The 57,671-nt window shown below is 72.2% G+C and carries 48 protein-coding genes, 1 tRNA gene and 2 pseudogenes (2 of these 51 cut by a window edge); 37 read left to right on the top strand and 14 right to left on the bottom strand.

From position 1 onward, the window contains the following. Positions 1 to 724, top strand: partial view of a class I SAM-dependent methyltransferase gene (locus CRP52_RS04680; protein WP_097235218.1) — the 3' portion only. It extends 245 nt beyond the left edge of the window; the window shows 724 of its 969 coding nt (coding positions 246–969); its start codon lies beyond the left edge, outside the window; the stop codon is at positions 722 to 724. A 112-nt stretch (positions 725 to 836) separates the two neighbouring features. On the opposite strand, the gene CRP52_RS04675 is transcribed toward CRP52_RS04680, so the two are convergent. Beyond that, the gene (locus CRP52_RS04675; protein WP_097235217.1) at positions 837 to 2,510 is read right to left on the bottom strand and encodes an APC family permease; all 1,674 of its coding nucleotides are present in this window, start codon (positions 2,508 to 2,510) and stop codon (positions 837 to 839) included. Positions 2,511 to 2,822: 312 nt separating this feature from the next. Continuing rightward, a tRNA-Leu gene (locus CRP52_RS04670) sits at positions 2,823 to 2,907 on the bottom strand. 354 nt (positions 2,908 to 3,261) lie between these two features. Between CRP52_RS04670 and CRP52_RS04665 the strand changes: the two are divergent. After that, positions 3,262 to 3,771 (top strand): annotated as a pseudogene (locus tag CRP52_RS04665) (ATP-binding protein); the annotation flags it as partial. A gap of 97 nt (positions 3,772 to 3,868) precedes the next feature. Here the strand turns inward: CRP52_RS04665 and idi are convergent. Then, positions 3,869 to 4,516, bottom strand: a complete 648-nt coding sequence (idi, locus tag CRP52_RS04660) for an isopentenyl-diphosphate Delta-isomerase (RefSeq protein WP_097235216.1) — start codon at positions 4,514 to 4,516, stop codon at positions 3,869 to 3,871. Between the two features lie 508 nt (positions 4,517 to 5,024). Here idi and CRP52_RS04655 point away from each other — a divergent pair. The 15 genes and pseudogenes from CRP52_RS04655 to CRP52_RS04585 all read left to right on the top strand — a co-directional run bounded on the left by CRP52_RS04655 (position 5,025) and on the right by CRP52_RS04585 (position 22,699). Next, positions 5,025 to 5,780 (top strand): phosphocholine cytidylyltransferase family protein, encoded by a 756-nt coding sequence (locus CRP52_RS04655; protein ID WP_097235215.1) that lies wholly within the window; start codon positions 5,025 to 5,027, stop codon positions 5,778 to 5,780. Continuing rightward, the gene (locus CRP52_RS04650; RefSeq protein ID WP_097235214.1) at positions 5,768 to 6,829 is read left to right on the top strand and encodes an iron-containing alcohol dehydrogenase family protein; all 1,062 of its coding nucleotides are present in this window, start codon (positions 5,768 to 5,770) and stop codon (positions 6,827 to 6,829) included. Before CRP52_RS04655 ends, CRP52_RS04650 begins: the two co-directional genes overlap by 13 nt. 91 nt (positions 6,830 to 6,920) lie before the next feature. Next, complete coding sequence (locus CRP52_RS04645) at positions 6,921 to 7,658, top strand: CDP-alcohol phosphatidyltransferase family protein (RefSeq protein ID WP_179853021.1); 738 nt, start codon at positions 6,921 to 6,923, stop codon at positions 7,656 to 7,658. Further along, the gene (locus CRP52_RS04640) at positions 7,655 to 8,554 is read left to right on the top strand and encodes a glycosyltransferase family 2 protein (protein ID WP_097235212.1); all 900 of its coding nucleotides are present in this window, start codon (positions 7,655 to 7,657) and stop codon (positions 8,552 to 8,554) included. The genes CRP52_RS04645 and CRP52_RS04640 overlap by 4 nt, the downstream gene beginning before the upstream one ends. 141 nt (positions 8,555 to 8,695) lie before the next feature. Next, positions 8,696 to 9,637, top strand: a complete 942-nt coding sequence (locus CRP52_RS04635) for an ABC transporter permease (protein WP_097235211.1) — start codon at positions 8,696 to 8,698, stop codon at positions 9,635 to 9,637. After that, on the top strand, positions 9,630 to 10,439 hold the full coding sequence (locus CRP52_RS04630) for an ABC transporter ATP-binding protein (protein ID WP_257032283.1): 810 nt from the start codon (positions 9,630 to 9,632) through the stop codon (positions 10,437 to 10,439). The genes CRP52_RS04635 and CRP52_RS04630 overlap by 8 nt, the downstream gene beginning before the upstream one ends. A gap of 261 nt (positions 10,440 to 10,700) precedes the next feature. After that, positions 10,701 to 11,680: pseudogene (gene hpnC / locus CRP52_RS04625) on the top strand (squalene synthase HpnC). A gap of 41 nt (positions 11,681 to 11,721) precedes the next feature. Then, the gene (hpnD, locus tag CRP52_RS04620; protein WP_097235210.1) at positions 11,722 to 12,579 is read left to right on the top strand and encodes a presqualene diphosphate synthase HpnD; all 858 of its coding nucleotides are present in this window, start codon (positions 11,722 to 11,724) and stop codon (positions 12,577 to 12,579) included. A gap of 127 nt (positions 12,580 to 12,706) precedes the next feature. Next, positions 12,707 to 14,140: a hydroxysqualene dehydroxylase HpnE gene (gene hpnE / locus CRP52_RS04615; RefSeq protein ID WP_097235209.1), complete on the top strand. Its 1,434-nt coding sequence runs from the start codon at positions 12,707 to 12,709 to the stop codon at positions 14,138 to 14,140. 185 nt (positions 14,141 to 14,325) lie between these two features. Then, positions 14,326 to 15,414 carry a polyprenyl synthetase family protein gene (locus CRP52_RS04610; protein WP_097239832.1) on the top strand — a complete coding sequence of 363 codons (1,089 nt, stop codon included), beginning with the start codon at positions 14,326 to 14,328 and terminating at the stop codon, positions 15,412 to 15,414. A gap of 64 nt (positions 15,415 to 15,478) precedes the next feature. Continuing rightward, a complete protein-coding gene (shc, locus tag CRP52_RS04605) occupies positions 15,479 to 17,503 on the top strand; it encodes a squalene--hopene cyclase (RefSeq protein WP_097239831.1) in 2,025 nt (674 codons plus the stop codon). After that, the gene (locus tag CRP52_RS04600; RefSeq protein ID WP_097235208.1) at positions 17,500 to 18,180 is read left to right on the top strand and encodes a phosphorylase family protein; all 681 of its coding nucleotides are present in this window, start codon (positions 17,500 to 17,502) and stop codon (positions 18,178 to 18,180) included. The genes shc and CRP52_RS04600 overlap by 4 nt, the downstream gene beginning before the upstream one ends. A gap of 2 nt (positions 18,181 to 18,182) precedes the next feature. Then, complete coding sequence (gene hpnH, locus CRP52_RS04595) at positions 18,183 to 19,211, top strand: adenosyl-hopene transferase HpnH (RefSeq protein WP_097235207.1); 1,029 nt, start codon at positions 18,183 to 18,185, stop codon at positions 19,209 to 19,211. A 127-nt stretch (positions 19,212 to 19,338) separates the two neighbouring features. Further along, positions 19,339 to 21,249 carry a 1-deoxy-D-xylulose-5-phosphate synthase gene (gene dxs / locus CRP52_RS04590; protein ID WP_097235206.1) on the top strand — a complete coding sequence of 637 codons (1,911 nt, stop codon included), beginning with the start codon at positions 19,339 to 19,341 and terminating at the stop codon, positions 21,247 to 21,249. After that, positions 21,239 to 22,699 (top strand): aspartate aminotransferase family protein, encoded by a 1,461-nt coding sequence (locus CRP52_RS04585; RefSeq protein ID WP_097235205.1) that lies wholly within the window; start codon positions 21,239 to 21,241, stop codon positions 22,697 to 22,699. Before dxs ends, CRP52_RS04585 begins: the two co-directional genes overlap by 11 nt. Positions 22,700 to 22,762: 63 nt before the next feature. Here CRP52_RS04585 and CRP52_RS04580 read toward each other — a convergent pair whose 3' ends face one another. After that, positions 22,763 to 23,035: a DUF6343 family protein gene (locus tag CRP52_RS04580; RefSeq protein ID WP_097235204.1), complete on the bottom strand. Its 273-nt coding sequence runs from the start codon at positions 23,033 to 23,035 to the stop codon at positions 22,763 to 22,765. Between the two features lie 77 nt (positions 23,036 to 23,112). Between CRP52_RS04580 and CRP52_RS04575 the strand changes: the two genes are divergently transcribed. Then, a complete protein-coding gene (locus tag CRP52_RS04575; protein WP_030056530.1) occupies positions 23,113 to 23,331 on the top strand; it encodes an I78 family peptidase inhibitor in 219 nt (72 codons plus the stop codon). Positions 23,332 to 23,401: 70 nt separating this feature from the next. On the opposite strand, the gene CRP52_RS04570 is transcribed toward CRP52_RS04575, so the two are convergent. Together CRP52_RS04570 and fabG are read right to left on the bottom strand one after the other, a co-directional pair. Next, positions 23,402 to 24,262, bottom strand: coding sequence for a phosphatase PAP2 family protein (locus CRP52_RS04570; protein WP_306458836.1), 861 nt, complete (start codon positions 24,260 to 24,262; stop codon positions 23,402 to 23,404). 231 nt (positions 24,263 to 24,493) lie between these two features. After that, positions 24,494 to 25,261 (bottom strand): 3-oxoacyl-ACP reductase FabG, encoded by a 768-nt coding sequence (gene fabG / locus CRP52_RS04565; RefSeq protein WP_097235203.1) that lies wholly within the window; start codon positions 25,259 to 25,261, stop codon positions 24,494 to 24,496. 374 nt (positions 25,262 to 25,635) lie between these two features. On the opposite strand from fabG, the gene CRP52_RS39180 reads away from it, so the two are divergent. Further along, on the top strand, positions 25,636 to 26,532 hold the full coding sequence (locus CRP52_RS39180) for a MarR family winged helix-turn-helix transcriptional regulator (protein ID WP_257032281.1): 897 nt from the start codon (positions 25,636 to 25,638) through the stop codon (positions 26,530 to 26,532). A 198-nt stretch (positions 26,533 to 26,730) separates the two neighbouring features. On the opposite strand, the gene CRP52_RS04555 is transcribed toward CRP52_RS39180, so the two are convergent. Then, complete coding sequence (locus tag CRP52_RS04555; protein ID WP_097235202.1) at positions 26,731 to 27,594, bottom strand: aldo/keto reductase; 864 nt, start codon at positions 27,592 to 27,594, stop codon at positions 26,731 to 26,733. A 553-nt stretch (positions 27,595 to 28,147) separates the two neighbouring features. Between CRP52_RS04555 and CRP52_RS04550 the strand changes: the two genes are divergently transcribed. The 11 genes from CRP52_RS04550 (at position 28,148) to CRP52_RS04500 (ending at position 39,246) form a co-directional block, all read left to right on the top strand. Then, positions 28,148 to 29,923, top strand: a complete 1,776-nt coding sequence (locus CRP52_RS04550; RefSeq protein ID WP_097235201.1) for an ABC transporter transmembrane domain-containing protein — start codon at positions 28,148 to 28,150, stop codon at positions 29,921 to 29,923. A gap of 91 nt (positions 29,924 to 30,014) precedes the next feature. Beyond that, complete coding sequence (locus CRP52_RS04545; RefSeq protein ID WP_097235200.1) at positions 30,015 to 31,787, top strand: ABC transporter ATP-binding protein; 1,773 nt, start codon at positions 30,015 to 30,017, stop codon at positions 31,785 to 31,787. A 176-nt stretch (positions 31,788 to 31,963) separates the two neighbouring features. After that, a complete protein-coding gene (locus CRP52_RS04540; RefSeq protein ID WP_097235199.1) occupies positions 31,964 to 32,209 on the top strand; it encodes a LapA family protein in 246 nt (81 codons plus the stop codon). Positions 32,210 to 32,265: 56 nt separating this feature from the next. After that, positions 32,266 to 32,985: an amino acid ABC transporter ATP-binding protein gene (locus tag CRP52_RS04535; protein WP_097239829.1), complete on the top strand. Its 720-nt coding sequence runs from the start codon at positions 32,266 to 32,268 to the stop codon at positions 32,983 to 32,985. 60 nt (positions 32,986 to 33,045) lie between these two features. After that, a complete protein-coding gene (locus CRP52_RS04530) occupies positions 33,046 to 33,927 on the top strand; it encodes a glutamate ABC transporter substrate-binding protein (protein WP_097239828.1) in 882 nt (293 codons plus the stop codon). Positions 33,928 to 33,939: 12 nt separating this feature from the next. Continuing rightward, entirely contained in the window at positions 33,940 to 34,584 is a 645-nt protein-coding gene (locus CRP52_RS04525; RefSeq protein WP_097235198.1) for an amino acid ABC transporter permease, read from the top strand. Next, positions 34,581 to 35,450 (top strand): amino acid ABC transporter permease, encoded by an 870-nt coding sequence (locus CRP52_RS04520; RefSeq protein WP_097235197.1) that lies wholly within the window; start codon positions 34,581 to 34,583, stop codon positions 35,448 to 35,450. The genes CRP52_RS04525 and CRP52_RS04520 overlap by 4 nt, the downstream gene beginning before the upstream one ends. 115 nt (positions 35,451 to 35,565) lie before the next feature. Continuing rightward, positions 35,566 to 36,471, top strand: coding sequence for a LysR family transcriptional regulator (locus CRP52_RS04515; RefSeq protein WP_097239827.1), 906 nt, complete (start codon positions 35,566 to 35,568; stop codon positions 36,469 to 36,471). Positions 36,472 to 36,547: 76 nt separating this feature from the next. After that, a complete protein-coding gene (locus CRP52_RS04510; protein WP_097235196.1) occupies positions 36,548 to 37,141 on the top strand; it encodes a cysteine dioxygenase family protein in 594 nt (197 codons plus the stop codon). Positions 37,142 to 37,215: 74 nt separating this feature from the next. After that, entirely contained in the window at positions 37,216 to 38,283 is a 1,068-nt protein-coding gene (locus CRP52_RS04505; RefSeq protein WP_097239826.1) for a YeiH family protein, read from the top strand. Between the two features lie 252 nt (positions 38,284 to 38,535). Then, positions 38,536 to 39,246, top strand: coding sequence for a spermidine synthase (locus CRP52_RS04500; RefSeq protein WP_097235195.1), 711 nt, complete (start codon positions 38,536 to 38,538; stop codon positions 39,244 to 39,246). A gap of 357 nt (positions 39,247 to 39,603) precedes the next feature. Here CRP52_RS04500 and CRP52_RS38035 read toward each other — a convergent pair whose 3' ends face one another. The 3 genes from CRP52_RS38035 to CRP52_RS04480 form a co-directional block, all read right to left on the bottom strand. Then, on the bottom strand, positions 39,604 to 41,451 hold the full coding sequence (locus CRP52_RS38035) for a hypothetical protein (protein WP_097235194.1): 1,848 nt from the start codon (positions 41,449 to 41,451) through the stop codon (positions 39,604 to 39,606). Between the two features lie 217 nt (positions 41,452 to 41,668). Continuing rightward, complete coding sequence (locus CRP52_RS04485; RefSeq protein ID WP_097235193.1) at positions 41,669 to 42,490, bottom strand: TetR/AcrR family transcriptional regulator; 822 nt, start codon at positions 42,488 to 42,490, stop codon at positions 41,669 to 41,671. A 71-nt stretch (positions 42,491 to 42,561) separates the two neighbouring features. Then, positions 42,562 to 43,080 (bottom strand): NUDIX hydrolase, encoded by a 519-nt coding sequence (locus CRP52_RS04480; protein ID WP_097235192.1) that lies wholly within the window; start codon positions 43,078 to 43,080, stop codon positions 42,562 to 42,564. 112 nt (positions 43,081 to 43,192) lie between these two features. Between CRP52_RS04480 and CRP52_RS04475 the strand changes: the two genes are divergently transcribed. Continuing rightward, positions 43,193 to 44,413: a serine hydrolase domain-containing protein gene (locus CRP52_RS04475; protein WP_257032280.1), complete on the top strand. Its 1,221-nt coding sequence runs from the start codon at positions 43,193 to 43,195 to the stop codon at positions 44,411 to 44,413. Between the two features lie 93 nt (positions 44,414 to 44,506). On the opposite strand, the gene CRP52_RS04470 is transcribed toward CRP52_RS04475, so the two are convergent. From CRP52_RS04470 to CRP52_RS04460, 3 genes are all read right to left on the bottom strand, one after another. Further along, a complete protein-coding gene (locus tag CRP52_RS04470; protein ID WP_097235190.1) occupies positions 44,507 to 44,830 on the bottom strand; it encodes a nuclear transport factor 2 family protein in 324 nt (107 codons plus the stop codon). Between the two features lie 272 nt (positions 44,831 to 45,102). After that, positions 45,103 to 46,626: an acetaldehyde dehydrogenase ExaC gene (gene exaC / locus CRP52_RS04465; protein WP_097235189.1), complete on the bottom strand. Its 1,524-nt coding sequence runs from the start codon at positions 46,624 to 46,626 to the stop codon at positions 45,103 to 45,105. A gap of 300 nt (positions 46,627 to 46,926) precedes the next feature. Continuing rightward, positions 46,927 to 47,874, bottom strand: coding sequence for a terpene synthase family protein (locus tag CRP52_RS04460; RefSeq protein WP_097235188.1), 948 nt, complete (start codon positions 47,872 to 47,874; stop codon positions 46,927 to 46,929). A gap of 311 nt (positions 47,875 to 48,185) precedes the next feature. Between CRP52_RS04460 and CRP52_RS04455 the strand changes: the two genes are divergently transcribed. From CRP52_RS04455 to CRP52_RS04445, 3 genes are all read left to right on the top strand, one after another. Next, positions 48,186 to 51,203: an ATP-binding protein gene (locus CRP52_RS04455; protein ID WP_179852682.1), complete on the top strand. Its 3,018-nt coding sequence runs from the start codon at positions 48,186 to 48,188 to the stop codon at positions 51,201 to 51,203. Positions 51,204 to 51,376: 173 nt separating this feature from the next. Further along, positions 51,377 to 52,441: an aldose epimerase family protein gene (locus CRP52_RS04450; protein WP_097235186.1), complete on the top strand. Its 1,065-nt coding sequence runs from the start codon at positions 51,377 to 51,379 to the stop codon at positions 52,439 to 52,441. A 96-nt stretch (positions 52,442 to 52,537) separates the two neighbouring features. Then, positions 52,538 to 53,788, top strand: a complete 1,251-nt coding sequence (locus CRP52_RS04445) for an IS701 family transposase (protein WP_179852681.1) — start codon at positions 52,538 to 52,540, stop codon at positions 53,786 to 53,788. 165 nt (positions 53,789 to 53,953) lie between these two features. Here the strand turns inward: CRP52_RS04445 and CRP52_RS04440 are convergent, their stop codons facing one another. After that, on the bottom strand, positions 53,954 to 54,457 hold the full coding sequence (locus CRP52_RS04440; RefSeq protein WP_097235184.1) for a GNAT family N-acetyltransferase: 504 nt from the start codon (positions 54,455 to 54,457) through the stop codon (positions 53,954 to 53,956). A gap of 310 nt (positions 54,458 to 54,767) precedes the next feature. On the opposite strand from CRP52_RS04440, the gene CRP52_RS04435 reads away from it, so the two are divergent. From CRP52_RS04435 to CRP52_RS04425, 3 genes are all read left to right on the top strand, one after another. After that, complete coding sequence (locus CRP52_RS04435) at positions 54,768 to 56,045, top strand: extracellular solute-binding protein (protein ID WP_097235183.1); 1,278 nt, start codon at positions 54,768 to 54,770, stop codon at positions 56,043 to 56,045. Positions 56,046 to 56,241: 196 nt separating this feature from the next. Further along, entirely contained in the window at positions 56,242 to 57,243 is a 1,002-nt protein-coding gene (locus CRP52_RS04430) for a carbohydrate ABC transporter permease (protein WP_097235182.1), read from the top strand. Between the two features lie 40 nt (positions 57,244 to 57,283). Next, positions 57,284 to 57,671, top strand: partial view of a sugar ABC transporter permease gene (locus CRP52_RS04425; RefSeq protein WP_097235181.1) — the start only. The gene runs 521 nt beyond the window's last position; 388 of the gene's 909 nt are visible here — the first part of the coding sequence; the start codon lies at positions 57,284 to 57,286; its stop codon lies beyond the right edge, outside the window.

Below are 57,671 nucleotides of genomic sequence, written 5' to 3'. Positions count from 1 at the left end.
GGAGGCGCCCGACGACGAGAACGCCGCCGAGATGGACCTCTCCTACCGCAAGACGCTGACCCGCTCGGCCTTCGAGACCAACTACCTCGCCTTCCACGACGAGCTGCCGGAGATCATCCAGGCCCCGACCGGCGTCCTGTCCCGCGGGCACATATCCCCCGGCACCTTCCGCTTCATCCACATAGACGCCTCCCACCTGTACGAGCACGTCGTCGGCGACCTCCAGGTGGCCCGGGTCGCGCTGCAGGAGCAGGGCGTCGTGGTGCTGGACGACTACCGCGCCCAGCACACTCCGGGCGTCGCGGCCGCGACCTGGGAAGCGGTCTTCAACCACGGGCTCAAGCCGATCCTGCTCACCGAGTGCAAGTTCTACGGCACCTGGGGCGATCCGGAGCCGTTCCAGCGCGAGCTGCTCGACCGGGTCGACCTCGCGGTCGGTTGCCAACTGAGCATCGACCACCTCAACGGGAACCAGGTGCTGCGCATGTACGGCGACTCGGAGGGCATCGAGCCGTTCCGCGGCTCGCGCCACCAGGACCGGCTGGCCGCCGACGCGGCCCACCTGGCGCTCGACTCGGCCCGCGGCGAGGCTGAAATGGATCTCGCGGTCCGGCGCGCCCGTGCCGCCGAGGCCCGCCGCCCGGTCAACGTGGCCAAGCGGGCGGCCCGGGACCTGCTCCCGCCGGTCGTCACCTCCGCCATCCGCCGCGCCCGCCGGGGCTGACCGGCCGCAGGCCCCCACTGCGCAGCACGGCGCAGCCGCAAGCCCCCCCCGGGTACGCGGAAGGGCCGGTCGGAACACCGACCGGCCCTTCCGCATCCGTACTGCGGACGACTCAGACCCGCGAAGGCTCGCCCATGGAGCCCTGCGCGCCCTCGGCCGCAGCGTCCGCGGCCTCCGCCGCCTCCGCGTCCGCCAGCTCCTGCCGGACGGCGGCCAGCGAGGGGTTGGCCCAGGCGCTCGCGACGCCCCAGTAGTAGAACGCGAGCCCGATCGCGGCCACGATCAGCAGGTCCCAGCCCTCAGGCAGGTACCCGTGGCCGCCGAAGTCGCTGCTGCCGGCCCAGGAGACGCCGGCCATCACGAACAGGTAGGCGACCATCCAGGCGCCCGCCATCAGGTGCGGCTTGAGCTGGGCGAACGGCTTGCGCAGCTCGTACCAGGCCCAGATCGGCAGACCGGCGGCCATCAGCAGGATGACCTTGCCGGTGAGCGGCCAGCGGGCCCAGTACAGGACGAGCGAGCCGAAGACCATCGCGACCGGGGCGATCACCGGCATGGCGCGCAGCCGGACCGGCCGCGGCAGGTCAGGGGCGAGTCGGCGCAGCGCCATCACGGCGACCGGGCCGGTGATGTACGAGATCACCGTGGCCACCGAGACGATCTCGGCCAGCGAGCCCCAGCCGCGGAAGACCGCGAGGAACAGGAAGGCGACGACCAGGTTGAGCACCAGCGCCGGGCGCGGGATGCCGGTCTTGGCGTCGACCTTGCCGAAGACCTTCGGCAGGTGGCCGTTCTCCTGCACGCCGTGGATCATGCGCGAGGTGGTGGCGGCGTAGATCATGCCGGTGCCGGACGGCGAGATGAAGGCGTCCGCGTAGAGCAGGATCGCGAGCCAGTTGAGGCCCCAGGCGATGGCCAGGTCGGCCAGCGGCGAGGTGTAGGCGAGGCTGCTCCAGCCCTGCGAGAGGTCGGCGGCCGGGATGGCGCCGAGGAAGGCGATCTGCAGCGCGACGTAGATCACCAGGGCGATCAGGATCGAGCCGATGACGGCCTTCGGCAGCGACTTGCCGGGGTTCTTGGCCTCGCCGGCGAGGTTGAGCGGCGACTGGAAGCCGTTGAAGGCCCAGACGATGCCGGAGACCGCGACGGCGGTGAACACCGCGCTCCAGCCGTTGGGCGCGAAGCCGCCATGGTCGGTGAAGTGCGCGGAGTCGAAGTGCGCGAGGAGCAGCGCGCCGGCGGTCAGCGTCGGCACGACGACCTTGAAGACGGTGATCGCCGTGTTGGTCTTGGCGAACAGCGTGATCGCGAACCAGTTCAGGACGAAGTAGCCGACCAGCAGCACGCTGGCGAGCGCCACCCCGCTGAGGGTCAGTTCCTGGCCGTCGTAGAGCCCCTTGGCCCAGCCGAAGTGCCAGGAGCTCATGTACTGGACGGAGGCGGTGGCCTCACCCGGGATGACCGAGACGATGGCGATCCAGTTGGCCCAGGCGGCAAGGTAGCCGGCCAGCGAGCCGTGCGAGTACTGGCCGTAGCGGACCATGCCGCCGGCCTTGGGGAACATCGAGCCCAGCTCGCTGTAGGTGAGGGCGATGGTCAGCGCCACCGCGGCACCGATCACCCAGGCGAGGATCGAGGCCGGTCCGGCGAGCTTGGCGGCCCGCTCGGCACCGAACAGCCACCCGGATCCGATGATCGACCCCAGCCCGACGGCCGTCAGGCTGATGGTGCCGAGCGATCGGCGGTAGTTCTGGTGTGATGCCGTCGAGGATTCGGGCTCACTCAACGTATCGGTCCTCTCGCTCGGGGTTCATTGGGTGGTGTCGGTGTTTTTGCGGTTTTGAGTCCGCATTCCGGACAAACGCACAGCAGCCTATGGTCAGAAAACGGGCGAATACCTCAGGGGAAGCTCAAACCGTACGATCGTTGCCATCTCGTGTCCGGTTTCCGGACCGACGGGTTCCGTGTGGAGACCGGCGTCACACCGCCACGGGGGTGGCGGACGGGGATGGCGGCCCGGGGGTGACGGGCTGCGAGTGAGCCGGGAAAAAGGAAATTCCCCGTGGGTTCCTTTCGGATCCCACGGGGAATTCGGCTGTGTCCGAGGGGGGACTTGAACCCCCACGCCCGATAAAGGGCACTAGCACCTCAAGCTAGCGCGTCTGCCATTCCGCCACCCGGACGGGGTGTGTGCTCCGGGGGTTTTTCTCTCGCCCCCTCGGCGACAGAGAGAACATTACCAGGGTTCTGGAGTGCTTCTCACCTGCGTTTCCTCGGGCCCGTCCCCCCACCGGCCCGGGCGCTCCTCCCGCGGGTCCGAGCCGGTCCCCCACCGGCTCGAAGCGGCCCCGTACAGGTTGGTACGGCTGGCGAACACGATCGAACCCCGCCCGAACCGGTGGCGTCCGCGAAGGAACCGGTCGACTTCGCCCCCGCCCGCGATCGGTTCCGGTCGGAAGTGGTCCGACACGGGCAACTTGTCGACGGTGCCACGGCCGCCGGGACGCCTCTCCTAGCCTCTGTGGACCGAGGGCGCCATGAGCGGATCGCCTGATTCCCGGGTCGCGGACGAAGGGCGGCTGGACGTGGAGCAGATCAGCGGAACGGCGGAGGCCGAACCGAGACGCGGCGGGCCGGGGGACGGGCGGGGCGACGCCGCTGCGCCCGGCGGACCGGGCGGACCCGGCGGCGGACCCGCCGAGGGCGTGTGGCGCTTCCCGGTGCCCGCCGCGGAGGCCTCGGTGCCGCGCACCCGGCACGCGGTGCGCGACCGCCTGCTGGCCCAGGGCATGGCCGGGGTGCGTTACCAGGAACTGGTGGACGACCTGCTGCTGATCGTCTCGGAGCTGGTCAGCAACGCGGTGACGCACGCCGCCGAGCTGTCGCCCGAGGTGGTCACCGAGCTGTCGGTGCGCGGCGGCTGGGTGCGGGTGTCGGTCGAGGACGGCGATCCGTACCGGCCGAAGGCGCTGGAGAACGACACCGGACGCACCGGCGGGCGCGGGCTGCTGCTGGTGAAGAGCGTCACCCTGCAGGCCGGCGGGGTGTGCGACGTCGAGCGGACGGGGGAGGGCGGCAAGGTCATCTGGGCCTCGCTGCCCGTCCCCCGGAGCCCGACCGCTGACCGGCTCTTCGACGGTCCGACTACCAGTCCCGCCCGGCGATCTCCCGGATCCCCGGCAGCGCCGCCTCGAAGACGGTCTCGAACCAGACCGAGAACGGCCGCTCGGCCCGCAGCTCCCGCAGCTCCTCCGCGGTCACGAAGGCGAAGTCGTCCACCTCGTCCGGGTTCGGCTCGACCGGCGCGGTGACCAGTCCCACGAAGAGGTGGTTCCACTCCCGCTCGATCAGCCCGGAGGCCTCGTCCGGCAGGTCGTAGCGGACGGTGCCGGCCTCGCAGAGCAGCGCCGGGGCGACGCCCAGCTCCTCGGCGGTGCGCCGGGCGGCGGCGACGAAGGGCGGTTCGTCGGGGTAGGGGTGGCCGCAGCAGGTGTTCGACCAGACGCCGGGGGAGTGGTACTTGCCGAGGGCGCGGCGCTGGAGCAGCAGCCGGCCCTGGCGGTCGAAGAGGAACACCGAGAAGGCGCGGTGCAGCCGGCCCGGCTGCTGGTGGGCCCAGAGCTTCTCGGCGGTGCCGATCGTCACGCCCTCGTCGTCGACCAGCTCCAGCAGGATCTCGGTGCCGGGAGCCGAGGCGGCCCGTGGGTCGACCGTCACGTCGGTCTCCACGTCGAGACCGGTGTCGATCTCGGCGGCGAAGTGCGTCGGGTCGGTCGGCAGACTCTGGGGCATGGGGCCTCTTTCCGGGAGCGGGAGCAACGGGAGCATCGGGCGTGTCCGGCGCTCCGGACGGAGCGCGGCGGACGCAGCGGGGGCACCGGCGCCGGCGTCGGGCTCCAGTCTGCCGTATGGGTGGCACTCGTCCGGGGTCCCACGCACAACCGGGCGGATCATGGCCCGGAGGAGTCGGAATCCGTACAGAAGTGGGTCCGGGAAGCCCCCGTAAGAGTCATCACTGTCGCAGAACCGTTCGACGGACGTTCGGGGGCTGTTCGACCGCCCCGGTGCGATCGGGTGCGGCTCGGCGCGCAGCCGGAGGGTCACCGGGCCGTCACCTTCCCGTCTCCGGGCGCGTTCGGGCCGATCGTCCGAGTCGCCTACCATCACATACGACACGGTGCCCGGACCTGTGCAGGTACCGGCGCGCCGCTGCCCGGTCCGGTCGCACACCGGCCCGGCGGAGCAGCGGCGCCCCTCGGCACGGTTCGCACGCACAGCCCGACGGATCAGGAGACCCCGCATGATCGGCCTCGTTCTGGCAGCCGGCGCCGGCCGCCGGCTGCGCCCGTACACCGACACGCTGCCCAAGGCGCTGGTGCCGGTCGACGGGGAGCGGACCGTCCTGGACCTCACCCTGGGCAACTTCGCCGAGGTCGGACTGCGTGAGGCCGCGATCGTCGTCGGCTACCGCAAGGAGGCGGTGTACGACCGCAAGGACGCCCTGGAGGCCAAGTACGGCGTCAAGCTCCACCTGGTCGAGAACGACAAGGCCGAGGAGTGGAACAACGCCTACTCGCTGTGGTGCGCCCGCGAGCTGTTCTCCGAGGGCCTGCTGCTGGCCAACGGCGACACCGTGCACCCGGCCTCCGTCCAGCGCACTGTGCTGGAGGGCAACGAGCGCCTCACCGAGGCCGGCCGGGCCCCCGGCATCCTGCTCGCCCTCGACACGGTGAAGAAGCTCGCCGACGAGGAGATGAAGGTCGTCGTCGACCCGGCCGCCGGCATGCGCCGCATCACCAAGCTGATGGACCCGGCCGAGGCGAGCGGCGAGTACATCGGCGTGACCGTCATCAACCCGGCCGCCGCCGACGACCTGGCCGACGCGCTGCGCGCCACCTACGAGCGCGACCCGCAGCTGTACTACGAGGACGGCTACCAGGAGATGGTCGACCGCGGCCTGCGGATCGACGTGCAGCCGATCGGCGAGGTCTCCTGGGTCGAGGTCGACAACCACGAGGACCTGGCGAAGGCGCGGGAGATCGCGTGCCGGTACTGACCCGACTGGTCCCGTCGCCGCTGTTCGTGGAGATCCGCTCGGGCGCGCTGGACGCGCTCGGCGGGATCCTCGCGGACCAGCGGCTGTCGGCCTCGGGCCGGATCGCGGTGGCGATCAGCAACGGCTCCGGCGCGGCCATGCGCCGGCGCCTGGAGCCCGCCCTGCCCGGCGCCGACTGGTACAACGTGGACGACGGCACCCTGGACAGCGCGGTGCGGCTGGCCGAGTCGATGCGCGGCGGGCACTACGACGCGATCGTCGGTCTCGGCGGCGGCAAGATCATCGACGCCGCCAAGTACGCCGCCGCCCGGGTCGGCCTGCCGCTGGTCGCGGTCGCCACCAACCTGGCCCACGACGGCATCTGCTCGCCGGTCTCGACCCTCGACAACGACGCCGGCCGGGGCTCCTACGGGGTGCCCAGCCCGATCGGCATCATCGTCGACCTGGACGTGATCCGGCAGGCCCCGCAGCGCTTCGTGGCGGCCGGCATCGGCGACGTCGTCTCCAACATCTCGGCCTGCGCGGACTGGGAGTTGTCGCACGCGGTCACCGGCGAGCCGGTGGACGGACTGGCCGTCGCGATGGCCCGCTCGGCGGGCGAGAACCTGCTGCGGCACCCAGGAAACACTCAGGATCAGGACCTCCTGACGGCCCTCGCGGAGGCCCTGGTACTGTCCGGCATCGCGATGAACATCGCGGGCAGCACCCGGCCTTCGTCGGGCGCCTGCCACGAGATCTCGCATGCCCTGGACGTGCTGTATCCCAAGCGGTCCGCCCAGCACGGCGAACAGGTCGGCCTCGGTGCCGCGTTCGCCAGCTTCCTGCGGGGCGAGCGCGAGCTGACCGGTCTGATCGTGGAGCGCCTGGCGAGCCACGGGCTGCCGGTGACCGCGGCTCAGATCGGCTTCACCGAGGCGGAGTTCACCGAAGCGGTGCACTACGCTCCGAACACCCGCCCGGGGCGCTTCACCATCCTCGAACACCTCGACCTCTCCCCTTCCGCAATCAGGGACGCGTACGCCGACTATGTCCAAGCCGTCAACAGCTGACCGCTCCACCACGGGCGCCGAACGTCCCCCGGTGGACCTGACCCGCCGGCCCTCGATCGAGGAGCTGCGCGCGGTGATCCACCCGGAGGGCATGCTCCAGCGCCGCAGCGCCGAGCACTGGGCCGGGCGCCTGTACATGCGGAAGATCTCGCTGCGGATCACCCGCGTGCTCTCCACCATGACGGCGATCACGCCCAACGGCCTGACCTACCTGATGATGTTCACCGGCATCCTGGCCGGTGCCGCGCTGGTCGTGCCGGGCATCACGGGCGCGGTGCTGGGCGCCCTGCTGATCCAGGTCTACCTGCTGCTGGACTGCGTGGACGGCGAGGTGGCCCGCTGGCGCCGGCAGACCTCGCTCACCGGCGTCTACCTGGACCGGGTGGGCCACTACATGTCCGAGGCGGCCCTGCTGACCGGCCTGGGCCTGCGCGCCACCGACCTGCTCCACCGCGAGGGCGGCGGCTCGCACTGGGAGTGGGCCTTCCTCGGCACGCTGGCCGCGCTCGGCGCGATCCTGATCAAGTCCGAGACGGACCTGGTGGACGTGGCCCGGGCCCGCAGCGGCCTGACGGCCGTCGAGGACAGCGCCTCGGTGCCGCGCTCGACCGCCGTCGCCAAGGCCCGCCGGGCGGCCTCGCTGCTGAAGTTCCACCGCCTGGTCGGCGCGGTCGAGGCCTCGCTGTTCATCCTCGCGGCCGGGATCGCCGACGCGGTGCACGGCGGGCTCCTCTTCACCCGGCTCGCGGTGGTCGTCCTGGCGGCGATCGCCATGCTGCAGACCGTGCTGCACCTGCTGAGCATCGTCCTCTCCAGCAGGCTGCGATGACCGGCGGAGCGACCGCGGAGAGCTTCCGCCTCGGCGCCGTGATCATCACCATGGGCAACCGGCCCGCCGAGCTCAACGCCCTGATCGAGTCCGTCCGCGCCCAGGAGGGCCCGGCGGTCGAGCTGGCCGTGGTCGGCCAGGGGGTCGAGCTGCCCCCGCTGCCCGAGGGCGTGCGCAGCGTGGAGCTGCCGGAGAACCTGGGCATCCCCGGCGGGCGCAACGTCGGCATCGAGCTGTTCGGCCGGGACGGGAAGGACGTCGACGCCGTCCTCTTCCTGGACGACGACGGGAGCCTGCCGCGCACCGACTCGGCCCGGCTGCTGCGGGAGGCCTTCACCGCCGACCCGGAGCTGGGCATCGTCTCCTTCCGGATCGCCGACCCGGACACCGGTGTCACCCAGCGCCGGCACGTCCCCCGGCTGCGCGCCAGCGACCCGCTGCGCTCGTCCCGGGTGACGACCTTCCTGGGCGGCGCGAGCGCCGTGCGCTGCACGGTGTTCGAGCAGGCCGGCCAGCTGCCCGCCGAGTTCTTCTACGCGCACGAGGAGACCGACCTCGCGTGGCGCGCGCTGGACGCCGGCTGGGCCATCGACTACCGCGCGGACGTGGTCCTGCACCACCCCACGACCTCGCCCGCCCGGCACGCCACCTACTTCCACAACGTGGCCCGCAACCGGGTCTGGCTCGCGAGGCGGAACCTTCCGGCCCCGTTGGTGCCTCTCTATCTGGGAACCTGGTTCCTGCTGACCCTGGCCCGACGCCCCTCCCCCGAGGCGCTGAAGGCCTGGTGGGGCGGGTTCCGGGCGGGCTGGCGCGAACCCTGCGGTCCGCGGCGGCCCATGCGATGGCGTACCGTTTGGCAACTGACCAGGCTGGGCCGACCACCGATCATCTGATCTGATCGAATGATCGATCTCCTCGGCCGGTGACCACACACCGGCCGGCTCCCCCGAGATCCCAGTGGATCCCCCTCGGCGCACGGCCGACGGACCCTCCGTCGACCGGCTGCCCCGACCGATCCCGCGTGAAGGACGAATGTGTCGACAGTGAGTGAACCCGTCAGCCTCTCGACCCCCAGGGGGGTGGACGCAGGCCTGACCCCCAAGCAGCTTGCGGACAAGTACGGCCTGTCGGTGAGCGGCGCCCGGCCGGGCCTGTTCGCGTACACCAAGCAGCTCTGGGCCCGGCGCCACTTCATCTGGGCCTTCGCCACCGCCCGCCTGGTGGCCCAGTACACCGACGCCAAGCTCGGCCAGCTCTGGCAGGTCGTGACCCCGCTGCTCAACTGCGCCGTGTTCTACCTGGTCTTCGGCGTGATCCTGGAGAGCAAGCAGGGCTTCCCGCCGGGCACCTACATCGCCTGGCTCTGCATCGGCGTCTTCGTCTTCCAGTTCACCCAGAACGCGGTGCAGTCCGGCACCCGGGCGATCTCCGACAACCTCGGCCTGATCCGCGCACTGCACTTCCCCCGCGCCAGCCTGCCGATCGCCTTCACCGTGATCCAGCTCCAGCAGCTGCTGATCTCGATGGTCGTGCTGGTCGTCACCGTCCTGGCCAGCGGCATCGCCCCGGGCAAGACCTGGCTGCTGATCGTCCCGGCACTGCTGCTGCAGACCATGTTCAACACCGGCATCTCCCTGATCATGGCCCGGATCGGCGCCAAGACCAGCGACATCTCCCAGCTGATCCCGTTCGTGATGCGGGCCTGGATGTTCCTGTCCGGCGTGATGTTCAGCATCCAGGACCGCGTCCACAAGTGGCCGCACTACATCCAGGTGCTGACCGACCTGAACCCGGCCTCGGTCTACATGGACCTGCTGCGGCACGCCTTCGCGCCGGTCATCTACAACAAGCACCAGCCCGTGTACCAGACCCTGCCGCCGCACCAGTGGCTGTTCGGCATCGGCTGGGCGGTCGGGTTGTTCGTCATCGGATACGTCTTCTTCTGGAAGGCCGAGGAGGAGTACGGCCGTGGCTGACACCGACCTGAGCAAGCGCGAGACCGTCCGGGACACGGACGTGGCCCGCGAACCCACCGTCGTCGTCGACGACGTGCACATCGTCTACCGGGTGCACGGCGCCGGCTCCGGCAAGGGCAGCGCCACCTCGGCGCTGAGCCGCATCCTCAGCCGCAAGCGCGGCGCCGGCGTGCGCGAGGTGCACGCGGTCAAGGGCATCAGCTTCACCGCCTACAAGGGCGAGGCGATCGGCCTGATCGGCTCCAACGGCTCCGGCAAGTCGACCATGCTGGCCGCCATCGCGGGCCTGCTGCCGACCGAGAAGGGCGGCATCTACACCAACGGCCAGCCCTCGCTGCTGGGCGTCAACGCGGCCCTGATGAACGAGCTCACCGGCGAGCGCAACGTCGTCCTGGGCTGCCTGGCGATGGGCATGACCCCGGCCCAGGTGAAGGCGCGCTACCAGGAGATCGTCGAGTTCTCCGGCATCAACGACAAGGGCGACTTCATCTCCCTGCCGATGCGCACCTACTCCTCCGGCATGGGCGCCCGCCTGCGCTTCTCGATCGCCGCCGCGAAGACCCACGACGTGCTGCTGATCGACGAGGCCCTGGCCACCGGCGACCAGGCCTTCCAGCAGCGCAGCAAGCGCCGCATCGACGAGCTGCGCGGCTCCGCCGGCACGGTCTTCCTGGTCAGCCACGACAACAACTCGATCCGCGAGGTCTGCGAGCGGACCATCTGGATCGAGGCCGGCGAGCTGGTCATGGACGGCCCGACCGAGGAGGTCGTCGGCCGTTACGAGCGCGGCGAGCGCCCGTAACACCGCAGTACCCCGGCACCACCGAGGCCGGTCCCGGCCCCCGGGACCGGCCTTCGGCATGCCCCGCCCGGTCCCCCGGGTGGCCCGCCGCCGCGGGGGTGAGCGCCCCGCCCCGACGGGCGGGGCGGTCTTCTCCGGCGCGCCCCGCGGTGTCAGGCTGTCAGGCGCGAGGGCGGTGTGGCGGACGTGACGCCCGCGCTCGGACGCGTGTCCGAGTCGGACCGGTCGTACCCAGCGGTGTAGAACGGGGGAGTGACAGCAGTGTCGGCTTCGGCCCAGCCCAGTGATACGCCGGTGAACCGGTCCGCAGGTCAGACCCTGGAGAAGGCGGGTGCGGAGAACTTCCCGGTCGCCCCGTTCTTCCTGCCCGCGGCCTGGCGCGACGACCTGATGGCGGTCTACGGCTTCGCCCGCCTCGTCGACGACGCCGGCGACGGCGACCTGGCCGACCCGGCCGCCACCGCCGCCCTGCTCGGGATCGAGGAACGGCCCCCCGCCACCCCTTCGGCCCAGCCCGGCCTGCCGGCTCCGCCGGAGGTCGCCTTCCGGCTCGCCCTGCTCGACGGGCTTGAGCACGACCTCGACCGGGCGTTCGAGACCGCGCTGCACCCCTCCGGCGCCGACCGCCCCCGCCACCCCTGCTGCGCGCCCTGGTCCCGCTGGTCGACCGGCACGGCCTGACCCCCGAGCCGTTCCGCCGTCTGATCGAGGCCAACCGGGTGGACCAGACCACCGCCCGCTACGCCACCTACGACGACCTGGTCGGCTACTGCACGCTCTCCGCCGACCCGGTCGGCCGCCTCGTCCTGGCCATCGCGGGCGTCTCCACGCCCGAGCGGATCGAGCTCTCCGACGCCATCTGCACCGCCCTCCAGGTTGTCGAACACCTGCAGGACGTCGCCGAGGACCTGCACCGCGGCCGGATCTACCTCCCCACCGAGGACCTGCAGCGCTTCGGCGTGACCGAGGCCGACCTCGCCGCCCCCTCCGCCGACGGCGCGGTGCGCGAACTGATCGCCTTCGAGATGGAACGGGCCCGCACCCTGCTCGATCGCGGCGCACCATTGGTAGGTACGGTTCGGGGGAGGCTTCGACTGCTCCTGGCGGGATTCACCGCAGGCGGCTACGCGGCCCTGGCGGCCATCGAGGACGCCGGGTACGACGTGCTCGCCCGGCAGGCGAAGCCGGACAAGCGCCGCCTCGCAGCGAAGGCGGCGGCCATCTTCGCGAAGGGAAGGTGAACGCCCGAGTGGCGGCATCACCACTGGCGTCCGCCCAGGTCATGGCGGCGTACCGGTACTGCGAGGCAGTCACCGGGCTGCAGGCGCGCAACTTCAGCTACGGCATCCGGCTGCTGCCAGAACCCAAGCGACTGGCCATGTCGGCCCTGTACGCCCTGGCCCGCCGGGTGGACGACATCGGCGACGGCGACCTCCCGGCCGACCGCAAGGCCGAGGCGCTGCTGCGCACCCGGGAACTGGTGGACGAGGTCCGCTCCGGGGTGGTCGCCGAGGACGACACCGACCCGATCAAGGTCGCCCTGGCCGACACGGCCCGGCGCTTCCCGATCCCGCTCGGCGGCTTCGACGAGCTGATCGACGGCGTCGAGATGGACCTCAAGGGCGCCGAGTACCAGACGTACGAGGAGCTGAAGGTCTACTGCCGCTGCGTGGCCGGCGCGATCGGCCGGCTCTCGCTGGGCGTCTACGGCTGCGACGACCCCGAACGCGGGGCACGCTACGCGGACACCCTGGGCCTGGCGCTCCAGCTCACCAACATCCTGCGCGACCTGCGCGAGGACGCCCTGAACGGCCGCACCTACCTGCCCACCGAGGACCTGGTCCGGTTCGGCTGCGAGCAGGGCTTCGCCCTGTCCAAGCCGCCGGTCGGCGCGGACTTCACCGGCCTGGTCGCCTTCGAGGCCGCCCGCGCCCAGTCCGCCTTCGAGGAGGGCCTGCGGCTGCTGCCGATGCTCGACCGCCGCAGCCGCGCCTGCACCGCCGCCATGGCCGGGATCTACCACCGGCTGCTCGGTCGCATCGCCGCCGACCCCGAGTCGGTGCTGCGCGGCCGCGTCTCGCTGCCGGGCTGGGAGAAGGCGTACGTGGCGCTTTCCGGGCTCGCCGGGGGGCGTTCTTGATTCTCGCCACACTTCTGTCACGCTGTGTCAGCGGGGAATCACGTGCGGGCAGTTCCGTGTTGACGGAACGGGTACCGGCTTCAACGACCGCCTCCCGGCGGTCCGGCGACTGCGAGGGGGAGGACCGATGACCGGGCGAGCCGATGCCGCGCGCCCGGCCGCCCTCGTGGTCGGCGGCGGCCTGGCCGGCATCACCGCCGCGCTCCGCCTGGCCGAGGCGGGCCACCGGGTCACCCTCGCCGAGGGGCGCCCCCGGCTCGGCGGCCTGGCCTTCTCCTTCCGGCGCGGCGAGCTGACCGTCGACAACGGCCAGCACGTCTACCTGCGCTGCTGCACCGCCTACCGCGGCCTGCTGGAACGGCTCGGTGCCACCCGGCTGGCCCACCTGCAGGACCGTCTCGACGTCCCGGTGCTCTCCGTCACCGGCCCCGAGGACGCCCCGGTGCGCACCCTCGGACGGCTCCGGCGCAGCGGCCTGCCCGTCCCGCTCCACCTGGCGGCCAGCCTCGCCCGCTACCCGCACCTGTCCCCGGCCGACCGCGCCCGGGTGGTCCGCGGCGCACTCGCCCTCAAGGGCCTGGACCTCGCCGACCCGGCGCTGGACCGGATCTCCTTCGGCGAGTGGCTGCGCCGCAACGGGCAGAACGCCGCCACCCAGGCGGCCCTGTGGGACCTGGTCGGCGTCGCCACCCTGAACGCCCGGGCCGACCAGGTGTCGATGGCGCTCGCCGCGAAGGTGTTCCAGACCGGCCTGCTCTCCGACCCCGGCGCCGCCGACATCGGCATCGCCGCCGCCCCGCTCGGCGCGATCCACCACGATCGGGCGATCGCCGAACTGGAGCGCCTGGGCGTGAAGGTGCTGCTGCGCGCCCGGGGCGCCGAGCTCAAGCCGGCCGCCCCGCAGCACGCCGTCCTCCTGGAAGGCGGGGAACTGCTCACCGCCGACACCGTCGTCCTGGCCGGCGCCCAGGACAGCGCGGCCGCCCTGCTGCCGCCGAACGCCATCCCGGAGCAGGACCGGCTGGCCCGCTTCGGCACCGCGCCGATCCTCAACGTGCACGTGATCTACGACCGCAAACTGGTGCGCCGCCCGTTCTTCGCCGCGCTCGGCTCCCCGGTCCAGTGGGTCTTCGACCGCACCGCGCACTCCGGTCTGGCCGCCACCGCGCTCGGCCGGGCCCACCCGGGCGCCCAGTACCTGGCGCTCTCGCAGTCCGCGGTGCAGGACGAGATCGACCTGCCGGTCGCCGAACTGCGCCGCCGCTACCTGCCCGAGCTGGCCCGGCTGCTGCCGGCCGCGGCGGGTGCCGAGGTGCTGGACTTCTTCGTCACCCGGGAGCGCACCGCGACCTTCGACCCGGCCCCCGGCAGCGGGACGCTGCGCCCGTCGGCCCGCACCGACGTGCCAGGCCTGCTGCTGGCCGGCTCGTGGACGGCCACCGGCTGGCCCGCGACCATGGAGGGCGCCGTGCGCAGCGGCCACGCCGCCGCCGACGCCGCCCTCGCCGCGGCCGGCGCCCGGATGCCGGTGGACCGCGGCGACGGGAGGTGGCCCAGGTGACGGCGGGCCCCGCCGCCGGAGAGCCCGCCAGAGCCGTCGGGCGTACCGTCGAGCGCATCGGCGGAATCGACCGGTTCGGCCGCCCCGACACCGTCGGCACCGGCAGCACGCGAAGAGACACCAGCCGCACCGACAGCACCCGGTCGCCCCGGGCGGTCCGGCACCACGAGGGAGAGGGAACGCACGTGGAGTCACGCACCGGCTTCGCCGTCGGAGGCACGGCGCACGCCGAACCGGTCTCGGTGCCGGAGCTGCTCGCCCGCAGCCGTACGCTCTGCACCCCGCCCCTACGGGCCGCGGTCGCCCGTTTGGCGGCACCGATGGACACCGTCGCGGCCTACCACTTCGGCTGGATCGACCGGGACGGCACGCCCGTCGCGGGTGACGGCGGCAAGGCCGTGCGCCCGGCGCTGGCGCTGCTGTCCGCCCAGGCCACCGGCGCGCCGGCCGAGGTGGGCGTCCCCGGCGGAGTGGCTGTTGAACTGGTGCACAACTTCTCCCTGCTCCATGATGATCTGATGGACGGTGACGAGACCCGTCGGCACCGGGCCACCGCCTGGACGGTCTTCGGACCGGCCCAGGCGATCCTGGTCGGCGACGCCCTGGCGACGCTCGGCACGGAGGTGCTGCTCGACGCCGCGGTGAACGGCGGCGCGAGCCCCACCGACGCCGCGCGGGCCGTGCGGCTGCTCACCACGGCGACCCGCCGGCTGATCGACGGGCAGGCCATGGACGTCGCCTTCGAACAGCGCGACAGCGTCACCGTCGCGGAGTGCCTGGAGATGGAGGGCGGAAAGACGGCGGCCCTGCTGGCCGCCGCCTCGGCGATCGGTGCCGTCCTGGCCGGAGCCGACGACAAGGTCTCCGACTCCCTCCAGCGCTACGGCCACCACCTGGGACTGGCCTTCCAGGCGGTGGACGACCTGCTCGGCATCTGGGGTGCCACCGAGGTCACCGGCAAGCCGCACTGGGGTGACCTGCGCCAGCGCAAGAAGTCCCTGCCGGTCGCCGCCGCCCTGGCGGAGGGCGGCCCGGCCTCGCGCCGGCTCGCCGAGCAGCTGGCCGACCCGAAGGGACGCGGGGAGGAGGGCGAGCCCGAGCTCGCCGCCCGGGCCGCGCTGATCGAGGAGGCCGGCGGCCGGGCCTGGACCCAGGAGGAGGCCCGCCGCCAGCACACGACTGCCCTCGCCGCCCTGGACGAGGTGCCCATGTCCGACGAGGTGCGCGAGCACTTCGTCGCACTCGCCGAATTCGTGGTGGTACGAGAGAGGTGACGTTACGTTGACAGCAACCGCGGACGGCCGGCTCGACCCTGAGTACGATCCCGAGCCGGTCGCGGTGGGCGACCGCCCCCCGACCCTGCTGGGCGCGGGGCGGCGGCAGCCCGAGGACACCGACCAGCTCCGGCCGGCCGGTGAGGCGGACCTCCGGCCGGCCGACGCGCGGGAGGCCCTGGCCCGCGCCACCACCCACCTGCTCTCGCTGCAGTCCTCCGAGGGCTGGTGGAAGGGCGACCTGGAAACCAACGTCACCATGGACGCCGAGGATTTACTGCTCCGCCAGTTCCTCGGCATCCGGACCGAGGAACAGACGCGCGCCACCGCCGACTGGATCCGCTCCCAGCAACGTGAGGACGGCACCTGGGGCACCTTCCACGGCGGGCCGGCCGAACTGTCCACCACCGTCGAGGCGTACGTCGCGCTCAGGCTGGCCGGCGACGACCCGAACGCCCCGCACATGCTGGCCGCCGCGCGGTACGTCCGCTCCGCCGGGGGCATCGCGGCCGCCCGGGTGTTCACCCGGATCTGGCTCGCACTGTTCGGCTGGTGGCCCTGGGAGCGGCTGCCCGAGATGCCGCCCGAGATCATCTTCCTGCCCAAGTGGCTGCCGCTGAACATCTACGCCTTCGGCTGCTGGGCCCGCCAGACGATCGTCCCGCTGACCGTCGTCTCGGCCCACCGGCCCGTCCGTCCGGCGCCCTTCCCGCTCACCGAGCTGCACACCGACCCCGACAACCCCTTCCCCGAAAGGCCGCTCGCCCCCGCCACCTCCTGGGACGGCCTGTTCGAACGCCTGGACAAGGCGCTGCACGCCTACCACCGCCGGGCCTTCCGCCCGCTGCGCCGGCTGGCCGTCTCCCAGGCCTGCCGCTGGATCGTCGAACGGCAGGAGGCCGACGGCTGCTGGGGCGGCATCCAGCCGCCCGCCGTCTACTCGCTGATCGCCCTCCACCTGGAGGGCTACGAGCTGGAACACCCGGTGATGCAGGCCGGGCTCTCCTCCTTCGACCGCTTCACCGTGCACACCGAGGACGGCAAGCGCTGGCTGGAGGCCTGCCAGTCCCCGGTCTGGGACACCTGCCTGGCCACCATCGCCCTGGTCGACGCCGGGCTGCCGGCCGACCACCCGGCGCTGGTCTCCGCCGTCGACTGGATGCTCGGCGAGGAGATCCGCAAGCGCGGCGACTGGGCCGTCAAGCGGCCCGGGCTCGCCCCCGGCGGTTGGGCCTTCGAGTTCGAGAACGACACCTACCCCGACATCGACGACACCGCCGAGGTGGTGCTCGCACTGCGCCGGGTCACCCACCCCGACCCGGCCAGGGTCGACGCGGCGGTGGACCGGGGCGTGGTCTGGAACCTCGGCATGCAGTCCAAGAACGGCGCCTGGGCCGCCTTCGACGTCGACAACACCAGCACGCTGCCCAACAAGCTGCCGTTCTGCGACTTCGGCGAGGTCGTCGACCCGCCGTCCGCCGACGTCACCGCCCACGTGGTGGAGATGCTCGCCGAGACCGGCCGCGCCCGCGACCCGCGGACCCGGCGCGGCATCGAGTGGCTGCTGCGCAACCAGGAGGCGGACGGCTCCTGGTTCGGGCGCTGGGGCACCAACTACATCTACGGCACCGGCTCGGTGCTGCCCGCCCTGGTCGCGGCCGGCGTCCCGGACGAGCACCCGGCGATCCGCCGGGCGGTGCGCTGGCTGGAGGACCGGCAGAACGCCGACGGCGGCTGGGGCGAGGACATGCGCTCCTACGAGGACCCGGCGCGCTGGGCCGGGCGCGGCGACTCCACCGCCTCGCAGACCGCATGGGCGCTGATGGCGCTGCTCGCGGCCGGCGAGGGACCGGACGGCCGGGCCAACCCCGCGGTGGAGCGCGGCGTGGACTGGCTGGTGCGCACCCAGCTGCCCGAGGGCACCTGGGACGAACCGCAGTTCACCGGCACCGGCTTCCCGTGGGACTTCTCCATCAACTACCACCTGTACCGGCTGGTCTTCCCGGTCACCGCGCTCGGCCGCTACCTCAACGGAAGCCCGGGGGCTGCCAAGCCGAGCGGCACCCCGGCGATCGGGGCGGCGCGGTGACCACCGCCCCCCTGCTGGTGCTCTGCGCACTGGGCCCCGAGGTCTGGGCCCTGCGCGGCGGTGACTGGCGCGGCGCGGTCGGCGGACCCCCGGTGCTGCTGCGTACCGGGGTCGGCCGGCGGCGCGCCGGGTCGGCCGTGCGACGGCTGCTCGGCTCCGCCCCCGGCTGCTACGGCGCGGTGGTGGTGGCCGGGTTCGGCGCGGCGGTCGGCCCGGGCGTGCAGCCCGGCGACGTCGTCGCCGCCGACGGCGTGCGCGACGCCGAGGGCCACCTCTACCCGCTCGACTCCGGGCCGGAACTGACCCGGGCGCTGAAGGAACGCGGCCTGGTCGTGCACACGGGGGTGCACCACACCGCCGACCACGTGGTGCGCGGCATCGAGCGGCGTGCGCTGCACCTGCAGGGCGCGCTGGCCGTGGACATGGAGGCCGCCGCCGTCCTGGCCGCACTGCGGGAGGTGCGGCCGGCACTGCCCGCCGCCGTCCTGCGGGTGGTGGTCGACACCCCCGAACACGAGCTGCTGCGGCCCGGCACCCTCCCGGCCGGAGTACGGGCCTGGCGCAACCTCCGGGCGACGGTACCCGCCCTGGTCGACTGGTACCGGCAGGAGCGCACGCCCGGCTCCGCAGACCCGAACCACCCCACATCCGCGACGCTCCCACAGGAGGCGAGCTAGCCATGGCCATGCCGTTGCGCCAGACCGTGCGGGTCGGCACCTACCTCATGCAGCAGAAGCTGCTCAAGCGACGGGAGAAGTTCCCGCTGATCGTGGAGCTGGAACCGCTGTTCGCCTGCAACCTCGCCTGCGAGGGCTGCGGCAAGATCCAGCACCCGGCGGGCGTCCTGAAGCAGCGGATGCCCGTCGCCCAGGCGGTCGGCGCGGTCCTGGAGTCGGGTGCCCCGATGGTCTCGATCGCCGGCGGCGAGCCGCTGATGCACCCGCAGATCGACGAGATCGTCCGCCAGCTCGTCGAGCGCCGCAAGTACGTCTTCCTTTGCACCAACGCGCTGCTGCTGCGCAAGAAGATGGACAAGTTCACGCCCTCGCCGTACTTCACCTTCGCCGTGCACATCGACGGCCTGCGCGAGCGGCACGACCAGTCGGTGGCCAAGGAGGGCACCTTCGACGAGGCGGTGGCCGCGATCAAGGAGGCCAAGCGACGCGGCTTCCGGGTCACCACCAACAGCACCTTCTTCAACACCGACACCCCGCAGACCGTCATCGAGGTGCTGGACTACCTCAACGACGAACTGAAGGTGGACGAGATGATGATCTCGCCCGCCTACGCCTACGAGAAGGCCCCCGACCAGGAGCACTTCCTCGGCGTCGAGCAGACCCGGGAGCTCTTCCGCAAGGCCTTCGCCGGCGGCAACCGCAGGCGCTGGCGGCTCAACCACAGCCCGCTCTTCCTGGACTTCCTGGAAGGCAAGGCCGACTTCGAGTGCACCCCCTGGGGCATCCCCAACTACTCGCTGTTCGGTTGGCAGCGGCCCTGCTACCTGATGGCCGACGGCTACGTGCCGACCTACCGCGAGCTGGTCGAGAAGACCGACTGGAGCAAGTACGGCCGCGGCAAGGACCCGCGCTGCGCCAACTGCATGGCCCACTGCGGCTACGAGCCGACGGCCGTCCTCGCCACCATGGGCTCGCTGCAGCAGTCGCTGCGCGCCATCACCGAGACCGTCAGCGGCAACAAGGCCCGCTGAGCCGGGAGTCGACCCCCAGGTCGGCACCCCGGGTCGGCACCCGGCCCGGGCCCCGCGTGCCCGGGCCGGCTCCGCCCCCCGCCGGGCGGAGGCACCACCGCACCGCTTCGAGTCGTGAGGTGTACCCATGTCACTGCTCTCCCGCGTCACGTCACCGGCCGAGCTGCGCAAGCTCCCGGCGGCCGAACTCCCGCTGCTCGCCGACGAGATCCGCGACTTCCTGATCGACGCCGTCACCCGCACCGGCGGACACCTCGGGCCCAACCTCGGCGTGGTGGAGCTCACCATCGCCCTGCACCGGGTCTTCGACTCGCCGTACGACCGGATCGTCTTCGACACCGGCCACCAGAGCTACGTCCACAAACTCCTCACCGGCCGCCAGGACTTCACCCGCCTGCGGATGCGCGGCGGACTATCCGGCTACCCATCGCGCGGCGAGTCCGAGCACGACCTGGTCGAGAACTCGCACGCCTCCACCGCGCTCTCCTACGCCGACGGCCTGGCCAAGGCCGCCCAACTGCTCGGACAGCACGACCGGCACACCGTCGCGGTGATCGGCGACGGCGCCCTGACCGGCGGGCTCGCCTGGGAGGCGCTCAACAACATCGCCGAGGCCCGCGACCGGCCGCTGGTCATCGTCGTCAACGACAACGAGCGCTCCTACGCCAGGACCATCGGCGGGCTCGCCAACCACCTGGCCACGCTGCGCACCACCCAGGGCTACGAGCGCTTCCTCGCCCTCGGCAAGGAGGCGCTGCAGCGCACCCCGCTGGTCGGGCAGCCGATCTTCGACGCCCTGCACGGCGCCAAGAAGGGGTTCAAGGACGCCTTCGCCCCCCAGGGCATGTTCGAGGACCTGGGGCTCAAGTACCTCGGGCCGATCGACGGCCACGACGTGGGCGCGGTCGAACAGGCACTGCGCCAGGCCCGCAACTTCGGCGGGCCGGTCATCGTGCACTGCCTGACCGTCAAGGGGCGCGGCTACCGGCCCGCCGAACAGGACGAGGCCGACCGCTTCCACGCCGTCAACCCGATCGACCCGTACACCTGCCTGCCGATCTCGCCCAGCAGCGGGGTCTCCTGGACCTCGGTGTTCGGCGACGAACTGCTCGCGCTGGGCGCCGAACGGCCGGACCTGGTGGCGATCACCGCCGCCATGCTCCAGCCGGTCGGTCTGGCCGGATTCGCCAAGGCCTACCCGGCGCGCACCTTCGACGTCGGGATCGCCGAGCAGCACGCCGTCACCAGCGCGGCCGGGCTGGCCACCGGCGGGCTGCACCCGGTGGTCGCGGTGTACGCGACCTTCCTGAACCGGGCCTTCGACCAGGTCCTGATGGACGTCGCCCTGCACCGGCTGGGCGTCACCTTCGTGCTCGACCGCTCCGGGGTGACCGGACCGGACGGCGCCTCGCACAACGGCATGTGGGACATGTCGATCCTGCAGATCGTTCCCGGCCTGCGACTCGCCGCGCCGCGCGACGCCGAACAGCTGCGGGCGCAGCTGCGCGAGGCCGTCGAGGTCAAGGACGCGCCCACCGTGGTGCGCTTCCCGAAGGGCAACGTCGGGCCCGCGGTGCCGGCCGTCGAACGGATCGGCGGGGTGGACGTGCTGCTGCGCACCGGGCGGCCGGCCGAGATCCTGCTGGTCGCCGTCGGCACCACCGCCTCCGCCTGCCTGGACGCCGCCCGGCTGCTGCTCGCCGAGGGCTTCACCGCGACCGTGGTCGACCCGCGCTGGGTCAAGCCCGTCGACCCGGTGCTGCCCGAACTGGCCGCCACCCACCGGCTGGTGGTCACCGTCGAGGACAACGGCCGTACCGGCGGCGTCGGTTCGGCGATCGCCCAGGCGCTGCGCGACGCCGACGTGGACGTACCGCTGCGGGTGCTCGGACTGCCGCAGGAGTTCCTCGGGCACGCATCGCGCGGGGAGATCCTGGAGGAGGCCGGGCTCACCGGGACCGGGGTCGCCGCCCAGACCGCCGTCTTCGCCAAGAACCTGCTACCGACCCGAGGAGCGAACCCGCGCCATGCCGGCTGAACCAGACCGCCCCGCCGTCGACCGCCGCGCCGTCGATTCTCCTGCTGTCGACCGCCGGGCCGTCGACCGTCCCGCCTTCGACCTCGCCGCCCTGATCGCCGAACGCGGCTCCGAGCGCTACGAGTTGAACAGTCGCTACCTCAATCCGCAGCTGTCCCGGATGCTCCACACCATCGGCTTCGACAAGTACTACGAGCGTGCTGCGGGCCCGTACTTCTACGACGCCGAGGGCAACGAGTACCTGGACATGCTGGCCGGCTTCGGCATCTTCGCGCTCGGCCGCCACCACCCGGTGGTGCGCTCGGCGATCCAGCAGGTGATGGACCTCGACCTGCCGGACCTGGTCCGCTTCGACTGCTCGCCGCTGCCCGGCCTGCTGGCCGAGCGCCTGCTGTCGTACGCGCCCGGGCTGGACCGGGTCTTCTTCGGCAACAGCGGGACGGAGGCGGTGGAGACCGCGCTGAAGTTCGCCCGCTACGCCACCGGACGCCGGCGGATCCTCTACGCCGACCACGCCTTCCACGGGCTGACCACCGGCTCGCTGTCGGTCAACGGGGAGAACGGCTTCCGCAAGGGCTTCGAGCCGCTGCTGCCGGACACCGCCATCCCGCTCGGCGATCTCGGCGCGCTGGCCAAGGAGCTCAAGCGCGGCGACGTCGCGGGGCTGATCGTCGAACCGATCCAGGGCAAGGGCGTCCAGGCGCCGCCGCCGGGCTGGCTGCGGGCCGCCCAGGCGCTGCTGCACGAGCACAAGGCGCTGCTGATCTGCGACGAGGTGCAGACCGGGATCGGCCGCACCGGCGAGTTCTTCGCCTACCAGCACGAGGACGGCGTATTGCCCGACCTGGTCTGCGCGGCCAAGGCGCTCTCCGGCGGGTACGTCCCGGTCGGGGCGACGCTCGGCAAGGGCTGGATCTTCGAGAAGGTGTACTCCTCGATGGACCGGGTGCTGGTGCACTCGGCCAGCTTCGGGTCGAATGCCCAGGCCATGGCGGCCGGGCTGGCGACGCTGGAGGTGATGCGGGACGAGAAGGTGGTGGAGAACGCCCGCAAGGTCGGCGACCAGTTCCGCGAGCGGCTGACCGCGCTGGTCGACAAGTACGAGCTGCTGGCCGAGGTGCGCGGGCGCGGGCTGATGATCGGCATCGAGTTCGGCCGGCCCAAGTCGCTCAAGCTGCGCACCGGGTGGACGGCCCTGCAGGCGGCGCGCAAGGGGCTGTTCGCGCAGATGATCGTGGTGCCGCTGCTGCAGCGGCACCGGATCCTGACCCAGGTGTCCGGGGACCACCTGGAGGTGATCAAGCTGATCCCGCCGCTGATCATCACCGAGCGGGACGTGGACCGGTTCATGGACGCCTTCACCGACATCATGGACGAGGCCCACCGGGGCAGCGGCCTGATGTGGGACTTCGGGCGGACGCTGGTGAAGCAGGCGGTCGGCAGCCGCTGACGACCGGGCGCGGGGAGTGGGAAGTCGGCCGGGCCGACTTCCCACTCCATGGGAGACACCGCGTCAGAGCTCGGTCCGGCGGCGCCGGATGACCACCACGAGATCGACGACGGCGACCAGCGAGAGCAGGCCGCAGGCGACGGCGAAGCCGGTGAGGGTGCCCCGGCCGGGTGCACCGTCGACCGGGGAGACGGCCGCCCAGACCGCGAAGCCCACCGTCGCCAGCACGAACAGCGGCGTGAAGATGAGCGAGAGCAGGTAGCGGAGCTTGAGGTCGCTGCGGGCGGTGGCCGGCTCGGTGCCGCTGCGCCACCGTCGCGGGGTGGTGGTGCGCATCGCGGTTCACCTCCGGACCACGCGGGTCGGGCTACGATTCCAGCGTACGTCCGAGGGGGCTAGCCGGGGGAGGCGCGATGTCGGGGTCGGACGCGGTGGGGTCGGGTGCGGCGGGGCCGGACGCCGAGGGGTACGCGGGGCTGCGGATCGAACGGGCCAGGGAGTTGGCCCGGCGGCACGGCTGGGCCTCGGTCCGGGTGCTGGAGCCGGGGGCGATGATGACCATGGAGTACCGGCAGGGGCGGCTCAACCTCGCGGTGCGGGACGGTGTGGTCGAGCGCAGCTGGGAGGGGTGAGGCGGCGCGCTGCCCGGGCCGGCGGGTTTCCGGTACGGCCGTCGGCAGGCCTTCCCGGTGCGAACGGCTCTCAGCACGGCAGGGGCGGGCGGCCGAAGCGGCGGTGGAGCCGCTGCTCGGCGGCGGCGACCAGGGGTTCCAGCAGCGGCAGCGAGAGCAGGACGAGCAGCCCGGCGGCCCAGCCGGCCAGCACGTCGGTGACCCAGTGGGTGCCCAGGTACACCGTGGTGAGGCCGATCGAGCAGGCCGTCGCGGCGGCGATCACGGCGCCGGTGCGCCGCCAGCGGACGGCGAGGTAGGCGAGCACGCCCCAGGTGACCACGGCGTTGGCGGTGTGGCCGGAGGGGAAGATGGTGCCGCCGGAGAACAGCTCGGGCGAGCCGACGTACTGGGCGTAGTGCGGGCCGAGCCGACCGGTGACGATCTTCACCGCGCCGACCGTGACGTTGAGCAGGAGCAGCGCGATGCCCATGACCAGCAGCGGGCGCAGTCGGCCGAGGCGGCGGGCGCGCCAGGCGAGCCAGGCGAAGGCGGCGATCGCCGAGGGGCCGCGCTGCCCGGCGACCACCCAGGTGTCGAGCAGGGGCTCCAGCCGGGGCCACCGCTCGTACGGGCGCAGCAGGCGGACCGACCAGTCGAGGTCGACCAGGGCGGTGTTGAGCAGGACGCCGGCCAGCACCAGCAGGTAGACGGCGAGGGTGGCGGCGAGCAGGGCGGCCCGCCGTCGGCTCATCGGCGGCCAGCCGGGCTCGCGGTGGTCGTGGGCGTCGCCGCGGCCGCGGTGGTCGCGGTGGTCGCGGGCGTTGCCGGGGCCGCGGGGGTCGGGCCGGGCCGGGCCGCGCGTGCCGCGGGGGAGGTCCAGGCCGGTGGTGGCCGTGCGGTGGTCCGACCCCTGTCGCGGAATGGGAGCGCGGGTACTTCTGGATTGCACGGGGTGACCTTACCCATCCGGACAAGGCTATTCCGGGGGTAATTGTCATTTTCCCGGGAAATCGACAATTGGGTCGTCCCGGGGTGACTCGGGGGGTGATTTCCACTATTCTCGGATCGAATATCAGTGTGGTCTTCGAATGATTCTGCAAAAGCGCCGGTAAAGGAAACGGAGCGGGGAGCCGGTCCGCCCGGCCTCCCGCCCCGTGGTCACCCTGTGTAGGTTCCGTGCTCAGTCGAGGGGGCCGCCCGCGACGTAGATCACCTGGCCGGAGACGAAGCCGGCTCCCTCGCTGGCCAGGAAGGAGATGGTGTGGGCGACGTCCTCAGGCAGACCGACCCGCTGGACCGGGATCTGAGAGGCCGCGGCCCGCTTGAAGTCTTCGAAGTCCATGCCGACCCGGCTGGCGGTGGCTGCTGTCATGTCCGTGGCAATGAAGCCGGGTGCGACGGCGTTGGCGGTGATGCCGAACTTGCCCAGCTCGATGGCCAAAGTCTTGGTGAAGCCCTGCAGGCCCGCCTTCGCGGCCGAGTAGTTGGCCTGGCCGCGGTTGCCCTGGGCGGAGGAGGAGGACAGGTTGACGATGCGGCCGAAACCGGCGTCGACCATGTGCTTCTGCACCGCGCGGGTCATCAGGAAGGCGCCGCGGAGGTGAACGTTCATGACCGTGTCCCAGTCGGACTCGGACATCTTGAAGAGCAGGTTGTCGCGGAGCACGCCCGCGTTGTTGACCAGGACCACGGGGGTGCCGAGCTCGGCGACCACGCGGTCGACGGCGGTCTGGACCTGCTCGGCGTCCGAGACGTCGGCGCCGACGGCCAGGGCGTTTCCGCCCGCGGCGGTGATCCGGTCGACGGTGTCCTTGCCGGCCGCCTCGTCCAGGTCCAGGACGGCGACCGCGTAGCCGTCGGCGGCCAGCCTGACGGCGGTGGCGGCGCCCAGACCGCGGGCGGCACCGGTGACGACGGCGACCCGGGGGGTGCTGCTCTGCTCGCTCATGCGCGCTCTCGTCTCTCTCGGGGGTTGCCTCCGGGGGAGAGCCCCCGGAGAGGGTGGCCACACCCTACCGGCGAGTAGGGAGCGCGGCCAGGGTGGAGAGGCGCAGGTGACGGTCGGTAAGGACCGACCGGTCGGCTTTCTGCTGAGAACGGGTTACTGCAAGTGGTTCGCGGCGAGTAAATATGCCAATGTTGCCGAACCTGCGTCTACTATCCGCCCCTGCCTGCCAGCAAGGGCCCGCCGTTTGTATAGTGTCCGCCAGCAGCCACCGGCTGCACGGCTGGAGCGCCCTCCCTCATAGCTGGACGCCCACTCGCCGTTACTGCCCCACCCGGGTGTCCCACACACACCGGGTGTGACATCGGGACGGATACATGGTGCTGGGGGAGATCCCGACAACCCGCGTGTCCGCGCGACTTCAGCAGTCGCCCGGTCACCTGATTCGCGTTGCACAGCAGGTTCACACCCGGCTGTGGTCCGAGCACGTCGGAGCCGATCTCACGGCTCCGCAGTTCGCCGTGCTGCTGGTCCTGGCCCTGGAACCGGGTGCGGACCAGCGCACGGTCGGCGAGAGAGCCTCGCTGGACAAGGCCACGATGGCGGAGATGGTCGCGCGGCTGGTCCGCCGCGGCCTGGTGCTGCGCAGGCGTGACCCGGCCGACGGCCGGCGCAAGCTGCTCGCCCTGTCGCAGAGCGGCGCCCAGGCGGTGCGCGAGGCCACCGGTGGTGTGGTCCGCGTCCAGCGCGTCCTGTTCGAGCCGCTCACCGCGGACGAGCAGGTCGAGGTCGTCCGGGTGATGGCCAAGATAGCCAGGCTGGAGCCCGCAGCGGTCGCCGTCTTCACGGACGCGCGGCCGATACTGGACGCCCAGCGGGCGATCGGCTACCTGATCAGGGTAAGCCAGCAGGTGCACACCAAGCTCTGGTCGGAGCACGTCGGCTCCGAGCTGACGGCCCCGCAGTACGCGGTGCTGGACGCGCTGGAGCTGGAGCCGGGCGCCGACCAGCGCACGGTCGGCGAGCTGGCCTCGCTGGACAAGGCCACGATGGCCGAGATGGTGAGCCGACTGGTGCGCCGCGGTCTGGTGCAGCGTCGGCGCGACCCCTCGGACGGGCGGCGCAACCTGCTCTCGCTCTCACCGGCGGGACAGGACCTGCTGCACCGCTCGGCCGCCGGGGTGGCCGAGGTCCAGCGGCTGCTGCTGGCTCCGCTGGAGATCGGCGAGCACGAGGCTGCGCTCGCGCTCATCGCCAAGGCGGCAAGGCTTTAGATCAAGCCTTGGTAACAACAGCCAAAACGATTCGCCAACTGATCGAGAGCCTGACGCTGTCGGCGTCGGTGAATCACGGCATGCCGAAGACCGCCCACTCCTGAACGGTGTGGGCGGTCTTCGGCATGAGGCCGGTCTTCGGCTTGACCGGGTTTCAGGGCCCGGCGGGCCGTGGGACGGGCCGGGCCGTGGGTCGGGTCAGTTCCAGTCGAAGCCCTGCGGGTCCGGCCCGATGCGCTTGCCGGTGGCGACGGCGGCGATCGCGGTGAGGTCCTCGGCGTCCAGCTCGAAGCCGGCGACGTCCAGGTTCTCCCGGATCCGGGACGGGGTGACCGACTTCGGGATGGCGATCACACCGCTCTGCAGGTGCCAGCGGAGCACGACCTGGGCGACCGTGCGGCCGTGCTTCTCGGCGATCTTCACCAGGGCCGGCTCGGCGAGCAGCTCGCCGCCCTGGCCCAGCGGGCTCCACGCCTCGGTGGCGATGCCGTGCCGGGCGTGGAAGGCGCGCAGCTCCTCCTGCGGGAAGTACGGGTGCAGCTCGACCTGGTTCAGCACCGGGACGACCGAGGCCTCGTCGAGCAGGCGGGTCAGCTGCTCGGTGCCGAAGTTGGAGACGCCGATCGACTTGACCCGGCCGTCCGCCTTCAGCTGCTCGAAGGCCTTCCAGACGTTCAGGTAGCTGCCGTGCATCGGGCGCGGCCAGTGGATCAGGTACAGGTCGATGTAGGCGAGGCCGAGCTTGGTCAGCGAGGCGTCGAACTCGCGCAGCACCGCGTCGCGGCCCTGCTCGCCGGACCAGTCGCGGGTGCCGGAGTTCCACAGCTTGGTGGTGATGTAGAGGTCCTCGCGGGCGACGCCGCCCTTCAGCGCCTCGGCGATCGCCGCGCCGGTGCCGGCCTCGTTCTCGTAGATGGCCGCGGTGTCGATGGAGCGGTAGCCCGCGTCGATCGCGGAGCGGACGGCGGCGGTGGCCTCGCCGTCCGGGACCTGCCACACGCCGAAGCCGAGCTGCGGGATCTGTGCGCCGTCGTTGAGGGTGACGCTCGGGATGTTGCTCACGGGACGGGATGCCCTCCTGGTCGTTGGTGCTTCCAGTGGGGGGCAACTGGCTGCGGAACGGGATTGTTCCCGCCGAATGGGCGAATTTTGGGCCAAGGTTTGCGAAGCGTCGCGGGGGTTCGGGCAGGGCTCGGGAGGCGGCCGGGAGGAGGTCGGGAACGGTTCCGGGCGGGGTGTTCGGGGGTCGGTGGCCCGTCGTGCGGGGCCCGAGGGGCCTGGTGGGGCTGCGTGGGCGGGTGTTGGTGGGTCAGGGCGGGCGGAGTGGTCGGGCGGTCGGACGGCGGGGCGGGCGAGGCGACGGAAAACCTGTTGCGCGGGTCACATCGGGTTGGCAGGCTCGCGGACATGACCTCCTGACATCAGGGCGCTTCGTGTCCTTCCCATGTCCGTCCGGCACTCCGTCCGGACCTGTCGAGGCGCCGCGTCGTCGCGCCGCGCCTCCGTCGCCCGTCGGCTCGTGCCGTCCGCGTGAGCCGCGCCGCCGTGTCGTGCGGCACGTGCCCGCTCGCACTCGTGTTCCCCCGTACCTCCGCACCGTTCGTATCGGAGTGTCATGCCGCTCTCCTCCCTGCCGTTGGCCGATCCCGGCAGTCCCGACCTCTCCTCACCCCTGGCGTTCCTGCGCTGGCTGCAGCGCAGTCAGCGGCGCGGGCAATGGCTCGCCACCTGGTGGACACTGCTCGAAATGGGGTGTCAGGCCGCCCTGCCGATACCGCTCGGGCTGGGCGTGCAGGCCGCCGTCGACGGTGACGCCGGCGGGCTCTGGCGGGCCGGCGGGCTCGCGCTGCTGCTCGCCGCGGGAGCCGCCACGGGCACTGTCCTGTCGCACCGTCAGGCGGTCTGGAACTGGATCCACGCCGCTTGTCAGGTGCGGCAGTTGGTCGCCCGGCAGGCCTCGAACCTGGGGGCCGGGCTGTCCCGTCGGATCGCCACCGGGGAGGTGGTCGCGGTCGGCAGCGGGGACGTCGAGCGGATCGGCTGGTACGTGGAGCTGGTCGCCCGGGTCCGGTCCGCGGTGATCGTCTGGCTTGCCGTCAGCTCGGTGGTCCTGGTGGTCGAGCCGGTGCTGGGCCTCGGCGTGCTGCTCGGCGTCCCGGTGCTGGCGGCCTCGGTCTGGCCCTTGATCGGGCCGTTCGAGCGGCGCTACGAGCAGCAGCGGGCGCTGGGCGGGAAGGCCACCGAGCTGGCCGCCGACACGGTGGCCGGGCTGCGGGTGCTGCGCGGCATCGGTGGCGAGGAGCTGTTCCTGGAACGGTACCGGGCCGCCTCCCAGAAGGTCCGGGCGGCGGCCGTCCGCTCGGCCCGGATCTGGTCCCTGATGCAGGCCCAACAGGTGCTGCTGCCGGGCCTGTTCGTGGTCGGTGTCACCTGGTACGGCGCGCGGCTGGCGGCCGACGGCGAGCTCGCCGTCGGCACCCTGATCGCGGTGTACGGCGCGACCGCCTTCCTGGCGGCGCCGCTGCGGATCCTGGGCGAGGCGGCGCACGCCTGGAGCGTCGCGCGGGTCTCGGCCGGGAGGGCCGTCCGGGTGCTGTCGCTCAGCCGGACCGACGGCGCGGCCGAGGCCTCGTTGACCGGTCCGGCCAAGGCCGACCTGTACGACCCGGTGACCGGGCTGACGGCGCGGGCCGGCGAGCTGACCGCGGTGGTCTGCGGGGACCCGGACTTCGCCGGGGCGCTCGCCGAACGGCTCGGTGGGCACGTCCCGTTGGCCGAGGACGAGCAGGAGCAGCCCTCCGTACGGCTCGGCGGTACGGAGCTGGACGCGGTGCCGCTGACCGAGGCAAGGGCGGCGGTGCTGGTCCACGACAAGGAGCCGGTGCTGCTCTCCGGCACGCTGGCCGAACTGTTCGAGGTCCCGCGCTCGGGCCGGGTCTCGGCGCCCGAGGCGCTGGCCGCCGCCCGGTCGGACGACGTGCTGGAGGCGCTGGTGGACGGCTCGCCGGAGTGCGCGGGCGACCCGATGCGCGCCAGGATCACCGAACGCGGGCGCTCGCTGTCCGGTGGGCAGCGTCAGCGGCTCGCGCTGGCCCGGGCACTGCTGGCGGACCCGCCGGTCCTGGTGCTGGACGAACCCACCAGCGCGGTGGACGCCCACACCGAGTCCAGGATCGCCACCGGGCTGCGGGACACCCGGGCGGGCCGCACCACGGTGGTGTTCGCGACCAGCCCGCTGCTGCTCGACCAGGCGGACCGGGTGGTGCTGCTGCGCGACGGCCGGGTGGCCGCGGCGGGGCGGCACCGGGAGCTGATGCGGTCCGAGCCGGCCTACCGAGCCGTGGTCACCCGCGACGAGGAGGCGGCCCAGCCGGTGGGGGAGGCCGTGTGAACAGGTCCGTGGACCAGTTCCAGAGTAGGTCCGTGGGCCGGTTCCCGTGCAGATCCGTCAACTGCCCTGCGACGCAACCGAGGAGTACGTCATGAAGCCCCCCGTCCATGAGGAGCAGGGGCCGACCGCCACCCTGCCGGTCGGCTCGCCGGCTGCCGTGCGCGGATACCTGTTGCTGCTCGCGCGGCGGCACCGGGCCGGGTTCTCCGTGGTGGTGGCGCTGCACTCGCTGTCCACGCTGGCCGGGCTGGTCGGCCCCTGGGTGCTCGGCAGCCTGGTCGAGTCGCTGGCCACCGGCACCGCCGGGGCCACGATCACGGTGGCCGTCGCCTGGTACCTGCTGGCGCTGGTGGCGCAGGCCGCCTTCACCGGCTGGTCGCGGATGCGCGGCGCGGTGCTCGGCGAGCGGGTGCTGGCCGACCTGCGCGAGGACTTCCTGGTCCGCTCGGTCGCGCTGCCGACCGGTGTGCTGGAGCGGGCCGGCACCGGGGACCTCGTCTCCCGGGGCACCACGGACGTCGACCGGCTGGACAAGTCGGTCCGCGAGGCGGTGCCCGAACTCGCCGTCGCCGTGGTCTCGTTGCTGCTGGTGCTCGGCGCGCTGCTGGTCACCTCGCCGCTGCTCGCGCTGACCTCGCTGGTCGGGCTGCCGCTGCTGCTGGCCAGTTCCCGCTGGTACTTCCGGCGCGCGCCGCAGTCCTACCGCAATGAGTCGGCCGGGTACGCCGCGGTGAACACCGTGCTGGCCGAGACGGTGGACGCCGGGCGGACGGTCGAGGCGCTGCGGCTGGGCGACCAGCGGATCCGGCTGACCGACCGCAAGCTGCGCGAGTGGCTGGCCTGGGAGCGCTACACCCTGTGGCTGCGCTCGGTCTGGTTCCCGACCATCGACGCGGTCTACACCGCGGCGGTGCTCGCGACGCTGGTGCTCGGCGGGCTGTTCACCCTCCGGGGTTGGATCACGGTGGGCCAGTTGACCACCGGCGTGCTGTACGCGCAGATGCTGACCGGCCCGGTGGACATGATCCTGCGCTGGTACGACGAGCTGCAGATCGGACAGGCTTCGCTGGCCCGGCTGGTCGGCGTGCGCGAGGTGCCGGAGCACGAGGGGGACGAGTCGGCCCGCCCGGACGGCCGTCGGGTCGAGGCCCGGGACGTCCGGTTCGGCTACCGCGAGGGCGCGGACGTCCTGCACGGGATCAGCCTGGACGTCGCCCCGGGCAGCCGGGTCGCGCTGGTCGGGCCCTCCGGGGCGGGCAAGTCCACCCTCGGACGGCTGCTGGCCGGGATCTACGCCCCCGGCCGCGGCAGTGTGACCCTCGGCGGGGCGGCGCTGTCGCGGATGCCGGCCGAGCGGGTGCGCGCCGAGGTCGCCCTGGTGAACCAGGAGCACCACGTCTTCGTCGGCACCCTGCGGGACAATCTGAGGCTGGCCGCGCCCGAAGCGGACGACACCGAGCTGCGGGCCGCGCTGGACGCGGTGGACGCCGGCGCCTGGGTGGACGCCCTGCCGGAGGGGCTGGACACCGAGGTGGGCTCGGGCGGCGCCTCGCTGACCCCGCCGCAGGCCCAGCAACTGGCGCTGGCCCGGCTGGTGCTGGCCGATCCGCACACCCTGGTGCTGGATGAGGCCACCTCGCTGCTCGACCCGCGCGCCGCCCGGCACCTGGAGCGTTCGCTCTCCCGGGTGCTGGAGGGCCGGACGGTCATCGCCATCGCCCACAGGCTGCACACCGCGCACGACGCGGACGTGATCGCGGTGGTCGAGGGCGGGCGGATCAGCGAGTACGGCAGCCACCCGGAGCTGGTCGCGGCCGGCGGACCGTACGCGGCGCTCTGGCGCTCGTGGCGGGACGAGCGGTAGCGGTAGGGACGCCGGGGACGAGCGAGTAGGGCGCAGCGGAACGAGCGGGTGGGGGTGCGCCGGCTCGCTGCGGAGTTCAAACCCGCACGGGGTCGGATTGCCCCGTGCGGGTTACTCCCTGGCCCGGAAGGGCGCGTATCCGGGCAAAACGGCGGCCCGGCCCGCAGACTGCTCCGGTGACCAAGACTTCGGACGGCTCGTCCCGCACGCCGCGCGGTGAGATCGGCGGGATCCCCACGCGCTACATCGGGATCGGCGTCATCGTGATCCTCGCCGTGTGGTTCCTGTTCGCCAACCTCGACAAGGTGAAGATCCAGTTCTGGGTGTTCACCGTCACCGCCCCGCTCTGGATCGCACTGCTGGCCACGCTCCTCGCGGGTGGTGTGCTGGGCTGGCTGCTGAACGGGCGGCGCAACCGGTGACCGCAGCTCCCGGGCCGCCCCAGGGCGGCCCCTCGGCCTTCACCCCGCTCATCGAGATGCGCGGGGTCAACAAGCACTTCGGGGACCTGCACGTGTTGCAGGACATCGAACTGACCGTGGGCCGCGGCGAGGTCGTCGTGGTCATCGGCCCGTCCGGCTCCGGCAAGTCCACGCTCTGCCGGGCGATCAACCGGCTGGAACCGATCGAGAACGGCACCATCCTGATCGATGGCGAGCCGCTGCCCGAGGAGGGCAAGGGGCTGGCCCGGCTGCGGGCCGAGGTCGGCATGGTGTTCCAGTCCTTCAACCTGTTCGCGCACAAGACCGTGCTGCAGAACGTCTCGCTCGCACAGATCAAGGTCCGCGGCCGGCCCAAGGCGGATGCGGACACCAAGTCCCGCGCGCTGCTGGAACGGGTCGGCCTCGCCTCGCAGGCCGACAAGTACCCGGCCCAGCTCTCCGGAGGCCAGCAGCAGCGGGTCGCGATCGCCCGCGCGCTCGCCATGGACCCCAAGGCGCTGCTGTTCGACGAGCCGACCTCGGCGCTCGACCCCGAGATGATCAACGAGGTGCTGGACGTCATGCGCCAGCTCGCGCACGAGGGCATGACGATGATCGTGGTCACCCACGAGATGGGCTTCGCCCGGGCCTCCGCGAACCGGGTGGTGTTCATGGCGGACGGCCGGATCGTCGAGGACCGCGCCCCGGAGGCCTTCTTCAGCGCCCCCGAGAGCGAGCGCGCCCGGGACTTCCTGTCCAAGATCCTGAAGCACTGAGGCGGCGCCGTGAACCGTGAGACGACGCCCGGCGGCGCCGGCCCCGGGGCGGGCAGGCGCGTGCTCGCCGCCGCCCTGCTGCTCGCCGCGCTGGCGACGGGCTGCGGCAAGCCCGGCACCCCGCCGCCCAAGGGCCCGCAGCCCAGTGCGCTCCCCAGCTACCAGGTGCAGGACGCCTCCTCCATCACGGGCTCGCCGGCCCTGGACGCGGCCCGCGGCCGGGGCCACCTGGTGGTCGGCGCCAAGGAGGACCAGCCGTACCTGGGCCAGAAGAACCCGGCTACCGGCGAGTACTCCGGCTTCGACATCGAGATCGCCAAGATGGTCGGCGCCTCCCTCGGCTTCCCGCCGAGCAGGATCCAGTTCAAGACGATCGCCTCGGCCAACCGCGAGACCGCGCTGCAGAACGGCCAGGTGGACTACTACGTCGGCACGTACACCATCAACGACAACCGGAAGAAGCTGGTCGGCTTCGCCGGGCCGTACTTCATCGCCGGGCAGTCGCTGCTGGTGCGCAAGAACAACAACAGCATCCATGGCCCGCAGGACCTGGACGGGAAGAAGGTCTGCTCGGCGGCCGGCTCCACGCCGTTCCAGCGCATCCAGTCGAAGTACCCGAAGGCCAAGCTGATCGGCTACGACACCTACTCGGCCTGCGTGGACAACCTGATCACCGAACAGGTCGACGCGGTGACCACGGACAACGCGATCCTGCTCGGCTACGCGGCCAAGGTGCCGGACGAGCTCAAGGTCGTCGGCCCGCTGTTCTCGACCGAGCCGTACGGGATCGGGGTGCCGAAGAACGACACCGCGCTGCGCCTGGCGCTGGACGACGCGCTGCAGCAGCACGAGCAGAACGGCGACTGGAAGAAGGCCTTCGAGGCGACCCTCGGGCTCTCCGGGGAAACCGCGCCGAACCCGCCGCAGATCGACCGGTACTGAGAGGGCCGCGCCGTGAAAACGCTGACCGACAACTGGTCGACCTACTGGGAGGGCTTCCTCGGCACGCTCTCGCTGTTCGCTGTGAGCGCCGTGCTGTCGCTGGTGCTGGGGGTGCTGATCGCGAGCTTCCGGGTCTCGCCGGTCAGACCGCTGCGGGTGTTCGGGACGGCCTGGGTCACGGTGCTGCGCAACACGCCGCTGACCCTGCTGTTCTTCATCGTGGTGCTGGGCCTGCCCCGGTTCGACATCACCCTGCCCTTCTACACCTTCGCGGTGCTCGCGCTGGGCTGCTACACCTCGGCCTTCGTCTGCGAGGCGATGCGCTCGGGCGTCAACACCGTGCCGACCGGGCAGGGCGAGGCGGCCCGCAGCCTCGGCATGAGCTTCGGGCAGACGATGAGCCTGGTGGTGCTGCCGCAGGCGTACCGCTCGGTGGTGGCGCCGATCGGCAGTGTGATGATCGCGCTGGCGAAGAACACGGCGATCGCCGGCTCGTTCAGCGTCACTGAACTGCTGGGCACCTACCGGACCATCAACGAACTGGGCTACAGCATCGTCTGGACCTTCGTCTGGATCGCCGTCGGCTACCTGATCATCACCCTGGCCATCAGCGCCGTCTTCAACCTGCTGGAACGACGAGTGGCGGTGTCCCGATGACCGTTGAATCCTCGGCGCTGTACGACATCCCCGGCCCGAAGGCGCTCGCCCGCCACCGGCTGTACGGCGGGATCGCGCTGCTGGTGATCGCGGGCGTGGTCGCCTGGGTCGTCTACATGCTGTTCCACACCCACCAGTTCACGTACGCCAAGTGGCAGCCCTTCGCGTACCGGGGCGTCCAGGACCTGCTGCTGCGCGGGCTCGGCAACACCCTGCGGGCCTTCGGCTGGACGGTGCTGTTCGCGCTGCCCTTCGGCGCGCTGTTCGCGGCCGGGCGGCTGTCCGACCACCGGGTGGTGCGCTGGTTCTCCACGCTGGTGGTCGAGTTCTTCCGGGCCATGCCGCTGCTGGTGATGATCTTCTTCGTGTTCGTCGCCCTCAAGGTGCAGCCGCTCTGGGCGCTGGTGGCCGGACTGGTGCTCTACAACGGTTCGGTGCTGGCCGAGGTGTTCCGGGCCGGCGTGCTCGCGGTGCCCGCGGGGCAGCGGGAGGCGGCGTACGCGCTGGGCATGCGCAAGACCCAGGTGATGGCGAACGTGCTGGTGCCGCAGGCCAACCGGGCGATGCTGCCGGCCATCATCAGTCAGCTGGTGGTCGCCCTGAAGGACACCTCGCTGGGCTTCCTGATCACCTACGAGGAGTTCCTGCACGCGGGCAAGCTGATCGCCACCAACCTGGACTACGACCTGCCGTTCATCCCGGTGGTGATCGTGATCGCGCCGATCTACATCGGCATGTGTCTGCTGCTCTCCTGGCTCGCCCGCTTCGTCGAGAAGCGCAGCCGGCGCAGCCCGAGCATGCGGGGCGGGGCGCCGGTGGTCAAGGCCGGGGTGGCGATGGGGCTGCCGCCGTCGGCGCAGCAGTGAGAAGGATGGTTCGGTTCTTAACCATAGGTGTGGATGGGGTTAGGTCCGCAGGCTCCAAATTCCTCTTATGATTGCGAGGCTGCAGCGGACGAGGGGCGGAGGGGCCATGGAGCCGGTGTTCGACTCGCGACACATCAGGACCTTCCACGAGGTCGTACGGGCCGGTTCGTACTCGGCCGCCGCCCGGGAACTCGGCTACACCCAGCCCGCCATCACCCAGCAGATGAAGGCCCTCGAACGCACCGTCGGCGTCCCGCTGTTCACCCGTGCCGGGCGCGGGCTGCGGCTCACCGAGGCGGGCGAGGCGCTCTCCCGGCACGCCGAGGTCATCCTCGGCAGCATGTCCGCCGCCCAGCAGCAGCTCGCCGCGCTCGCCCGGCTGCGCGCCGGGCGGGTCCGGGTCTGCGCCTTCCCCAGCGCCAATGCGACCCTGATACCCGAGGCGATGGCCCGGCTGCTGGCCGAGCACCCCGGCGTGCGGGTCGAACTGCTGGAGGCCGAGCCGCCGGACTCCGTCCAGCGGCTGCTGCGCGGGGAGTGCGACATCGCGCTGGCCTTCCGCTACCCGGGCGTGGCCACCGAGGTGCCGGACGGACTGGACGAGATCCCGCTGATGGAGGACCTGCTCACGGTGCTGCTGCCGGTCGGGCACCCGCTCGGCCGCCGGCACGCCGTGCGGCTCGCCGACCTCGACGGCGAGCGCTGGATCGCCGGCTGCCCGCGATGCCGGGCCAACCTGCTGCACGTGTGCGCGGAGGAGGGCTTCGCACCGGACATCGTCTTCTCCACCGACGACAACCTCGCGGTGCAGTCCCTCGTCGCCGCCGGGGTCGGGATCGCCCTGATGCCCGCACTGGTGCTCTCCTTCATGTGCCACCGCAAGGTCACCGGCCGGGCCGTCGAGCCGCACCTGCGGCGGCAGGTGAGTGCGTACGTGCTGCGCGAACACCGCCGCATCCCGGCCACCGGACTGGTGCTGGACCACCTGCGGCAGGCGGCAGCGAGCAGGGTGGGGTGCTGATCCATAAGGCGAGGTAGGGGTAACGCTTACGAACCCTCCTTGGACGTGATAGGTCGGTAGATCCGAACCTGCTGACATGACACCCCCAGCCACGGTCGCCCACGACCGGCTCACCGACCGGCTCACCGAGCGGATGACGGCGCTGATCAGTGAGATCCGCGCCGTCGTGGACCGAGGACTGCCCCCGGAGCTCACCGCCTACCTGGTCGGCGAGCGCCTCGCCCCCCACCTGCTCGCCGACCAGGACGGACCCGACGCGCTGCTCACCCCCGCCCAGTGCGAGGGCGACCCGCAGCGCTACCGCCAGCACGTCCTGCACGCCGAGGAGGACGGCAGCTTCTCCGTCGTCGCCCTGGTCTGGCTGCCCGGACAGCAGACCCCGATCCACGACCACGTGTCCTGGTGCGTGGCCGGCGTCCACCGGGGCCAGGAGAGCGAGACCCGCTACCGGCTGGTCTCCGACGGCCGCACCGCCCGGCTGGTCGAGACCGAGCACGTGGCCGGCCCGGCCGGCACCGTCGCCGCCTTCGCCCCGCCCGGCGACATCCACCTGGTGCGCAACGCCTGCAGCAGCACGGCCATCTCCATCCACGTGTACGGCGCGGACGTCTCGCGGCTCGGCACCAGCATCCGGCGGGTCTACCGACTCCCCGCCGACCAGGAGCAGTGAGCGGCGGCGTGGCAGTCACCCTCAAGCAGCGCACCGCCCGCACCCGCTCGCTGCGCACCAGCTCGCTGCCCCCGATGCGCGGGGACGCGCCCGGGCTGCTGCTCGCGGCCCTCGGGGTGGCGGCCGCCGTCGGCGTCCACGCGGTGGTGCCGGCGGTGCCCAAGCTCACCGCCGCCGTGGTGCTCGGCATGGCGGCGGCCCACCTGCCGGGACTGCAGCCGGTGGTCCGCGGGGTCGCCCGGCCGGGGCTCTCCATGGCCGGGAAACGGCTGATGCGGCTCGGGATCGTCCTGCTCGGGCTCAAGCTCAGCCTGGACGACGTGCTCGGCCTCGGCTGGGCCACCGTCGCCATGGTGCTCGCGGTGGTCGCCGCCACCTTCGCGGGGACGCTCTGGCTGGGCCGGAAGCTCGGCCTGCCCGGGGACCAGCCGCTGCTGGTCGCCACCGGGTACTCGATCTGCGGCGCCTCGGCAATCGGCGCGGTCAGCCAGGCGGCGGGCAGCGAGGAGGAGGACGTCGCGGCCTCGGTGGCGCTGGTCACCCTGTGCGGGACGCTGGCGATCGCCGTCCTGCCGCTGCTCCAGCAGCCGCTCGGGCTCGGCGAGGTGGAGTTCGGGCGCTGGGTCGGCGCGAGCGTGCACGACGTCGGGCAGGTGGTCGCCACCGCGCAGACCGGCGGGGCGGGGGCGCTGCGGGAGGCGGTGCTGGTCAAGCTGATGCGGGTGGTGTTGCTGGCGCCGCTGGTCGCGGGGGTGGCCGTGGCGGTGCGGCGGAACCTGCGGCGGAGCCGGCAGGGGATGGCGGGGGTCCGGGGCACGGGTGGGGCCGGGAACGCGGCCGGGGGCCCGGGTGGGGCCGAGAACTCGGTGAAGACCGGCAGCCGGCCGCCGATCGTGCCGCTGTTCGTCGCGGGGTTCCTCGCGATGATCGTGCTGCGGACCACCGGTGTGCTGCCCGGGCGGGCGCTCGGCCTGGCCGGGGACGCCCAGGAACTGCTGCTGGCCGCCGCGTTGTTCGGGCTCGGCAGTGCGGTGCACCTGCCGACCATGATCCGGACCGGTGGGCGGATCGCCCTGCTCGGACTCGGCTCCTGGGTGGTCGTCGCGGGCGTCTCCTACGCCGGGGTGCTGATCACGACCTGACGGGAGCGGTCCCGGACTCGGCTATTGTCGGGCGGGTACTCGTCCGCACCAGGACGGTCCGGTGCTCGTACCGGGGCGGTTCGGCAGGCGGGTCCACCCGAGTTCCTTCGAGTTCACGCGAGTTCGTCCGAGCCAGCGCGAGTCGGTTCGGCTTGGTTCGGCTTGGTTCGAGCCGGTTCGAGCGGGTTTCGACCCGGTTTCGAGTCGGTTCGAGCTCCGCGTGGGTTCGCCCGAGTCCGCCGAGGAGGACGGATGACCACCGCACTGCCCGAGCGGGACGGCCCCGAGGCCGTCGTCACGCTCGACCGACGGGAAGGACCCTTCGGAGAGGTGGTGCTGCGACAGCGCGGTCGGCACTTCGAGATCATCGCCAACGGCTGCTTCCTGATGGACACCGCCGACGGACGCTCGGAGCGGCTGCTGATCCAGGCCGCGCTGGACGAGCTGGACCGGACCGGCGGGCGGGTCGACCGGCCGTCGGTGCTGATCGGCGGCCTCGGCGTCGGCTTCTCGCTGGCGTACGCGGTGGCCGAACCGCGCTGGGGACGGATCGCCATCGTCGAGCGGGAGACCGCGATCATCGACTGGCACCGGAACGGCCCGCTCGGCGCCTTCTCGGGCGGCGCGCTCGACGACGAGCGGGTCGCGGTGCTCCACACCGACCTGTTGGAGTACCTCGCGGCGGCGGACGGCGAGCGCTACGACGCACTGTGCCTGGACATCGACAACGGGCCGGACTGGACCGTCACCGAATCCAACAACGGGCTGTACGGCGCGGACGGGCTCGCGGTGCTCTGGCACCGGCTGCGGCCGGGCGGGGTGCTGGCGGTGTGGAGCGCGCAGCCGTCGTCGGCCTTCGAGGAGGCGCTGCGGGCAGCCGGGTTCTCGGACGTGGCGACGCACGAGATCCCGGTGTCGCGCGGGGTGCCGGACGTGGTGCACCTGGCTCGGCGCGCGAGCTGAGGGTGAACTCGGCCGGTGCGCCGGGTGGTTGGCGATGACCGCTCCATCGGGCTTGTCGCCGGGCGAAGTTGGGGGTCGGGCGGAGACGGTGGTGGCCGGTGGCTGAGAGCGGGACTGCCTCGGAGCGGATCGCGGCCGAGCTCCGACGGCGCAGCGCGGCAGGGGAGTTGGCGCCGGGGGCACGGGTGCCGTCCACCCGGCGGATCACCCGGGAGTTCCGGGGTGCGGCGGCGGGTGGCTGACCAGGTAACGGGTAACGGCTGACAGATTTCAGCCGACAGATTTCAGGTAACAGATTTCAGATTTCAGCGAACAAAATCTGAAATCTGAAACCTGTTACCTGTTACCTGCCATCTGTTACCCGAACGGGCGGTGCTCCGGTGCCGGCTCCGCCTCGGCCGCGGCCTGGGGCTCCTCCGCCGGCGTGGACGGGAGGTTCGGCATGGCGAAGGGGTTGAAGTCCGGCGGCGGGATCATCACCGGGGTGCCCTTGCGCGGGGGCGCCTCCTCGTCCGCAGCGGGCGCCGGAGTCGGGGCCGGAACGACCGGCGGGGTCGAGGGCGGCGGAGGAACGGCGGGGCCCTGGGCGAGGGTGGTGCCGAACGGGTCGTTCTTCTGCTCGGCCGAGACGGTGGTGCCGAAGGGGTCGGCGGCCGCGGGCGCCGGGTGCGGCTGCTCGGTCGGCGTGGACGGGAGGTTCGGCATGGCGAAGGGGTTGAAGTCCGGCGGCGGGATCATCACCGGGGTGCCCTTGCGCGGGGCGTCCTGCTCGGTCGCCACGGCCTCGGCGGCGGGCTCGTCGGAGACCGGGGCGAACGGGTTGAAGTCCGCGGGCGGTACCCGTACCGGCGTGCCGCGCAGGTGCACCGGCAGCTCGTCCGGCTCCTCCTCCGTCGCTTCCACCGCCTCCTCCTCCGCAGTCGCCCGCTCGGAGACCGCCTCGACGGGCACGGAGGCGGCAGCGGGAACGGAAGTGAAGCTCGGAGCCGGGGCGGGCTCGCCGTCCCACCCGAACTGGATGCTCTTCAGCAGCTCCGCGAACGCCTCGGTGTACAGCTCCCAGTCCTCCGGCCGTGCCGTGGACAGCTGCGCGCAGAGCACCGTCCCGCCATCCGGCAGCGGGACGAACGCCTGGACTGCCGAGGTGACGACCCAGCGTCGCTGTCCGTCGGCGGCCAGCGGCCCGGGCACCGGGACGGTCCGCCCTTCGACCAGGACGGCGGCCGGGCCCGCCGGCAGCAGGACCGTCCACACCTCGGCGTGCCGTCGGACGGTGGCCAGCTCGGTGGCGAGCGCGGTGATCGGCAGCGGGTGCCGGGCGAGCGAGACGACGAGGGCGGCGTCCGAGGTACGGCCGTCCCGTTCCAGCGCGCAGACGCCCGCGTACACGACGCCCGCGTCGTGGATCAGGTCGGCCAGGGTGGCGGAGATCACCGCGAAGTCGCGGCGCGGTTCGCGGCCGGTGCCGCTGAACAGCTCCTCGGCGACCTCGGCCAGGTGTCCGGTCAGCTCCTCGGCCGCCGCCACCGTGGCGGGGACGGCTCCGTCGGTCCGGGCCTCGTCGGTCCGGGCCGCGTCGGTCCGGGCCGCGCCGGGCTGCTCGGCCTCGGTGCGCAGCGCGGGCACCGTACGGGCGGAGACTCCCGGGGGCCCGCCCGGGGAGGTCAGCGGGTGGAAGCCGGTCGGGACGACCAGTCGGACCTCGGCGCCCGCGCCGGTGGGCAGTTCGACCGGCTGCCGGGTCTGCTGCCCGGCAGCCAGCGCGGCCAGCGCGGGGGCGAACGGCGGGCGCAGCTTGGCGTCGGCGAACTCGCCGGTGACCGGCAGCTGGAACAGTGCGGCCGAGGTGGTGCCCCGGTCGGCGATGGCCCCGCGCACGGCTCCGCCGCCGTAACGGGCCTGCAGGGCGGTGATCACCCGGTCGGCGAGCGGCGCGCCGGTGCCCGGTCGTGCGGTGCCGGCGGTGATCACCGTGCCGAGCCGGTCGAGCGCGGCGTGCACCGGCCCGTTGGGTGCCAGCGGCAGGCCGAACAGCGCCTCGGCGGCGGGGTGGCCGGCCGGGCGCACGGCGCTCAGCGTGGCCGCCGGGTGGCGCGAGGTGTGCTCGTCGAAGAGGGCGTCGGTGAGCGTGCCGAGGGTCGCACAGACCTGCTCGGCTGCCGCGAAGGGGTTGGCCTCCGCACTGAACTGGACGTCCTGGGTCAACTGGTGAGCCCCCCGCTCTGCTCCGTCTGCGATCGGTGGTTCGGTGGTTCGGGTGGGGTCGGGCGCGCCGTGGCGGCGCGCCGTCAGATCCCCGCCCATTCCTATCAGAGGCCACCGTCCTGACCGAACCGAAGGGTCATTCGATGATCACTCGGACGATCGGGCCGCCCCTCGTCGTGACCACCACCGGGAGCGGGAGCGCTGCCGTGCGCACCGCCTACGGCGTCGGTTCGTCCGGGGATCCCGTGCCGAGCGCGGTGACCGCGTCGAGGATCCCCGGGACGGCGAACAGCCCGGCGAGGTCCCGAACCAGGCGACCGGTCGGCCCCTGCGGGTGCTCGTCCGCGAGGAAGGAGGCCAGTTCGACCGCGAGCGCCGGCTCCCGGGCGGCGGTGAGGGTGAGCGCCGCGACGAACTCCTGCACCAGGTGCAGCTGCAGCTCCTCCAGCGGCACCGAGCGCTCGCCCAGCCACTCCAGCGAGGTGATCTCGGCGTTGGCGATCCAGGCCCGGACGGTCAGCCGCAGTCCGGGGCTGGGCGAGGGGACGGTCAGATGGGCCAGGATCTGTTCCTGGGCGGCCCGGCGCACGTCGTCGATCACCGCCGAGGTGTCCGCGCTGGCCGCCACCGAGCCGCCCCGCAGCAGCGCGGCGAAGCCGGGGCCGTGGCTCTGCACGAAGTCCAGGTAGCGGCCCATCACCCGGTACAGCCGCTCCGAGAGCGGCCCCTCCATGGGCTCCTCGAAGCGGGCCGACAGCTCCTGCCCGGCCCGGCGCAGCGACTCCTCGTACAGTGCCTGCTTGCCGGGGAAGTAGTGGTAGACGAGCGGCCGGGAGGCGCCCGCGGCGGCGGCGATGTCGTCGATCGACACCTCCTCCGGCGGGCGCCGGCTGAACAGCTCCAGGGCGACCGCGATCAGCTGCTCCCGGCGTTCGTCCACGCTCAGCCGGCGGCGCGGCCGCTCACCGGCCGCCGCCCGGCCGGGTGCGGAGGTCCGTGCTGCGCGGTCGGCCGTCGGGGACGGCGTGCGGGAGGCCATGCGCGCCACCCTATCCGGCGGTCGTCCGGCGGCCCATGCGGCCTGATCCGACAAGATCCACAAGGCACGCCCTACGCGGCCCGGAAGTCCAGGTAGCGGCGGTAGGCGTCGAGGCCGTCGGGGACGAAGGTGTCGCGGGTGAGGCGGTCGGCGAGTTCGTCGGGGGTGAGCCAGGCGTGCCAGGCGACCTCGGACTCCTGCGGGGAGACCGGGCCGTCCCACTCCGCCTCGTACATGTCGCACCACCAGGCGAGCTTGCCGCCGTCGGGCTCCCGGAAGAGGAACTTGAACAGCGGGCGCGGGACGATGCCGTGGACGCCGAGCTCCTCCTCGGCCTCACGGACGGCGGCCTCGGCGTAGCTCTCGCCGGAGCCGACCACGCCGCCGACGAACATGTCGTGGGCGCCGGGGGCGAACAGCTTGGTGTCGGTGCGGCGGTGGACGAAGATCCGCCCGGCCGGGTCGCGGACCAGGATGAAGACACAGCGGTGGATCAGACCGCGCCGGTAGACCTCTCCGCGCAGGGCGGTCCCGATCACCCGGTCGTGCTCGTCGACGACGTCCAGCAGTTCTTCGGCAGGGTTGGTCATGGGGGACAGGTTAGGGTTTCGGGGCCCGGCTCGAACGGATTCCCACGAACTTTCGAACAATGGGCGGACTACGACGGACGATGACGGTCAGGACGGCTGGAGGCGGCGCGCGGTGGTGGAGATCTGGGGCGAGACGGCCGAGGGGTTCGAGCCCGTGCGAGCGGCGTTCGCACGGAACTTCGCGGAGTACGGCGAGCTCGGTGCGGCCTTCGCACTGTACGTGCGCGGCCGCAAGGTGGTCGACCTGTGGGGCGGTGACGCCCGGCCCGAGGTGGGTGGGCGGCCCGCGCCGGCGGTGCCGTGGACGGCGGACACCGCGCAGGTGCTGCGCTCGGCGACCAAGGGGATGACCGCGACCGCCGCGCTGCTGGCCGTCGAGCGCGGCCTGCTCGACCTGGACGCGCCGGTGGCCTCGTACTGGCCGGAGTTCGCCGCGCAGGGCAAGGGTGGGGTGCCGGTGCGCTGGCTGCTCTCGCACGAGGCCGGGGTGCCCGCGCTGGACGTGCCGCTGCGGCTGGAGGACGTGCTCACCTGGGAGCGCGCGGTCGCCGCGGTGGCCGCCCAGGCCCCCGCCTGGGAGCCGGGGACGGCGCACGGCTACCACCCGTACACCTTCGGCTGGTTGGTCGGCGAGGTGGTGCGGCGGGTGACCGGTCGGACGATCGGACAGTACTTCGCCGAGGAGGTCGCCCGGCCGCTCGGGCTGGACCTGTGGATCGGGCTGCCGGCCGGGGCCGCACCGCGAGTCGGCAAGCTGGTCGACCTGCCCGCCCCGGAGGCGGCCCGGACCGGCCCGAGCGGGCTGCGGCTGCGGCCCAAGCAGTCCGTCCGGGACGCCTACCAGGATCCGACCTCGCTGACCGCGCGGGCCTTCGCCTCGGTGCGCCCCGGGGTGGACATGAACGATCCGGCGGTGCAGGCCGCCGAGATCCCCGGCGGCGGCGGCATCGGCACCGCCCGCTCGCTGGCCCGCTTCTACGCGGCGCTGATCGGGGCGGCGGACCGTCCCGACGGCTCCGGCGTGCTGCTGCCGCCGCTACTGGGGCCCGAGGTGCTGGCCCGTGCGGTCGAACCGGCGGTCAGCGGGCCGGACCGGGTGCTGATCGTCAACTCCACCTTCGGCCTGGGCTTCTGGCGGCACGGCCCGACCGCGCCGATGGCCTCCCCGGCGAGCTTCGGCCACCCCGGCCGGGGCGGCTCGCTGGGCTTCGCCGACCCGGAGCTGGGGCTGGGCTTCGGCTACGTCACCAACGGCATGCAGCCGGGCGTGACCGGGGACGTCCGTTCACGGAACCTGATCCGCGCGGTGCGGGGGTGCCTGGGGCTGTCCTGAGTCGCGGGCGCAAGGGCCTGTCCGGCAAGGTCCACTGGCCGGGCCGTACGCCTGGCCGGTCGTGCGCCTGGACGGCCCTACGTCTGGCGGGCCCTACGCCTGGCCGGTCTCGAAGCGGCTGATCTTCCCGCCGTCGACGGTGAAACGCCAGGCGGTGCGCATCTCACCCCAGGTGTCGTTGGTGAAGTTGGCGATCAGGGCGTGGCCGCCGTCCGACTCGGTCTGGACGGCCATCCGGCCGCCGGCGCCGAAGATCTCACGCTCCGTCCAGTCCGCCAGGTCGCGGTCGGAGCCGTCGTCGGACATGGTCGCGCCGGGGGTGAGGGTCGCGTCGAAGGCCTGGCGGTCGCCCGCGTTGATCGCGGTGACGAAGGCGCGGACCGCCGGGTCGGAGAGCTTGGAGACGGCGATGGTCATGCGGGACTCCTGGTGATGAGGGGGTTCGGGGAGTCCTGTTCTAAGGCGTTCGCGGGGTTCGTCCGGGAATGTCGACGGCGCGTCGGGATAAATAGCAGGATTCATGTGCTTAGATCCCGAAAAAGCCGTTTTGCTCTCATGCCCGCCGCGGGGAGTGGCGGTGAAGCGGGAGACCGGAACCGGTCTCCCGCTTCACACTTTCGGGGGAACCCGCTCTGTTCGGGGGGACCTGACCCGTTCGGGGCCCCGCCGCCCTCTGCGGGGGACCCGCCCTAGAAGAAGCCGACCGCGTCGGGGGAGTAGCTGACCAGCAGGTTCTTGGTCTGCTGGTAGTGCTCCAGCAGGGCCTTGTGGTTCTCCCGCCCGATGCCGGAGTTCTTGTAGCCGCCGAAGGCCGCATGGGCCGGGTAGGCGTGGTAGCAGTTGGTCCAGACCCGGCCCGCCTGGATGGCGCGCCCGGCCCGGTGGGCGGTGTTGAGGTCGCGGGTCCACACGCCGGCGCCGAGCCCGTACTGGGTGTCGTTGGCGAGGGAGACGGCCTGGTCGAAGCCGTCGAAGCGGGTCACCGAGACCACCGGTCCGAAGATCTCCTCCTGGAAGACCCGCATCGCGTTGTCGCCCTCGAAGACGGTCGGCGTCACGTAGTACCCGTCGGCCAGGGAGCCGCCGAGGTCGGCGCGCTCGCCGCCGGTGAGCACCCTGGCGCCCTCGGCCCGGCCGATCTCGAAGTAGGAGAGGATCTTCTTCAGCTGTTCGACACTGGCCTGCGCACCGACCTGGGTCTCGGTGTCCAGCGGGTTGCCCTGGCGCATCGCGCGGACCCGCTCCAGGCCGTCGCCGAGCAGCCGCTCGTAGATCGCGGAGTCGATCAGCGCCCGGCTGGGGCAGGTGCAGACCTCGCCCTGGTTGAGGGCGAACATCGCGAAACCCTCGACGGCCTTGTCGTAGAAGGCGTCCGAGGCGTCGGCGACGTCCGCGAAGAACAGGTTGGGGCTCTTGCCGCCGAGCTCCAGGGTGACCGGGATCAGGTTGTCGGCCGCCGCGCGGGCGATCAGCCGGCCGGTGCCGGTCTCGCCGGTGAAGGCGAGCTTGCGGATCCGCGGGCTGGCGGAGAGCGGGGCGCCCGCCTCCTCGCCGAAGCCGGTGACGATGTTGAGCACACCGGGCGGCAGCAGGTCGGCGGTCAGTTCGGCGAGCAGCAGCACCGAGGCCGGGGTCTGCTCGGCGGGCTTGAGCACCACCGCGTTGCCGGCCGCGAGCGCCGGGGCGAGCTTCCAGATCGCCATCAGGATCGGGAAGTTCCACGGGATGATCTGGCCGACCACGCCCAGCGGCTCGTGGAAGTGGTACGCCACGGTGTCCTCGTCCAGCTGGGAGAGGCCGCCCTCCTGGGCGCGCAGCGCACCGGCGAAGTACCGCAGGTGGTCCACGGCCAGCGGGAGGTCGGCGGCCAGCGTCTCGCGCACCGGCTTGCCGTTCTCCCAGCTCTCCGCGACGGCCAGCTGCTCCAGGTTGGCCTCGATCCGGTCGGCGATGCGCAGCAGCACCTGGGCCCGCTCGGGGGCCGGGGTACGGCCCCAGGCGGGGGCGGCGGCGTGGGCCGCGTCCAGGGCGGCCTCGATGTCCTCGGCGGTGCCGCGGGCGACCTCGGTGAACACCTCGCCGGTGACCGGCGTCGGGTTGCCGAAGTACTCGCCGCGCACCGGGGGCGTCCATCCGCCGGCTATCCAGTGCTCGTACCGGGAGCGGTAGGCGACGATGCTGCCGGGCGCGCCGGGGGGCTGGTAGACCGTCATGCTCTTGGTGTCTCCTCGCGTCGTCGGGCGCCGTCCGGCGGGAGGGCCGGAGACGGCGCGCCGGACCGCCCGGTCGGGGGCGGCCCGGCGGGAGGGGCTGGACACGCACAGGGTCGGACTCCCGGTCGGGGCGTCCGCCGTCGAGCACGATAGCCGTCGGACGCGCGCGCGGCTACGGTCCGTACGTCCGGCCCGTACGGAGGGTGCGCGTTCCGCTCGCTCCCGGCGGGCCGGTCGTCTCCGGCGTTCCGGCCGGCCCCGCGCGCCGGGCGGAGGGCTGAGAGCTGGGGGCGGCGGACGTCAGACGGAGTGGTAGCGGCCGGTGCGCGCCTCCCAGCTGAGGTAGCCGGCCAGCCAGGTGAGCAGCCCGTCCGCGTACCGCTGGGCGATCGTGCGTTCGATCCGTGACAGGCCCAACTCCCGGTAGACGTCGGGGAGTCGGCCGTGCAATTCGGCGCAGCGCTCGACCATCAGCTGGGCCTCCGCGATGACCGCGGCGCAGGCCTCCTCGGCCGTGCAGCGGCGCTCGCGCTGGACGATCATCACCAGGTTGTTGACGTCCCCGCGCGGCGCCTCCAGCGGGTAGGACCGCACGTCGTTGCTCAGTGACGGTATGTCGGCCGCCAGCTGGCGGAGTTGACGCAGCACCGGGTGGTGCAGGACGGCGGCGGGGACCTCGAACTGACCCAGTCGTTCGACCATGTCGAAGATGGTCTCCATCGCCGCGGTGCCCCGTCTGAGTTCGAGGTAGCCGTCCCGGTCGGGGGGCCGGGTGGAGATTCGGCCGGCCGCCTCGGCGGGGTGACTGGCCAGGTAGTACTCCCAGTTGTAGGCCGCGCGCGCCTGCCAGCGCGCGGCCATGCCGTGCGCGCTGCGGTTCCAGAGGTCGGCGAAGGCGGTCTCGACCGGGGAGCCCCGGTCGGGGCGGGCGCCGTGCAGGACGGCGATCAGGCGTTCGCAGATCGGGGCGACCTCGGAGGGGCGGCGGCCGAGCGGGCCGTCGAACTGGTCGTCGAAGAGGAAGTAGAAGCCCATCAGGTCGGCAGCCAGGGCGAGTTCGTCCGGTCCGGCGTCCGGGTAGCCGAGCGCGGCGAGGTCCACCACCTCCCAGTGCGCGTAACCGGGGTGGTCGGCGTCTTGGAGCAGCGGATGGCGGATCAGCCAGTCGCGGTGCCGTGCGGTGGCGTACGTGCCGTGCGGACTGCGGCGGTGCGGGAACGGGATCTGAAGTGAGGTGTCGTCAGACATCGGACTCCCGGTGCAGCGGAGGGCGGGGGCGCTTGTGGTTCGAGCACTGATTGTGGGGGGAGTTGACGCGGCGGTGCTGAGATGATGAGGGTGAGTATTCGCAAGATCATCTGCGTCTGAGGGCCGTAGGGTATCGGATGCAATGATCGGACGTTAGGGATATAGGGCAATTGCCCTTGGCAAACCGTCCGAACCCTCACCGTCCGCCCCAGCCTGCACGAATGCCGCACGGGAGGGCCCGCACAGCGCTAACCTCGGCCCCACACAGTGATGGAGCTGTGACGCGAATCAGGCGAGGCGGAGGCGCGACGGTGACCGAGCAGCAGAACGAACTTCGGGCAGGACTCGGTTCCGGCCGAGAGGGCGACGCCACCGCGCCCCGGATCCGGCTGCGCGACCGCGACGCCGAACTGCGGTCGGTGGAGACCGCCGTCGACCGGCTGTGCCGCGAATTCGCCGCCGGCGGCACCGAGATCGGTGACCTCCTCACCTTCTCCGGCCGCCCCGGCATCGGCAAGACCAGCCTGCTGCACGAGGTTCGACGGATCGCCAAGGTCCGCGAGGGCGCCACCGTGCTGTTCGCCCGAGGCGGCGAACGGCAGTTCAAGGAGCCCTACCACGTCCTGCGCCAGCTGCTCCAGCCGGTGCTCAGCAACCTCAAGCCGGACGAGTTCCACCAGGTCATGGGCACCTGGGAGGAGGTCGTCGGACCGGCCATGGGCCTCAAGCAGCCCAAGGCCGGCGCCCGCCGCCTCGACCCGCAGGGCGTGCGCGACGGCCTCGACTACGTCCTCACCCAGCTGGCACCGCGCCGCGCACCGATGGTGATGATCGTCGACGACCTGCACTGGGCCGACGCCGAATCCCTGTCCTGGCTCGCCAAGTTCGCCGTCCGCTCCGACATGCTCCCCGTGCTGCTCGTCTTCGCCTTCCGCGACGACGAGAGCGACTGGCCCGCCGAGACCCACCGCCTGCGCAGGGACGTCCTCGCGCTCAAGGGCCGCAAGCACGAGCTCAACCGGCTCAACCTGAGCTCCGTCACCGACATGATCCGCGCCGAACTCGGCGACAAGGCCGAGGACGCCTTCTGCTACGAGTTCTGGAACGTCGTCAACGGCAACCCCTTCGAGGCCGGCCGCCTGCTCGACCAGGTCCGCGACCAGGAGCTCGAACCGGTCGAGGAGAACTCCCGGCAGCTGCGCGAACTCGCCGTCGACGCCACCGGGATGACCCTCAAGAGCTGGCTGGACCAGCTCGGTGCCAGCACCCTGCGCTTCGCCTGGGCCTGCGCCATGCTGGGCACCGACATCCGGATCGACCTCGCCACCCGGATCTCCACCCAGAGCAGCGAAGCCGCCCGGGAGTCCATCAAGCAGCTGCGCAAGCAACGCGTGCTCACCCAGGCCCCCAACGGGAACCTGGAGTTCGTCCACCCGCTGATCGGCAGCTCCATCTACAACACCATGCCGGACGCCACCCGCCTCGGCATGCACGGCATCGCCGCCGTCGAGATCGAGAACGCCGGACTCGGCCTGCTGGCCGCCTCCCGCCACCTGGTCGAGACCCACTCCGGCGAGGGCGACGACCGGATCGTCAAGAAACTGCGCCGCGCCGCCGTCGAACACCAGCTCATCGGCGCCCCCGAAGCCGCCCAGCGCTGCCTGCACCGCGCGCTCGAAGAGCCGCCCGCCGACGACATCAAGGCCGAGGTGATGTACGAACTCGGCTGCTCCGCACTGCTCACCGACCCCGTCGCCACCGTCAACCAGCTCAAGCTCGCACTCGACCCGGACGAGGGACCCCTCCGCCCCGAACTGCGGGTTGACGCCACCTTCCGGCTCTCCGAAGTGCTCGCCCACAGCGGCGAACTGGGCGAGGCCGCCCTGGTCTGCCAGGACGAGGCCGAACAGACCGCCGACCCGGCCGGACGGCAGCGGCTCCAGGCCGCCTCGTTCATGTGGCACGCCTTCCGCAAGTCCGAGGAGGACGGCCCCGGACGCTCCGCCCGGCTCGGCGAGATGTGCCGCAGCCTGACCGGCCGGGAAGCCGCCGACCGCGCCGTGCTCGCCATGCGCGCCTGGGACCTCACCCTGCGCGGCGACGCCTCCACCGAGGCGCTGGCGCTCGCCGACGAGGTCCTCGACGGCGGTCGGCTGCCCAAGGGCCTCGGCTGGACCGACACCACCTGGGGCTTCGAACTGCCCTCGATGCTCAGCCTGACGTACATCTACAACGACCGCATCGCGCAGGCCGAACGGCTGGCCGCGGACGCCATCATCCAGTTCGAGCTGGCCGGTTGGAGCGGCGCCCACCGGGGCTTCGCGTACTTCCTGATGGGCCTGGCCCGGTTCCGCCGCGGCCTGCTCGCCGAGGCCGAGGACTTCCTGCGCCGCGCGTACCGGATCTCCGAGCGGATCGGGGCGCGGTTGCCGCTGGCCTGGGACGCGGTCGGCGTGCTGGTGGACACCCTCATCGCCCGCGGCCGGGTCGAGGAGGCCTGGGAGCTGGCCAACGACTTCGGCTTCCACCCGCCGTACCACGCGACCGCGATGGTGCTGCCGGACGCCGCCTCGCTGTACGGCAAGCTGCTCGTCGCCAAGGAGCGGTACGCGGGCGCGGCCGCTGCGCTCACCGAGGCCGGCGCTCAGCTGGAGGTCCGCGGCTGGCGCAACACCGTCTGGGCGCCCTGGGCCGGCCACCTCGCCGTCGCCCTCGCCGACGACGAGCCGGAGCGCGCCCGCGAGCACGCCCTCAAGGCCGTCCGGGACGCGCACACCTTCGGCACCGCCTCGGCGATCGGCAGCGCGCTGCGGCTGCGGGCGCAGGTCGAGGACGGGCAGCAGGCGGTCGAGCTGCTGGAGCAGGCCGTGCAGCACCTCGGGCAGTCCCCGGCGGGGTACGAGCACGCCGTCGCGCTGGTCGACCTCGGTGCCGCGCTGCGCCGGGTCGGGCGGCTGGAGGACGCCCAGGAGCACCTGTACCAGGGCATCGAGCTGGCCCAGCACTGCTCGGCGGAGGGCCTGGTCGACCGGGCGCGGCGCGAGCTGGCCAACTACGGCCTGCGGCCCAACCGGCTCGGGCTGCGCGACTTCGGTGACACGCTGGAGAGCCTCAGCGGCCCGGAGTTGGAGGTCGCCAAGCGGGCGGTGCAGGGCGTGCCGCCGCAGCGGATCGCCGACGAGCTGGGGGTGCACATCAGCCTGGTCAACCGGCGGCTGGCCGCCGTCTACCGCAAGGCGGGCAGCGGGCCGGACGGGCTGGCCTCGGCGCTCGGGCTGCCGGCGAAGCAGCGGGAGGCGAGCCGGGCGGAGGAGGACGGGGAGGAGTAGGGGCGGCGTTCCGTACGGGGGTGCTGCTCCGTGCGGCGGCGGCACTCGTACGGCGGCGCTGAGTACGGCGGCGCCGTCGTTAGGCTGACGGACACGGGGCGGCACGGCGAGCCCCCGACGGACCAGGAACCGGGCGGTCGCGGTGCGCGGCCGACGCCAGTGAGGAGCAGGCCATGGCGAGTGAGGCCACCAGCGTGCGGCACGAACCCCTCGACCGCTCGGGGGCGGGCGCCGCGATCGGGCGCTGGACGCTCACGGCCGGCCCGTACGAGGCGAGCGTGCTCACCCTGGGCGCCACCCTGCACACTCTGAGCGCCCCCGACCGTTCCGGGCGCTCCGCCCAACTGCTGCTGGCGACGGACGAGTTGGCGCAGATCCTGGGCCCGGCCCGGCACTACGGCACGGTGGTGGGCCGGTACGCCAACCGGATCGACCGTTCCTCCGTCACCATCGACGGGGTGGAGCACCAGCTGGCCTCCACCGGCGGCGGCATGACGCTGCACGGCGGGCCGGACGGTTTCGCGCACCGGATGTGGGCGGCGGAGCCGGTCGAGGGCGGGGTGCGGCTGCGGCTGCACAGCCCGGACGGGGACCAGGGCTTCCCGGGCGCGCTGGACGTCACCGTCGACTACACGCTGGACGCGGCGGGCGAGCTGGTGATCGGCTACCACGCCGTCACCACCAAGCCGACCGTCGTCAACCTGACCAACCACGCGTACATCAATCTTGCGGGTGAAGGCAGCGGCGACGTCCTCGGCCACCTGCTCACCCTGGACGCCGACGAGTACACCCCGGCCGACGAGCGGCAGATCCCGTACGGGCGGACCGAGCCGGTGGCCGGCACGCCGTTCGACTTCACGGTGGCCACGCCGATCGGCAAGTCGGTGCACGACCGGCACCCGCAGCTGGTCGGGCCCGGCGGCTACGACCACAACTGGGTACTGCGCGCCCGGCCGGCGGACGGCAGCCCGGCGCGGGCGGCGCTGCTGGAGGACCCGGTCAGCGGCCGCACCCTGGAGGTGCTGACCACCGAGCCGGGCATCCAGGTCTACACGGCGAACAAGTTCCAGGGCGCGGTCACCGGCGCGAGCGGCGTTCCGTACGGGCCGTTCGCCGGGATCGCGCTGGAGACCCAGCACTTTCCGGACTCCCCGCACCACTCGGCCTTCCCGAGCACGGTGCTGCGGCCGGGGGAGGAGTTCCGCTCGACCACCGTGCTGCGGCTGGGAACCAACTAGCGGGTCGTGGCCCTAGTAGGGCTTGGTCAGGTCGGTGCCGTGGTGGCGTGTCCTGGGGAGTAGGTGGCGCGTTGTTGGTGTGTGACACCTGGGGAGATGGCCGAGGTCCGGGAGGACCTGGAGGCGTTCACGGCGGGGTTGTTCGAAGCGTTCACGCGTGCTGACCAGCGGCGTTGGGGGCAGGCGTACGTGCGTGGGCTGCTCCTGGACGGCAAGCGGAAGTCGGTGGAGCCGATGGCCGCGCGGCTCGGGGAGGACGGAAACCGGCAGGCTCTCGCGCACTTCGTCACGACAAGCCCCTGGGATCCGGCGCACGTCCGGGCCCGTTTGTCCTGGAGGATGCAGGACGCCATCGATCCGACCGCGCTGATCATCGACGACACGGGGTTCCTCAAGGACGGCGACGCGTCGGCGTGTGTGTCGCGGCAGTACACCGGAACCGCGGGCAAGGTCACCAACTGCCAAGTGGGCGTCTCGCTCCACTTGGCCCGTGACCACGCCTCGGCGCCGGTCAACTGGCGGCTGTTCCTCCCCGCGTCCTGGGACCCCGAATCGACGAAGGCCGACCCGGACAAGGTCGCCCGGCGAGACCGGTGCGGCATCCCCGCAGGCCTGGGCCACGTGGAGAAGTGGCAGCTGGCCCTGGACATGATCGACGAGACCCGGTGCTGGGGTGTCCACGTCCCGCTCGCCATCGCCGACGCCGGATACGGCGACGCCGCGGCCTTCCGCCTCGGCCTCCAGCAACGCGGCCTGCACTACGTGCTGGGGATCTCCACCACGCCGACCGCGCACCCTGCCGAAGCCCGGCCCGTCACGCCCGCCTACAGCGGCACCGGCCGGCCGCCGGTGGCGAAGTACCCGGACAAGGCCCGCAGTGTGAAGGACCTGGCCATCGCTGCCGGGCCGAAAGCGGCCAGGCCGGTGTCGTGGCGGGAGGGGTCGCGCCCAGGCAAGGCGAAGAGCGGCTTCAAGCGGATGTATTCGCGCTTCGTGGCGCTGCGGATCCGCCCGGCCGGACGCGAGATCCGCGACGCCACCGAGGGCGTGGAGCTGGCCGAGTGCTGGCTGCTGGCCGAATGGCCCGCCAAGGAAGCCGAGCCGGTCCAGTTCTGGCTCTCGAACCTGCCCGCCGACACCCCGCTGACCACTCTGGTGCGAATGGCCAAGCTCCGCTGGCGGATCGAGCACGACTACCGGGAGATGAAACAGGCCCTCGGCCTGGCCCACTTCGAGGGCCGCACGTTCACCGGCTGGCATCACCACGTCACGCTCGTCTCTCTCGCCCACGCGTTCTGCACCCTGCGCAGACTGGCCACCGCCCCAAAAGACGCGGGGCCGGCCTGAGCCTCTACCAAGTCGTCCGCGAGCTCCAGATCCTTCTGGCGACCTGGGCCGGCGCCTGCCCCACCTGCCACCGCGACATACCCACACGAAAACAGACCTGACCAAGCCCTACTAGCGGGTCGCGGCTCTAGCGGGTGGTGGCCCGGTGGGCCGGGTCTCTGCAGGTCACGGCCGGAGGTCGCGGCGCATGCAGAGCCGGGGCCAGCGGTCCAGGCCGTGCTCGGCCTCCCGGCGGCGGATCTCGCGCAGACCGGGGGTGAGCTCGTCCCCGGCCAGCGCGCGGAAGCCGCAGCGCTCGTAGTAGGGCGCGTTCCAGGGGACCTCGGCGAAGGTGGTGAGGGTGAGCGCGGGGGCGTCGGTGGTCCCGGCCAGGTGCTCGATCAGCGCCCGGCCGATTCCCCGGCGGGCGTGGTCGGGGTGCACGGAGACCTGTTCGACGTGCAGCGCGCCGTCCACCGGTTCGGCCAGCAGATAGCCGGCGATCGCTCCGTCGGGGGCTTCGGCGACCAGGGCGACGCCCCGTTCCAGGTAGTGCGCCAGCTCCCCGGGGGCCGGGGGCTCGTCCTCGGCGATCTCCGGCATGCCGATCTCGGCGAAGGGCGCGCCGGCGGCCCGTTCCAGCTCGGCCAGCAGCGGAAGTTCGTCCCTGGTGACGGCTCTGATGCGCATGCGCCCAGTCTGCTGCAGGCGGCTTTCGGCCACGCAGGGTGGTCTGTCCGGCCGCCCGGGGGACGGGCGAATCGGACGTACCCGGGCAATCGGCGCCGGCGTCAACTACCGAGTGGCAACGTCCAGGACACGCGGATGTAACGATCCCCGTTTCTTGCAGAAACTTGCTGCAAGGACTTTCCGTCGATCTTTCACCGCTGTTAACTTCCTTCCCGAGCCCGACGGCAGCAACGGTGCGGTCGGCACGAGGCAGCCATTATGCGCCTGTCTCCGAACATCTCGGGCACCCCCACCCTCCCAAGGAGTTCTCATGCGGCGTGGCATCGCGGCCTCTGCCCTCGTTGTGGCCCTCGCGGTCTCGATGGCTGCCTGTGGCAGCAGCGGCTCCAGCTCGGACGGCAAGGCCGACGGGCCGGTCACCCTCACGTACTGGGACACTTCGAACGCCACCAACGAGGCACCGAACTACCAGGAGCTCGTCAAGAAGTTCGAGGCCGTCAACCCGAACATCAAGGTCGACTTCGTCAACGTCCCGTTCGACCAGGCGCAGAACAAGCTGCAGACCGCCATGGGGGCCAAGGGCGCTCCGGACGTGTTCCGCTCCGAGGTCGGCTGGACCGCCGCCTTCGCCAAGGCCGGCTACCTGGAGCCGCTGGACGGCACCCCGGCCGCCGCCGACACCTCCGCCTTCCAGCCGAGCCTGATCCAGCAGGCCAAGTACGAGGGCAAGCTGTACGGCGTCCCGCTGGTGACCGACACCCTCGGCCTGCTCTACAACAAGGAGCTGTTCGCCAAGGCGGGCATCACCGACGCCCCGAAGACCTGGGACGAGCTGAAGGCCGACGCCGCCGCCGTCAAGGACAAGGCCGGCGTGGACGGCTTCTGGCTGAAGGCCGCCGACGGCTACTACGCGATGCCGTTCCTGTTCGGCGAGGGCACCGACACCGTCGACGCCGCCGGCAAGAAGATCACCGTCACCTCGCCGGAGGCCGTCAAGGCCGTCGAGACCTACAAGACGATGTTCACCTCGCCCGGCACCGCCAAGGCCGACGTCACCACCGACGCCTACGCCCACATGATGGACGCCTTCAACAGCGGCAAGGTCGCGGCGATCATCCAGGGCCCCTGGGAGATCACCAACATCTACAAGGGCTCGGCCTTCGCCGACAAGGGCAACCTCGGCATCGCCGCCGTCCCGGCCGGCTCCGGCGGCAAGGCCGGCGCCCCCACCGGCGGCCACAACATCTCCGTCTACGCCGGCGCCGACAAGTCCCACAAGGCCGCCGCCGAGAAGTTCGCCGCATTCATGACCTCGGCCGAGAGCCAGGCGTTCATCGCGCAGAAGAACTCCACCCTGCCCACCCGCTCCGACGCCTTCACCGCCGACGTCAAGGCCGACCCGGGCATCGCCGGCTTCCAGTCCATCCTGAGCAGCGCCAAGCCGCGCCCCGAACTGCCCGAGTACAGCTCGCTGTTCGCCTCGCTCGGCACCAACCTGGGCAAGGCCGTCCAGGGCACCGGCACCCAGGACGCGCTGAACACCGTCGCCACCGACTACGCCAAGCTCCTGCCGGGCTTCGCCAAGTAGTCCCCGGGCCCGGCCTGCCGGCTGACCGGCGACGGATGGACGGATGACGGCGAACAGATAACAGATGACAGATTTCATCATCTGTTATCTGTCGCCTGTCATCTGTCCGCCGCCGTCGGTCGCCCCGGCGGCCGGGCCGTCGGCTCCCCCGAGGACTCCCCGGAGCCCGAGAACCCCCTCCGAGAAGGTGCAAACGATGTCAGTCGCCGTGCAGGGCGCCACCGGCAAGGGCAGCCGGGAGCGCGAGCAGCGTCCGGGCCTGCTGGAACGAGTCAAGCGCTCCTACGCCAAGCACTGGTACGCCTACGCGATGATCGCCCCGGTCGTGTTGGTGCTCGGCGCGCTGGTGATCTACCCGCTCGTCCAGGGCATCTGGCTCACCCTCACCGACGCCAACAGCCTCAACGTCGCCCGCACGATCGGCGTCAACCAGATCCCGGCCAGCTACGAGTTCGTCGGCTTCCACAACTACGCCGACATCCTCTGGGGCCCCGGCTCGTACGACCGCTTCTGGTCGCACTTCGTCTGGACCATCGCCTGGACGGCCGGCTGCGTCTTCCTGCACTACACCCTCGGCCTCGGCCTCGCCCTGCTGCTCAACAAGAAACTGCGCGGGCGTGCCGTCTACCGGATGCTGCTCATCCTGCCCTGGGCCGTACCCACCTTCGTCACCGTCTTCTCCTGGCGCCTGATGCTCGCCGACGGCGGCGTCGTCAACGGCATCCTCTCCGCCCTGCACCTGCCCGAGCCCGGCTGGCTGACCGAGCCGTGGGCGCAGAAGGCGGCCGCGATCCTGGTGAACACCTGGGCCGGCGTGCCGTTCATGATGATCTCGTTGCTCGGCGGCCTGCAGGCGATCCCGGCCGAGCTGTACGAGGCCGCCGAGATGGACGGCGCCACCCCCTGGCAGCGCTTCCGGTTCGTCACCCTGCCCGGGCTGCGCTCCGTCTCCTCCACCGTCGTCCTGCTCGGCGTGATCTGGACGTTCAACCAGTTCAACGTCATCTTCCTGCTGTTCGGCACCGGCGCGCCCGACGCCCAGCTGCTGGTCACCTGGGCCTACCGCCTCGGCTTCGGCCAGATCCCCCGGGACTACGCGCAGTCCGCCGCCTACGGCGTGATCCTGCTGTCCATCCTGATCGTCTTCACCGCCTTCTACCGGCGTTGGCTCGCCCGCAACGAGCAGGCCAACGGCTGAGGCCCCGGACCCAGTTGACCCACGAAGGCAGGTAACCCCGATGAGCACCACCACCGAACGCCCGGCCCCCGCGGCGGGCGCGGCCCCGACCGCCGCCCGGCCGGCCAAGGTCCGTCGCCGCGGCGAGAGCAGCCCGCTGGCCCGGACGCTGTCCCACGGCACCCTGACCGTGGCCAGCCTGATCGCCCTGTTCCCGGTCGGGTGGATCCTCTTCGTCTCGCTCGGCCCGGACAAGAGCGACTACCTCCACCCCGGCCAGATCCTCGACAAGCTCACGCTGTCCAACTACCAGCACGTGCTGTCCGACACCGACTTCTTCACCTGGTTCGGCAACGCCCTGCTGGTCTCCGGCGTCACCACCGTCTTCGGCGTCCTGGTCGCCGCCACCACCGGCTACGCCGTGTCCCGGATGAAGTTCCCCGGGCACA

This window comes from Streptomyces sp. 1331.2 (assembly GCF_900199205.1).
Taxonomy (GTDB): Bacteria; Actinomycetota; Actinomycetes; order Streptomycetales; family Streptomycetaceae; genus Kitasatospora.
This window is presented reverse-complemented; position numbering and strand designations above follow the sequence as displayed.

Coding starts and splice junctions, on each gene's coding strand:
- CRP52_RS04575 (WP_030056530.1), top strand. CDS start 23,113: ATGTCGGGGTCGGACGCGGTGGGGTCGGGTGCGGCGGGGCCGGACGCC.
- fabG (WP_097235203.1), bottom strand. CDS start 25,261: ATGAGCGAGCAGAGCAGCACCCCCCGGGTCGCCGTCGTCACCGGTGCC.
- dxs (WP_097235206.1), top strand. CDS start 19,339: ATGTCACTGCTCTCCCGCGTCACGTCACCGGCCGAGCTGCGCAAGCTC.
- CRP52_RS39180 (WP_257032281.1), top strand. CDS start 25,636: ATGGTGCTGGGGGAGATCCCGACAACCCGCGTGTCCGCGCGACTTCAG.
- CRP52_RS04485 (WP_097235193.1), bottom strand. CDS start 42,490: ATGGCCTCCCGCACGCCGTCCCCGACGGCCGACCGCGCAGCACGGACC.
- CRP52_RS04520 (WP_097235197.1), top strand. CDS start 34,581: ATGACCGTTGAATCCTCGGCGCTGTACGACATCCCCGGCCCGAAGGCG.
- idi (WP_097235216.1), bottom strand. CDS start 4,516: ATGCCCCAGAGTCTGCCGACCGACCCGACGCACTTCGCCGCCGAGATC.
- CRP52_RS04645 (WP_179853021.1), top strand. CDS start 6,921: ATGCTCCAGCGCCGCAGCGCCGAGCACTGGGCCGGGCGCCTGTACATG.
- CRP52_RS04460 (WP_097235188.1), bottom strand. CDS start 47,874: ATGTCTGACGACACCTCACTTCAGATCCCGTTCCCGCACCGCCGCAGT.
- CRP52_RS04440 (WP_097235184.1), bottom strand. CDS start 54,457: ATGCGCATCAGAGCCGTCACCAGGGACGAACTTCCGCTGCTGGCCGAG.
- CRP52_RS04535 (WP_097239829.1), top strand. CDS start 32,266: ATGCGCGGGGTCAACAAGCACTTCGGGGACCTGCACGTGTTGCAGGAC.
- exaC (WP_097235189.1), bottom strand. CDS start 46,626: ATGACGGTCTACCAGCCCCCCGGCGCGCCCGGCAGCATCGTCGCCTAC.
- hpnH (WP_097235207.1), top strand. CDS start 18,183: ATGGCCATGCCGTTGCGCCAGACCGTGCGGGTCGGCACCTACCTCATG.
- CRP52_RS04585 (WP_097235205.1), top strand. CDS start 21,239: ATGCCGGCTGAACCAGACCGCCCCGCCGTCGACCGCCGCGCCGTCGAT.
- CRP52_RS04480 (WP_097235192.1), bottom strand. CDS start 43,080: ATGACCAACCCTGCCGAAGAACTGCTGGACGTCGTCGACGAGCACGAC.
- hpnD (WP_097235210.1), top strand. CDS start 11,722: ATGGCGGCGTACCGGTACTGCGAGGCAGTCACCGGGCTGCAGGCGCGC.
- CRP52_RS04470 (WP_097235190.1), bottom strand. CDS start 44,830: ATGACCATCGCCGTCTCCAAGCTCTCCGACCCGGCGGTCCGCGCCTTC.
- CRP52_RS04505 (WP_097239826.1), top strand. CDS start 37,216: ATGCGCGGGGACGCGCCCGGGCTGCTGCTCGCGGCCCTCGGGGTGGCG.
- CRP52_RS04545 (WP_097235200.1), top strand. CDS start 30,015: ATGAAGCCCCCCGTCCATGAGGAGCAGGGGCCGACCGCCACCCTGCCG.
- CRP52_RS04430 (WP_097235182.1), top strand. CDS start 56,242: ATGTCAGTCGCCGTGCAGGGCGCCACCGGCAAGGGCAGCCGGGAGCGC.
- CRP52_RS04550 (WP_097235201.1), top strand. CDS start 28,148: ATGCCGCTCTCCTCCCTGCCGTTGGCCGATCCCGGCAGTCCCGACCTC.
- CRP52_RS04640 (WP_097235212.1), top strand. CDS start 7,655: ATGACCGGCGGAGCGACCGCGGAGAGCTTCCGCCTCGGCGCCGTGATC.
- CRP52_RS04450 (WP_097235186.1), top strand. CDS start 51,377: ATGGCGAGTGAGGCCACCAGCGTGCGGCACGAACCCCTCGACCGCTCG.
- CRP52_RS04435 (WP_097235183.1), top strand. CDS start 54,768: ATGCGGCGTGGCATCGCGGCCTCTGCCCTCGTTGTGGCCCTCGCGGTC.
- CRP52_RS04655 (WP_097235215.1), top strand. CDS start 5,025: ATGATCGGCCTCGTTCTGGCAGCCGGCGCCGGCCGCCGGCTGCGCCCG.
- CRP52_RS04445 (WP_179852681.1), top strand. CDS start 52,538: ATGGCCGAGGTCCGGGAGGACCTGGAGGCGTTCACGGCGGGGTTGTTC.
- CRP52_RS04500 (WP_097235195.1), top strand. CDS start 38,536: ATGACCACCGCACTGCCCGAGCGGGACGGCCCCGAGGCCGTCGTCACG.
- hpnE (WP_097235209.1), top strand. CDS start 12,707: ATGACCGGGCGAGCCGATGCCGCGCGCCCGGCCGCCCTCGTGGTCGGC.
- CRP52_RS04510 (WP_097235196.1), top strand. CDS start 36,548: ATGACACCCCCAGCCACGGTCGCCCACGACCGGCTCACCGACCGGCTC.
- CRP52_RS04580 (WP_097235204.1), bottom strand. CDS start 23,035: ATGCGCACCACCACCCCGCGACGGTGGCGCAGCGGCACCGAGCCGGCC.